The sequence below is a fragment of the Nocardioides sp. Root240 genome, from assembly GCF_001428825.1.
Lineage (GTDB): Bacteria > Actinomycetota > Actinomycetes > Propionibacteriales > Nocardioidaceae > Nocardioides.
In genome coordinates, this window is sequence record NZ_LMIT01000001.1 from 589,594 (window position 1) to 647,264 (window position 57,671).

Here is a 57,671-nt window from a genome sequence, read left to right on the forward strand (position 1 = left end):
TCGAGCAGCTGGTTGACGTCCACCCGCTCCAGCAGGTCGTTGACGTCGACGTGGTCGAGGACCACCTCGATCGGCACGGCGTCGACCACCTTGCCGGTCACCGCACCGGCGACACGACCGAACAGACCGGGCTCCGCGGGCGTCATGGCGTCAGGATTCCACAGGGGCGCCCTAGGGCGTGCCGGGCAATCCTGGGTGGATGCCCAAGTCGTCCAGTGCGTGCGATGGCAAGGCGCCGGTGCGCAGGCAGACTGGACGTCTTTCCAGCATCGGCAACGCCGCCAGCGTGCGTGCTGGGCGGGTTGGGCGCCGCCAAGGATTGCCCGACGCGCCCTAGGCTCCGCGCATGACGTTCCCCGTTCCGACGTCGGCCCTGGGCTGGACCATCCTCGGGCTCGACATCGTCCTGCGCTTCGTGGCGCTCGGGGTCATCCCCGGCAACCGCAAGCCGTCGACGGGCATGGCCTGGCTGCTGCTGATCATGATCGAGCCGATCATCGGCTTCTCGGTCTTCCTGCTGCTCGGACGCACCCGCCTGGGCAACCGCCGGATCACCCGCCAGAAGACGGCGATCACCGCGATCCGCGAGCGCGCCGACCGGCTGCCACTGTCCTTCGACCACGGCCGCCTGCCCGCGCCGATCGCCCGCGTCGCCCGACTCAACCACCACCTCGGCGCGCTCCCCCTGACCGGCGGCAACGAGGTGCAGCTGTGGCCCGACTACGTCGGCGTCATCGAGGAGATGGCCCGCGAGGTCGACCGCGCCCGCAGCCACGTGCACGTGGAGTTCTACATCACCGCCTGGGACGACGTGACGGACCCACTGTTCCAGGCCCTGCTGCGCGCGACGGAGCGCGGCGTCGACGTACGGCTGCTGTTCGACCACCTCGGCTCCCGCGGCCTCCCCGGCTACCGCGCGATGCTCCGGCGCCTCGGCGAGACCCGGATCGCGTGGCACCCGATGCTGCCGATCAAGCCACTCAAGGGCCGCTTCCGCCGTCCCGACCTGCGCAACCACCGCAAGATCCTCGTCGTCGACGGCAGCGTCGGCTTCACCGGCTCGCTCAACCTCACCGAGCCCGGCTACAACAAGCCGAAGAACCACAAGCTGGGCCGCGAGTGGGTCGAGCTGATGGTGCGCCTCGAGGGCCCGGTCGTCGGCGGCCTGAACGCCGTCTTCGCCTCCGACTGGTACGTCGAGACCGGCGAGGTCGTCGAGCTGGTCCCCGTCTTCGGCGAGCCCGACGTCCGTCCCGACGAGGTCCTCGACGTCCCCTGCCAGGTGGTCCCGAGCGGTCCCGGCCTGGTCGCGGAGAACAACCTGCGCATGTTCACCACGCTGATCTACGCCGCCACCGAGCGGATCTCGCTCACCTCGCCGTACTTCGTCCCGGACGAGTCGCTGCTGTACGCCGTCACCACTGCCGCCGAGCGCGGCGTCGACGTCGAGCTGTTCGTCAGCGAGGTGTCGGACCAGTTCATGGTCGGCCACGCGCAGGCGTCGTACTACCGCGCGCTGCTGCAGGCCGGCGTCCGGATCTACCGCTACCCGGCGCCGTACATCCTCCACGCGAAGCACTTCACGATCGACGACGACGTCGCGGTGATCGGCTCCAGCAACATGGACATGCGCTCGTTCGGCCTCAACTACGAGGTCTCGCTCATGCTGCCCGACCCCGCCGTCGTCGAGCGGTTGCGCGGCGTGCAGGACGCCTACCGCGCGATCTCCCAGGAGCTCACCCTGCCCGAGTGGGACCAGCGTCCCGCCCGCACGAAGTACGTCGACAACGTCATGCGACTGACCGCCGCACTGCAGTAGCGAACCGGCGCAACCCCTTCCAGCGGATCCGACAGTGCCGCGCGAGGGCATTTGAGACGGGCGTCCCGGAGTCCTAGTCACAAGGAACCAGCGCAGCAATTCCTTCGTTCCGACGTGTCGCCCGACCATTGCGGCCAGCCTGCCGGCTCCCCGATGCTCGAAAGGTCAAGGTCTCGGCAACCAGGGGGAGGAACGCATGAGCGCCATCGAAGCGATGCAGGTCACGGAAACCGAGCGCGAACGGCCCAACGGCCCGCGGCTCTCGCCGGACCTCGAGGAGGTCATCCTCGAGATCGCCGCCTCCGAGCGCGCGCTCGACGACCTGCTGACGCGGGCGGACCGCCTGCACGCCAGCAACATCCAGCACGACCCGCGGTCGTGCCTGGTCTGCTTCAGCAACCGCTGACCCACGATCTGTCGCGGCGGCGCTGCCCGCACCGAGTGGGGCCGGCAGCGCCGTCCCGGCCTATCTGCGCCGATGGAACCGCACGTCACGGACGGGAGCCAGGTCGCCTCGTAGCGGTGGTCGTGGACCCGGTGATGGTGGTGGCTGCAGAAGCTGACCCCGTCGGCGAGGTCGGTACGGCCGCCCTGCGCCCACGGCTGGCGGTGGTGGACCTCGCACCAGGCGGCCGGAGCGTCGCACCCCTCCGCGCGGCAGCGGTGGTCACGGAGCCGGATGGCACGCCGTTGAGCGGCGGAGAAGAGCCGGCTGCGGCGACCGAGGTCGAGGACCTCGCCCCGTGACCCCAGCACGACCGGCACGATGCCAGCGCTGCACGCCAGCCGACGAGCCTGCTCGGCAGAGATGTCGTCGACGCCGTCGGGCGTCAGGATGCCGGCCCTGGCCAGCTCCGCCTGCAGCTGGCCGAGGGTCATGGTGACCAGCAGGGTGGTGGCGTCGCCGCCGTGGGCGGGCAGGCCCGAGGGATCGACCTGCTCGAGCAGCGTGGCCAGCGCGGCGGCGTACGCCCGGCGGCGCGGGGGCCGGGCATCCTTCGGTGCGCGGCGGCCCTCCTTCCGCGGCGAGGTCATCGCCTGCAGGTAGGCCCACAGCCGCTTGCGGATCGTGGTCGGGCAGCGCCACCAGATGTCGCTCGTGCCGTCGGGGTTGTCGCGGTAGCGCAGGGACTCCCGCTCCCGGGCCTCGCGCTCCTCGTCCTCGAGACGTCGCGCCAGCTCCTCCTCGGCGACCTCGGGTGCGACGACGTCGAGGATCCGCCGGGCGAGGCGACCGAGCTCGCGAGGGCGGAAGTCGGCGGCGTGGCCGACCAGGGTCGCCTCGGCCTCCCGGAGCACGTCGGCGCCGATCGTCGTCGGCAACGCGTCGACGCCGGCCGTGATCGCCCGGGCCTGCGCCACTGACACCGCACCGGCGCGCATGCCGGCGGCGACGAGAGGACGTCGCTCCAGCGCCTTGGCCAGCTGGACGTCGCGGCGGACGGTCTCGGAGTCGGCGCGCGTCGCGGCAGCCACCCACGCCGCCGCGTCACGGGCGCCGGACTCCTCCCCGACCTCGTCCGCAGCCGCCAGCACCCGCAGCCGGACCTCGGCCACCTGCGCCTCCAGCCGGGCCAGCTCGACGAGCGCCGCCTGCTTCTCCGTCGTCGTCAGGTACGTCGGCTGGGCGTCCGCCATCTCCGCCACCAGCGCACGCAGCCCTGCGACGCCCCCGAGGATCGGGTGCGGAGGGGCGAGCTGGGCGGTGGACATGCGATCTCCTGGCGGGCGCGACAAAGTTGCTTGTCGTCCTGCAGGAGGCTCGAACTGAGCAGCGACTCCTCCGCACCTGGCTGGTGCGTGCCATGTCCTGACGAACTGGCCCTCAGGGCCCGGGACCACTCGGAGCATCCCGCCATCTGGGCTGCTCCCATCCTAGCACAGAGTCGAACATATGTTCGATCTCGTCCACAGGTGCGACGCCCGGCGTACCTGAGCGAGGGCGGAAGGGACCCAACCGTCCGCCGATCCGAGGGGTCTGCCGGGGCCGCCCGCGGGCACTGCACGGCCATGTACATCGGACTCGGCATCGTTCTCCTCGTCCTCGGCCTCGTCTTCGCCCTGGACGTCATCACCGTCGACATCAAGTACGTCAACGACGACGCCCTCGGCACGATCCTGATCGTCGCCGGCGTCCTCGCCATCGTGCTCTCGCTGCTGATCGCCCCGCCGTGGCGCCGCGACCGCGTCGTGCGTGAGTACGACGAGCGCCCGCTGCGCTGACCCAGCGGCGGGGCCGGCGTCAGTACCCGATCAGGTCGAGGTAGTAGTCGCCGAGCCCCGCTGCTCCCAGGATCGCCGCCCACGCGCCGAGGATCATGAACGGCCCGAACGGCACCGCCGTCTTGCGCCCGGCCTTCCCGCTCACCATGAGCATGACGCCGGCGACGGCCCCCAGCAGGAATCCCATGAAGGCGCCCACCAGGAGCGTCCCCCACGTCAGGTACGCCGTCATCGCGCCGACGATCCCCGCCAGCTTCACGTCCCCGAAGCCCATCCCCCCCGGCGCCGCGAACCAGACGATGAAGAAGAACGCGAACAGGATGGCCCCACCGATCGCCGCCCGTACCAGCGCCTCACCGTCCCCGTCGACGAGCAGCAACGCCGCCAGCACCGGGTACGACGGCAGCACGATCACGTCCGGCAGCCGCTTCACGTCGAGGTCGATCAGCGCGAGCGCGATCCCGATCCCGGCGAACGCGAGGTAGGCCGGCAGCAGCCGCAACCCGTCCTCGTCCGCCCCGAACCGCAACGCCACCAGCGCGAAGGCGACACCCGTCCCCGCCTCGACCAGCGGGTACCGCGCACTGATCGGCTCCCCGCAGTCGAAGCACTTCCCCCGCAGCACCAGCCACCCCAGCACGGGGACGTTGTGCCGGTTGCGGATCGCGTGCCCGCACTTCGGGCACGCCGACGGCGGGTGCACGATCGACTCCCCCGCCGGCACCCGGTGCACGACGACGTTCAGGAACGACCCGATGTTCAGCCCGAGAAGGCCGGCGAAGACCGGGACGAGGACGTCGAGGATATGTTGCTCGGTCAGCGCGTATGACTCCAGCTCATCGGGGTGACTTGACGATTCGGCGGCCCGGGCGTGCCGCCGCTATCGAAGACCATCACCTTTGTCTTCAAAGCCAACTCTCCGCCCGACGTACAGGATGCTCCCGGGCACACATAGACGTTGAGTCTGACCAGAGTCGTCTCGAATCCGAAGCCAGGCGAATCGTCGGGAATCTCGAACACTGGTCCGGTGAACAGCGGGTTGCCCGTGTTGACGTCGAAGCGCAGTGACCGCACGATGACACCGAACTTGGCTACCTCCGCACTGAAGTTGCTCAGCGTGATGTCCATGTGGCCGTACGGGGCGTATGTCGTGCCGTGGAGATACATGTTGATCTTGTTGTTGCCGGAGTTGTCGGTCCACAGGAGCGGGGTGGACGTACCCCCCGTCTCGATGTTGGTTCCCTGCTCGCCGCGCAGTACGGGGACGTAGTACGTCAGGTCGAGGGACAACGAATCCAGGGTGACCGCGTTGTTGCCGTTCGACGTCACTTTCACCGCGTACGTGACCTTTGCTCCGGAGAAGCCGTAGTCGTGGACCTGCCGTTGCAGGTTCTGGAACTCAGTCGCGTTGGTGGCGAGGTCGACGGTGTCGACGCCGCTGGTGGTATTGCGAAGCGGCACGGTGAACGCGCCAGTCGCCGTTGGCGCACCATTCACTTGGAAGGCCGCCGTGCTCTGGTTGCCGACGTCCTTGTGCTTCACCCTCAACTTCGCGCCCGTGAGGATCGCCCCCGCTGGAACGGCCGTCGCCGGAGCAAACCCGGGCACCGTGATCGTCCCATTTTTGGTACCGGACCCCGTGGTCGTCCACGTTGCTTCCAGGCCGTTGTCGGCTGAGACGGCGGCGGCAGTTGCGTTCGTCCAAGTCCCCTGCGGCTGCGTCGTTGTCACGGCGCCGCTCGGAATCAGACCGTTTGCGGGCGCAGATGAGGGCGTGTTACCGGTCTTGAGGCCGTACAACTCGATCGGCGGTCGATCGACGTGATACGTCGCGCACAGCTCCATCCGCGCTCCACGGCTCGATCCGCCGTTGAGGTACAGCCTGCTGTTGCCGCCGAAGACGAACTGGACACCCTGTGCATTCACGTTGGTGATCGGGCTCTGGCAGTTGCCAGGAATCAGCCCTCCTTGGTTCGGCGCAACCGCGGGCAGTGACGAGGGAGGCCGCGCGAGAATGGCGCCTGTGGTTGGGTTCGTCGGCGTGCCGCCAAGGACATCCAAGCCAGAAGGAATCGACCACTGATTGGTGATTCCTGGATAGACGCTGTCAGGGCAGACGTTCGAGCACGTTTCGTCGTGGAAGTCGAAGTAGTAGTTGCCGGGCTTGAACCAGACAACGGGGCAGATGTTCATCGCCGCGTTCATGTCGGCAGCGCTGTCGTAGTAGCCCTCGGTGAAGACAGCCAGGTTGTCGTCGGACGTGGTAGCCGTGGACGGCGACAGCCCGTCAGTGCATGACGTCGGAGGCTTCTTGAGGGCCGGCGGCGAGCTACCGAGCTCGTGGTTGTAGTTCGGGTCGCTGGTGGGCGCCGGAGCCGGCGGGGCGTCAGCACACCGCTTGACCGAAGGCGCCACCACCGTGGCAGCAGAGCAGGTCCCCGTTGCCTTGACATCGCCCGCGTCCAGGTTGACCGAGCCCGTGATGGTGCCGTTCGCGAACACGCCGCCGTGCACCTTGAGCGGCTGGGCCGCTGTGAGGGTCCCGCCTGTCTTGGCAATTCGATCCCCGAGAGTCACGATCGCGTAGCCGGGTTTGTTGCTGCCGTTGATCGGGACCGCAGTGCCCTGTTCCCCAGTGTCAGAGTCGATCTCGCAAACGACGCGAGCAGACATCTCTTGCTGCGTCTCGTTTCCGACTTTCGGAATGAGGCCATTCAGGTACAACGTGTTCTTGGCGGTGGTGGGGACACCCGTGTCGTAGCCGAAGCAACCTGTGCCAGGGGCATTCGTGAAGTAGGAGGGGTTGGTTCCGTTGCCGGAGTTGTAGCCGGTGCGTAGGGCGTTGATGGCCACTTGGGCAGCGCCGTCGGCCGCATAGGACGAGCGCGCGACGTCCCGCAAAGCAACCGTGGCCCGAAGGCTGCCGTCGCCCCTTGTCAGCACCATTCCCGTAACCAGTGCAATGACGGTGACGATGAGGATGGCGAAGATGAGCAACGCCCCCCGATCGTCGCGAAGACGTCGACGACGGATCCTGATGCGGGTCATGATTGTCTCCGTTCGCCCGAGAGCGTGGCGGTGTAGGCGACGGTGCGGTTTCCTTCTTGGTCGAGAATCGAGAGAGGGAGATTCACGACTGTAGGGACGTTGTTTCCGGTGCCGCTGCAGGCGACGTCGCAGGTAGCGACTTGCACCATACTGAGATTGTGAGCGACCTCGACCTTGGAGTCGACTGTCGTTCCCGTGCACCGGACCCGAACCAGTTCGTAGGGAGCCGACGCGCCAGTTGCCACGTAGCTCACGGTGACTATCTCCCCCACGTTCGTCGAGACGTCCGACGTGTATTCCGTCCATGCCAGAGTGACCAAGGTGGTTCCGGTCGGCAAGGTGCATCCTGGAGAGACGTTGACGGACTGCGCAAGGGGAAAGGTCTTCGTGGCGGTGTTGTACGCGGACCGCACCCCGATGCTGGCAACGTCACGCTGCCAGTAGGCAGCAGCGAACTGGACATCGTTGGATTCGGTCATCCGTGACTCGGCATCCACAGTCGTCCTGAAATAGCTGATCAGTACGCCCGTCAGCGCAACCAGGATGACGCTCATGATGGCGATGACGATGACCACCTCGGGGAGGGTGAACCCCCCGTCTTCGTTGCGTTCAGGCGCCTTGCTGGTCATGGACATGAGGTCCCCGTCCCGCAAGCCTTTCGCACCACGATCGTCAGCTTCTCAGTGACGCTCCCGCCCTTGCGAGGCACGGTGAGTGCCAGAGTGATTCTCTGAACTCCCTTGTCGCCACACGGCGCGGTCGACGCCGCAGCACCGCCACCCGTCAACGGCGTCGCGGCAGAGTGGGTGGGCGTGTAGTTTCCGGGGAGCGACGAGAGCTGTCCCAGAACAGCGGGAACGTTGTAGGCATTCGGCCCGGCGCAGTTGACGTAGTGACCGGTCGTGTTCAGGTACGCCTCGATCGCCTCCGCATAGCTACGGACGTAGGCCCCGCCTGTGGACTGTTTGCGATGAATGTCCGACGACTTCAGGCTGAGCTGCAAGCCGGCCAGCACCGCCACCCCGGCGATGCTGAGAATCGTGATCGACACCAGGACCTCGATGAGAGTGAACCCAGAGTCTGATCGGATCGACGCGCGGCGACGCGTCAGCGGTTGCATCAGATCTCCACCTGCGCATAGATGCCGTACATCGCCGATACGAGGGCGATCGCGACGAAGCCCACGATGCCGCCCATCACCATGATGACGATCGGCTCGAACAGGGACGTGAGCTTCGCGATCTTGTAGTCGAGCTCGTCCTCGTAGTATTCCGCGGTCACCTCGAGCTGGGTGTCCATGGATCCGGTCTCCTCACCGACTCGCAGCATTGAGGTGGCGGTTCCCGGAAACAGCTCGGTCCGCGCAAGCGGCCCCGCAAGCCCTTGTCCCTCGAGCATCTGCTCGGTGACCCCGTTGAGCCTCTTGATGAAGACGCGATTCTTGAGGGAGTCAGTCGCCACGCGGATCGCCTCGGGGAGGTTGACGCCGGCGCTCACCATCGAGGCCATGACGCGGCAGAAGCGTTCGACCAACGCGTACTGGATCGTCGTGCCGAGAACCGGAACCTTGAGCAGGAAGGCGTCTCGCGCATATTTACCCCGCTCGAAGCGGAGGATGAGCCAGCTCAGCAGAGCCCCCGCTGCGACACCACCGAGGATCGCCCACCACCAGTTGCCGATGAACTCAGAAGTGTCGAGCATGAACCGGGTCGGCCACGGCAGGTCGGCATCGAGATCCGCGAAGAAGTCCTCGAACTTCGGCAGGACGTAGAGCGCAAGCACGAGCACCGTGACCACTGAAAGGCCTGCGACGGCAATCGGGTACATGGCAGCCGACTTGATCTTGCGCCGCGCGTCGAGGTCGCGCTGGATGTAGATCGCCAAGCGTGAGAGAACCATGTCGAGCTCACCCGTCAGCTCCGCCGAGCGAACGATGCCCCGGTAGAACTCGGGGAACACCCTGGGATACCTCTCGAGGGTGTCGGAGAAGCGCTCGCCCGTGCGGAGGCCGTCCTCGATGTCGTGCATCATCCGGCGCACCGACGAGTTGTCGCTCTCGGCACCGATGGCATGCACGGCGTCGAGGATCGGCAGACCGGCTCGAAGGAACGCAGCGATCTGACGCGACAGGTGCATGACCTGCTCGCGCTTGATCCGAGGTCCCGAGATCTCGTATTGCAGGATGTTCTTCTTCTCCGTGACCCGGAGGTCGCGATAGTCCCGCTCGTAGAGGGCGACCTCGGCATCCCCACGGCTCGGAGCCTTCTGGGTGCCCTTGACCCGGTCACCAGCGAGGTCGACGCCGACGTAGGCGAACTTGGGCATCTTCAGACTCCTGCCACGTAGATGGAGCGCATGACCTCGGCAGCAGTGGTGGTGCCGTGGGTGACGAGCTGCGCAGCCTGCTCCTGGAGCGTGCGCATGCCTTGGTTGCGGGCCAGCTTGCGCATCTGGTCATGCGGCGCGCGGTCGACGATCAACTCGCGTACCTCGTCGGTGATCACCAGCATTTCGTAGACCCCGATCCGCTCGAGGTAGCCGGTGTGCGCGCAGAAGTGGCAACCGGTGCCGTGCTGGAAGCCGCCGATCGGCTCGCCGCCGCCGAACTGCTGGAGGAAGGCCAGTTCGTCGGGCGAAGGCTGATAGGGCTCCAGGCAGGAGGTGCAGCTGCGCCGTACGAGCCGCTGAGCCACGACAGCCGTGACCGACGATGCGATGAGGAAGGCCTCGATGCCCATGTCGAGGAGGCGGTACAGCGCGGAGACGGCCTCGGTCGCGTGAAGCGACGACAGCACGAAGTGCCCCGTCAGAGCCGACTGGACCGCGATCCGCGCGGTGTCGACGTCACGGATCTCTCCGACAAGGATCACGTCGGGGTCCTGACGCAGGATCGACTTGAGGCCGCCGGCGAAGGTGATCCCGGCCTGCTCGTTGATCTGGATCTGGTTGATCGAGTCAAAGGTGTACTCGACCGGGTCCTCGATCGTCATCAGGTTCTTCTCGGGGCTGTTCAGCTCGCCGAGGGAGGCGTAGAGCGTGGTGGTCTTGCCACCTCCGGTCGGGCCCGCGCAGATGACCATGCCGAAGGGCGAGTGGATCAGTTGGGAGTACCGGACAGCTGTCTCGGCTGGCATGCCGAGCTGCTCGAGCTTGAAGAGCGGGCGGCTCTTGTCGAGAACTCTCATGACGATCTTCTCGCCGCCGACGACGGCCGTGGTGGAGACGCGGATGTCGACCTCACGGCCCTCGATCTCCATGGAGATCTGGCCGTCCTGAGGTCGGCGGCGTTCGACGATGTTCATTCCACCGAGAATCTTCACGCGACTCACGATGCCGGGTCCGATCGAGGCCGGAAGGTCGAGAACCTCTGTCAGCGCGCCGTCGATGCGATAGCGGACCCGCACCCGTTCACCGGTCGGCTCGACGTGGATGTCCGACGCACGATCACGAAGCGCCTGGGTGATGATGGACTGCACGACGCGAACGACAGGTGCATCCTCGCTCGCACTCACCTCGTCGAGCGCGGAGGCCTCTTTGCGAAGGGCGTCTCGTGCCTCGAAGACTTGGACCTGACCACCGACCTCCTGCGTGGCGCGGTAGGACGTGGCCAGACCACGCTCGAGGTCACGCGCGGTGACCACGGCAGCTCGGACGGGCCGCTCCAACACGGCGGCAATGGCCGCGACCCGCTCGGGGGCGGGATCGAGCACCGCCACCGTGACCGCCTCATCGTCGATGGCCACTGGCAGGACCTGCAGGGCCGTGGCCTGGTCCCGCGTGAGCAGCGCGATCGCTTCCGGCGCCGGCGTCAGCGTCCGGAAGTCGGCCATCGGCACGCCGTGATGCTGGCTCAGCGTGCGGGCCAGTGCGTCGTCGGTGATGGATCCGGCGCCGACCAGCTTCGCGGCAAGCGCGCCTGCTTGATCACGGACGGCGTCCAGTTGGTACGGCTGGACCACGCCCGCTCCGACCAGGATGCGCCCGAGCCGCTCGTCGTCCTCGTCGCTCCGGGGTGCAACGGTGGGAGCCGGAGCCTTGGTGTGCTTGCCCTTGAGCCTCATCGACGCTGGTCCTGCCTCACCGACCGACGGGCGCTGAGTAGCGCGGTCGGGTCTCGATGTCCTTCGGGTAGAGGCTGCGCGCCCGCGCCTCCTCCTCGTCCACGATGCCCGTCTGGATGAGGTGGGACAGCGACTGCTCCAACGTGATCATCCCATCCTGGGCGCCGGTCACCAGCGAGTTGCGGAGCTGATGAGTCTTGCCTTCCTTGATCAGGTTCCGGACGGCAGGGGTGGCGACGAGTACCTCATAGGCCGCTGTCATGCCACCGCCGATCTTGGGGATCAGCCGCTGGTAGACGACGCAGCTCAGCGCGGCTGCGAGCTGGACCCGGATCTGGGCCTGCTGCTCGGCCGGGAAGACGTCAATCATGCGACCCAGCGACTGCGCGGTGTCGTTCGTGTGCAGTGTGGCGAACACCAGGTGGCCGGTCTCGGCCACGGTCAAGGCGAACTGGATGGACTCGAGGTCGCGCATCTCACCCACGAGGAGGACGTCGGGGTCCTCCCGGAGCACGGAACGGAGGGCGTCGTGGAAGGTCGCCGTGTCGGTGCCGACCTCACGCTGGTTGACCGCGGCCATCTTGTGGTCGTGGACGTACTCGATCGGGTCCTCCACGGTGATGATGTGGCAGCCGCGATTGGTGTTGATCTGGTCGATCAGCGATGCGAGCGTCGTGCTCTTGCCCGAACCCGTGGGCCCCGTCATGAGGATCAGGCCCTGGTGACGCATGGACAGCTCGCGCAGGGCAGGCGGCAGGCCGAGGTCGTCGACGGTCGGGACGGAGCGCGGAATCATCCGCAGGGCGACAGCGGTCAGCCCGCGCTGGGTGAACGCGTTGCCTCGGATCCGGGCGTGCTCACGCCAGGAGAAGGAGAAGTCGTACTCGTGCTGGGTGCCCCACACTGCGTGCTGCTCCGGGCTGAGCACCTCAGCAAGCAGGCCGTCCGTTTGGTCAGCAGTGAGCGCAGACTGCCCTGGCACCGGCATCAGGGTGCCATCGACCCGGAGCATTGGCGGGAGGCCGACGGTCAGCATGAGGTCGGTACCCTTCACCTCCCAGAGGGCGGCGAGCAACTGATCGATCCGGTCACCGATCCGGTGCAGATGGTGGTACACGGGAAGTCTCCTCAGTTAGTGCGAGCACAGACCGCAAGGAGGGCCGCCGCCGGAGCGACGGCCCTCCTATGAGAAACGAGTCAGCAAGCGGTACCGGTGGCCTCGACCGGGGTACCACCCAGGCCGGTCACGTACTTGCCGGAGTAGACGCCGCCCTCACCCTTGAGGAACCCGCCGGTCACGAGTGCGTCCAGGTCGGCGGCCTCGCTGCCGTTCTCGGCGTAGTAGGCCTCGATGGCGGTGTTGACCGTGCGGAACTCGATCTTGCAGGCGGACTCGTCGCCCTTGTCCGTGATGCCACGGACGGAGAAGACAACGATCGCGGCGAGGATGCCGAGGATGATGATGACGATCAGGAGCTCGATGAGCGTGAAGCCGCGCTGGTCGCGGCGGGCCGCCTGGAGGCGGTCAATGGTTCGGCGCATGCGAATTACCTCTTAGGAAGGAGAGATGATCAGGAGGAGCGGGCCCGAGCCACTGGACTGATACAACGACAACCCGCGACGCGACGTCATGACAATCGCGGTTTCTTTACTTTGCTTCCCCCAATATGGGTAGTAGGGTTCGCGCCGCCACTATCGGATCCGATGGTTCGGCTGCGGCAAGCGCACTTATGTCCCACAATCTGCCGCTGCGCGAGGCGGGTCTCGATACGCCCTCCGCTGGCGCTCCGGGCTACTCGACCAACGACGGACCCACGGCGCTCCGGGCTGGCCGACCAACGACGGCCACCTCCGGACGAAAGTGCGTGACGTGGGCCACACTGTGCCCGTGGCTCAGTCGACCAAGCCGGCCAAGGCGCCGAGCAAGCAGTCCGTCGTCAACCTCTGGGACTTCCTGGTCAAGGGCGGCATCGCCGACCTGACCCGCACCCCGTCGGAGATCATCGACACCGGTCGTACGCGCGAGCTGCACCGGTACGAGAAGGCGAAGGGCGTGCGCAGCAAGGGGATCCCCGTGCTGCTGGTGCCGCCGCTCGGGTCGCAGGCGTCCTGCTTCGACCTGCGCCAGGGGCTTTCGCTGGCCCAGGACTTCGTGAACCGGGGACGCCCGACGTACCTCGTCGACTACGGCCCCCTCAAGGGCGAGGACCGGCTCGTCGGCATCGAGCACTTCGTCAACGACGTGCTGCCGCCGGCGATCCGCAAGGTCAGCGAGGACAACGGTGGCAAGGACGTGCACCTGGTCGGCTGGTGCATGGGCGGCCTCCTCTCCCTCGGTACGACGGCGGTGCACCGCGAGCTCCCGATCCGCTCGGTCGCGATGGTCGCGAGTCCGTTCGACCTGTCGAAGCAGCCGATCCTCAAGCCGGTGCAGGCGATCGGCAAGGTCACCGGCGGCAGGCTGGTCGGCAGCGCGCTCAAGGCAGCCGGATCCGTGCCGGCCCCTCTCGTGAGCATCGGGTTCAAGGCGACCGCGCTGCCGACGTACCTGAAGAAGCCGCGGACCCTCTGGAACAGGCGCGAGGACCGCGAGTTCCTCGGTCAGGTGCAGGCGGTCGACCACATCATGAACAACATGCTGGCCTACCCCGGCCGCGCGACCCTGCAGGTCTACCAGCGGCTGGCGCTGCGCAACGAGCTCGCCAGCGGGAGGATCCAGGGCCCCAACCACCTCATCGACCTGGCCACCGTCGAGGTGCCGGTGATGAACGTCGCCGGCAGGACCGACGTCCTCGTCCCGCCGGCCGCTGCCCACCACGTCGGCGAGCTGCTCACGTCGTCGAAGGAGGTGCGGCTGCCGCTCGCGCCGGGTGGCCACCTCGGGGTGCTCACCGGCACGAAGGCGCCGGAGACGACGTGGGTGGAGATCCACGACTTCCTGGAGAAGTACGACCGGAAGCGCTGAAGTGGCCACCATGATGCTACCGCGGTAGCATCATGGTATGAAGATCAGCGCCAGCCTTCCCGTCGACGACGTCGAGTTCCTCGACCGCTTCGCAGCTGAGCACGGCGACACCCGGTCCGGAGCGCTGCAGCGCGCCGTCGCACTGCTGCGCCACCGCGACCTCGGCGACCAGTACGAAGCCGCGTGGGCCAGTGACAGCGCCGACGACTGGGACGCCACGGCCTCCGACGGGCTGGCCACGACGTGAGGCGTGGCGAGATCTGGCTGGCGGATCTCGAGCCGGTGGTCGGCAGTGAGGCGAACAAGACCCGGCCCTGTGTCCTGGTCAGCAACGACCACGCGAACGGCCGCGCCGCCGTGTTGTCCCGCGGAACCGTCACCGTCGTCCCGGTCACGCGGACGCTGGCTCCGCTGCTGTCGTTCCACGTGCTGCTGCCGGCCGAGGACACGGGCCTGTCCGACGACTCGAAGGCGCAGGCCGAGCAGGTCCGATCGGTCGACGTACGTCGTCTGGTCCACCACGCGGGAGCGGTGCCGGCAGGCCTGATGCGGGAGCTCGACGCAGCACTGCGCCTCCACCTCGACCTGGTCTGACGGGGTCGCCCTCAGCCTGCATTCACCTCGGCCGCTCGAACTGCTCCGCGAGCGCCTTCAACCCCCGGTGCGCCGCCACCCGTACGGCGCCCGGCCGCTTGCCGAGCACGGATGCCGTCGTCTTCACGTCGAACCCCAGGACCGCGCGGAGCATGACCGCCTCGGCCTGCTCGCGGGGCAGGCGGGCGATGGTGGCGATCGCCTCCTCGGAGGAGATGGCCTCGACGACGAGGTCCTCGGAGGAGCCGGTGGCCCGCTCTGGCAGCTCCTCGTGCGGCACCGGGTCGGCGGGGCGTCGCTGGCGGCCGCGGTGCAGGTCGACGGCGCGGTTGCGGGCGATCCGCGCGACCCAGCCGCGGAAGGCGTCGAGGTCGCCCGTGAACGTCGGGAGGTCGCGACAGGCGTGGGCCCAGGCCTCGGCGCAGACGTCCTCGGCGTCGTCGCCGGCGAGCACCGCGACGTACCGGAGCAGGCCCGGTTGGGTGGCGCGGAACAGGCGCGCGAACGCAGCCTCGTCACCACCCTGAGCGGCCGCGACGTCGCCGTCGTCGGCCTCCTCCCCGAGGACCCCCATGGCCGGAAGTATGGCCCGTTCGCGAAATCGTCGGCATTCCCAGTAACGCTTTCGGGACGCGCGACGCTGACAGTCCGAGATGAAGAAGCGATCGAGGAACCCCGTCACCCCCGCCGTCGCGGAGCTGCTCGCCGCGGCCGCCCCGACCCCCGGTGCCGACGTACCCGGAGAGGCCGAGGCGCTCGCCGCGTTCCGTGTCGCGCAGGCGCAGGCGCAGGCAGCACCCGTCCCGCGCGCCGGCCGGATCACCGCGGCACGGGCCGCGATCGTCACCGCGCTCACCACCAAGCTCGTCGCCGGAGCGGTCGCCGCGGGCGCCGTCGCGGTCGTCGCCGGCGCGGGCGTGCTGGCCGTCTCGACCGGCGTGGTGCCCGGGCTCCCGGACCACGGGACGGGCTCGGACCACAGCACCGTCTCCCCCGGCACCGACGACACCACCGACAACGACGCCACCGACGACACCACCGGTACGACGGACGGCTCGACGTCGGTCCCCGGCCAGGGCACGCCGCAGGGCAGCCGGCCGACCGGCGTACCGTCCGGCAGGCCCTCCGACCTGCCAACGCCGCCGCACCCGACCGGCAAGCCGTCCGGGGTCCCGTCCCCGGCCCAGCCGAGCCGGAAGCCGTCGGACCTGCCGACCGGTCCGACCACCCCGACGCTGCCGACGCAGGCGACCCAGCCGACGCAACGGCCCACCCCGACCACCGGTCGCCCGGCCGAGCTGCCCGCCACGCAGCCCACGTCCCGGATCCAGCGGAGCGGCGAGTGATCGCCACGCTCGGCGTCGTCGTCCTGTGCACGGCGCTGATGTGGATGACGGCTGTCGGCCTGCTGTGGCTGGCACCGACGACACGGCGTGCCGTCTGCATGGCCGCGATCGTGGCAGCGGCAGGTGCGGGCGCCGCGCTCGCCCACCTGGCCTGGCCCGACCGCGCCGCGCTGCTGCCCGCCGGCACCGTCGCCCTCACCGCAGTGGTCCTCACGATGGCGCGCGGCGAGCGTGACGAGCTGAGCCCGGCCGGGCGCACCGCCTGGGTCGCGTGGCTGCTGTTCGGCGCCTCGACCCTGGTCTGGGCGGTCCTGTTCGTCGCCGGCCTCGAGCTCAGCACGATGTCGACCGGCCTCCTGTGGCTCGCCATGGGCGTCTCGGCCCTGACCCTGCCGTCCGCGGCGGTCACCACCCGTGAGGGCTGGGAGCCGCTGCTGCAGCGCCGGCGCCGCTCCTCCTCCCTGCGGGTGGTGCGGGCCGACGTACGGCCGCGGGTCTCGATCCACGTGCCGTGCCACGCCGAGCCGCCCGAGCTGGTGATCAGCACGCTCGAGCGCCTCGCCGCCCTGGACTACGACGACTTCGAAGTGCTCGTCATCGACAACAACACCACCGACCCGGCCCTGTGGCTGCCGGTGCAGGAGCACTGCCGCCTGCTCGGCGACCGGTTCCGCTTCTTCCACGTCGAGGGCATCACCGGCGCCAAGGCGGGCGCGCTCAACTGGGCGCTCCCCCACACCGATCCGGCCGCCGAGGTGATCGCCGTCGTCGACGCCGACTACCACGTCGAGCCCGGCTGGCTGCGCGACACCGTGGGCCGGTTCGCCGACCCGCAACTGGGCTTCGTGCAGTGCCCGCACGCCTACCGCGACCACGAGCACTCCCGCTTCGCGACCTGGGCCAACTGGGAGTACGCCGTGTTCTTCCAGACCGGCATGGTGAGCCTCGACAACCGGGGCGCCGGCCTCACCGTCGGCACCATGTCGCTGATCCGCAAGCAGGCCCTCGTCGACGCGGGCGGCTGGGCGGAGTGGTGCCTGACCGAGGACTCCGAGCTGTCGATCCGCATCCACGCCGCGGGCTACAGCTCGGTCTACCTGACCGAGGCCTACGGACGTGGGCTGGTCCCCGAGACGTTCGAGGCCTACCGGCGCCAGCGGTTCCGCTGGACCTACGGCCCGGTGCAGGAGCTGCGGCACCACTGGCGACTCTTCCTTCCGGGCTGGCTGGGGGGCCGCCCGAGCAGGCTGACCAAGTCCCAGCGCCTGCACCATGCCAACCACGGCATCGACGTGATCGGCATCGGCGTCCGCGCCGTCGTGCTGGTGCTCGGCATCGCGACCGGCTTCTCGCTGATCGCGCACGGCGAGACCCTGCAGATGCCGTTCGAGCTGTGGTTCGCCTCGACGGCGGCGCTGCTCGGGAGCTGGCTGATGCGCTTGCTCGTCTACCGCCGTTGCGTGGGTGCGACGGTCGCGCAGACCGTCGGCGCCATCGTCGCCTTCGCCGCGCTGTCGCTGGTGATCACGGTCGCCACGCTGCGCGCCACGATCGGCCTCAGCAGCGCCTGGCACCGCACCAGCAAGTTCCAGGAGCGCCGCAACTGGCGCTCCGCGCTCGCTGGGGCCCGGACCGAGACCCTCGCCGGCGGCGCCTGCGCTGCGGTCGCCCTCGGCCTGTTCGTGTTCGCGCCCGGCAGCGGCGGTGTCGTGGTGATGCTCGGGATCGCGCTGCTCGCGAAGGGACTCGCGTTCCTCAGCTCACCGGTGCTGGCCCTGGTCGCGGACCGCGACCTGCCGGGCGTCGTACCTGCTCCGGTGGCGGTGCGCCGCGACGCGGAGCTCCTGAGCCAGGTCAGCTGACGGGTCGCCGCAGCGCGCGGTCGACCACCGCAGGCAGGTGCCGGATCGCGACGGCGGCGAGCCGGCTGTCCCGCCCCGGTACGACGAGGAAGCCCCGCCTGCGCCGGAGGGCCCGGAGCAGCTCATCAGCGACCTGCTCCGGGGTCAGGGTCCGCACACTCTCCTCGGCGGCGAGCACCTCCGCCGGCTTGTGGCGGTTCTCCTCCTCGAAACCCGGCGTCAGCGTGTTCGGCGGGCAGAGCACCAGCACCCGCACGCCGTCCGGCCGGACCTCGCGACGCAGCGCCTCGGAGAACCCGATCACGCCGAACTTCGTCGCGCTGTAGACGGTGTACCCGAACACCCCCGCCAGGCCGGCCATCGACGACGTCGTGACCAGGGTGCCGCGGGTGGCGCGCAGGTGGGGCAGCACGGCGCGCGCGACGTTGATCGTGCCGAGCAGGTTGGTCGCCACCATGCCGGTGACGTCGTCGGGCGGCAGGTCCTCGAGCCAGCCCGGACGCGCGTAGCCGGCCGTGTTGACCACCAGGTCCGGCACCTTGCCGTCGGCGACCAGCGCGCCGACCGCCTCGCGCACCCCGGTCTCGGACGTCACGTCAACCACGCGGGACGAGGCCCGCGGACCCAGCCGGGCCACGGCCGCTGCGAGCTTGGACTCCGAGCGCGACAGGACGACGACCTCCCGGCCGTCCTCGACCAGTCGCGCCGCCACGGCGAGGCCGATGCCCTCGGAGCCCCCGAACACGAACACGCACCCGGTCACGACGGTCCTCCCACGTGCTCCTCGAACACCAGCACGGTCTGCGTGGCCACCACCTCCGGCAGGGCCTGGATCCGCTCGAGCACCAGCTCGCGCAGGTGGTCGGCGTCGCGCGCGCGCACCAGGATGACGCAGTCGAAGTCGCCGGTCACCAACGCGACGTGGGCGGCCTCCTCGAGCTGCCACACCTTCTCGCGGAAGGACTTCCACGAGTTCTGCTTGGTCCGGACGTGGACGTACGCCGACAGGCCGAGGCCCAACGCGGCGTGGTCCACGTCGATGGTGAACGCCCGGATCACCTGGGTGTCGACCAGCTTCTTGACCCGTGCGTAGGCACTGGCCCGGCTGATGCCGACCTGCGCCGCGACGTCGCGGATCGACGTCCGGGAGTCGGCCCGCAAGACGTCCAGGATCGAGCGGTCGACAGCGTCCATGCCGGACATACTGCCACTCGCAGACCGCGATGATGAGCCATTCGTCCAGACGCTCTGGCATTTCCCTGTGCCGCGTCACACACTGCAGCCATGTTCGAGGAAGGCCAGTACTTCGCGCCCGTGACCGCCGACCAGGACGGATCCCTCAAGGTCCACCTCGGCGCCGACCACCCGGGGTTCGCCGACCCGGCGTACCGCGCCCGGCGCGACGCCCTCGCGACCCTCGCCAGCAACTGGCGCCCGGGCACCCCCGCGCCGATCGCGGAGTACACCCAGGACGAGCACCGCGTCTGGCAGGTCGTGAGCGAGGCGCTGATCACGAAGCACCGTGCGTACGCGTGCCGTGAGTTCCTCGACGGCAAGGAGTCGCTCGGCCTCCCGATCGACCGGATCCCCCAGCTCGCCGAGGTCAGCGACTGGCTGGCCCCGCTGACCGGCTACCGCTACCAGCCCGCCGCCGGCCTGGTGCCGCTGCGCGAGTTCTACGGCTCGCTCGCCGACAAGGCGTTCTGGTCGACGCAGTACGTCCGCCACCACTCGGTGCCGCTCTACACGCCCGAGCCCGACGTCCTGCACGAGGTGGTCGGCCACGGCAACACCCTCGCCAACCCGCGCTTCACGGCGCTCTACGAGCTCGCCGGCCAGGCCTCGCGCCGGGTCCGCTCGACCGAGGCGCTGGAGTTCGTCAGCAAGGTCTTCTGGTTCACGCTGGAGTTCGGCGTGCTGTGGGAGCAGGGCGAGCTCAAGGCCTACGGCGCCGGCATCCTCTCCTCCCCCGGCGAGATCGAGGCCTTCCGCGGCATGACCATCCGCCCCCTCGACATCGGCGAGATGGGCAGCATGACCTACGACATCACCGACTACCAGAACGTCCTCTACGTCGCCGACTCGTTCAGCCAGGTCGAGGACGTCGTCGGCTCGTTCTGGGCCGACTGCACGGACGAGTCGATCGCGCGCCTCGCGGCCCGCCACCCCGCCCACACCTGACGCCCGCCGCTGGTCGAGTAGCCGTTCCGAGGAACGAGGAACGGCGTATCGAGACCACCCGCCCTGGTCTCGATACGCCCTCGCCCAGGGGCTCGGGCTACTCGACCAACGAAGGAACCCAGGGGCTTGGGACTGCACGATCCGAGCGCCTGTGGATGACGGATCCCTCCGAGCAGCGAATCAGGCACCGTGGGCCCATGCCCCACGTCTACATGCTCCGTTGCTCCGACGGCTCGTACTACGTCGGCAGTACCCGCAATCTGGATCTCCGCTTGCAACAGCACCAGCTCGGCGTTGGATCGCAGTACACGCGCCGCCGCCTTCCGGTGGAGCTCGTCTGGTCCGCGGAGTATCCGAACATCGGTGACGCGTTCTTCTGGGAGAAGCGCATCCAGGGCTGGTCACGGGCAAAGCGCGAGGCCCTCATCCGGGGCGAGTACGAGGCACTCCCGGGGCTTGCGAAGAAGGACTTCAGCAGGCGCCGAGCGGACGCCGGGAGTCCCGACAGGCCCGCCCCCATCGAAGACGACACGGCACCACTCCCGCCGCTGGTCGAGTAGCCGTTCCGAGGAACGAGGAACGGCGTATCGAGACCACCGGCCTTGGTCTCGATACGCCCTCGCCCAGGGGCTCGGGCTACTCGACCAACGAAGAATCAGGTACGAGCAGCCCGGGCCGCCCAGGCGACCAGCTCGCGCGCGGGTCCCTCGGGCGGGTGCGGCCCACCCTTCCAGACCGCGTGCAGCCGGCGGGTCAGGTCCAGACCGGTCACGGTGACCCGGACCAGGCGGCCCGTCGCCAGGTCGTCGCGTACGGCGTGGGCGCCGACCGCCGCGGGCCCGGCTCCGGCCGCGACGGCCGCGCGGACCGCTGCGGTGCTCGAGAGCTCCAGGACCGGCGGGGCCATCGGGAGGTCGGCGAGGGCACGCTCGAGGACGGTGCGCGTCCCGGAGCCGGGCTCGCGCACGACCAACGGGGTCGCGGCGAGGGTGGCAGCGCTGACCCGCCGACGGGAGCGCAGCGCCCACGGGTGGGCGGGTCCGACCACGACGACCAGCTCGTCGGTGCCGACCAACCGGTGCCGCAGGCCGCGCGGGGCGTCGGGTCCCTCGACGAAGCCGAGCGCGATCTCGCCGGACGTCACCAGCTCGGTCACCCGTCGCGTGTTCGTCGCGGTCATCGTGACGTCCGTCGGCTGCCGGCCGCGCTGGGCCTGCTGGGCCCGCAGGCCGACGATCCAGCCGGGCAGCAGGTGCTCGGCGATGGTCAGGCTGGCGGCGATGTCGAGGTGACCACGGCGGTCGGCGCGCAGCGCACCGATGCCGGCGTCCAGCTCCTGCGCGGCGTCGAGCACCCGGCCGGCCCACTGGACCACCAGCTCACCGGTCGGGGTGAGCTCGGATCCCCGCTTGCTGCGGGCGACGAGGGGCTCGCCGACGAGCGACTCCATGGTGCGGACCCGCGACGAGGCGGCCTGCTGCGTGATGCCCAGCTCGGCCGCGGCGGCGCCGAGGGAGCCGGTGCGGGCGACGACGACGAGCAGCTCGAGGGCCCGGAGATCCGGGACGTGCGGTCCCAACATGCTCACAAGCCTATCTTGTGAGCACCCAACCACAACCTCGTTCTGTGAGCCGTCGTGGATCAGCAGACTCATCAGCATGACTCTTCGTGTTGCCATCGTGGGCGGCGGACCGGCCGGCATCTACGCCGCCGACATCCTCACCAAGGCCGAGGACGCCGACGTCTCCGTCGACATCCTCGAGCGCCTGCCCGCGCCCTTCGGCCTGGTCCGGTACGGCGTCGCGCCGGACCACCCGCGGATCAAGGAGATCATCAAGGCGCTCCAGCGCGTGCTCGCCAAGCCTGAGGTCCGCTTCCTCGGCAACGTGGAGTACGGCGTGGACGTGAAGCTCGAGGACCTCCGCGAGTTCTACGACGCCGTCGTCGTCTCGACCGGCGCCATGGCCGACCGCGACCTCGGCATCCCCGGCGAGGAGGCGTCGTACGGCGCCGCCGACTTCGTCAGCTGGTACGACGCCCACCCGGACGTCCCCCAGACCTGGCCGCTCGAGGCGACCAGCGTCGCCGTCGTGGGCGTCGGCAACGTCGCGCTCGACGTGGCCCGCGTGCTGGCGAAGACCGGCGACGAGATGCTCGTGACCGACATCCCCGCCCACGTCCACGCCGGCCTGAAGGCCAAGACGATCACCGACGTGCACGTGTTCGCACGCCGCGGCCCGGCGTACGCCAAGTTCTCGCCGCTCGAGCTCCGCGAGCTGAACCACTCGCCGAACGTCGAGGTGATCGTGCACCCGGAGGGCTTCGACGTGGACGAGCACGGCATGGCCCACATCGCCGAGCACAAGTCGCAGAAGATGGTGCTGAACACGCTGACCAGCTGGGTCGGCGCGGAGCCCGTCGGCAAGCCGCACCGGATCCACCTGCACTTCGCCGAGGCGCCGACCGAGATCGTCACCGACGCCGACGGCAGGGTCACCACGCTGCGCACCGAGCGCACCCACTCGCCCAACGCGGACGGCCGCGTGGAGGGCACCGGCGAGGTGACCGACTGGGACGTCCAGCAGGTCTACCGCGCGATCGGGTACCGCAGCACGGCCCTGCCGGGCCTGCCGTTCGACGACCGCGCCGCCGTCATCCCGAACGACGGCGGCCGGGTCCTCGACCTCGACGGCAACCCGATCCCCGGCACGTTCGTGACCGGATGGATCAAGCGTGGCCCGGTCGGCCTGATCGGCCACACCAAGAGCGACGCCGCCGAGACCGTGGGCCACCTGCTCGCGACCACCACCGAGACCGCCACGGCGCGCACCCCCGAGGACGTCGACGCCTACCTCGCCGAGCGCGACGTCGAGGTCGTCACGCACACGTCGTGGGAGCTGCTCGACGCGCACGAGATCGCTCTGGGTGAGGCGGAGGGCCGCGCCCGGGTGAAGGTCGCCACCCGCGAGGAGATGCTGGCCGCCGGTCGCGCCTGAACACGCCTGGACGGCCCCGTAGGTTGGAGGGCATGAGCCGACCGACGATCCTCCGCGTCCCCCCGCTCAGCCCGCAGCTGCACGACGCCGTCGCCGAGAGGTACGACGCCGTCGACCCGGGCGACCTGGCGACCCGCGCGGGCGACGTGGTCGGCATCGTCGTCTCCAACTCGGGCCCCGTCAGCGGCGAGCTGATCGCGTCACTGCCGCGGCTCGGCGTGATCGCCAACCACGGCGTGGGCTACGACAACATCGACCTCGCCGCCGCGCTGGACCGCGGCATCGCGGTCAGCAACACCCCGGAGGTGCTCGACGACGCGGTCGCCGAGACGGCGCTGGCCCTGCTGCTCGCCGTACGCCGCCGGGTGGTCGTGGCCGACCGCTTCGTGCGGGAGGGCCAGTGGCTGCAGGGCGCCTTCCCGCTGACCGACCAGCTCGCCGGGAGCCGGGTCGGCATCCTCGGCCTGGGCCGGATCGGCCGGGCGGTCGCCACCCGGCTGGAGGCGTTCGGCTGCACGGTGAGCTACCACAACCGCCGGCAGGTCCCCGGCGTCCCGTACGCCTACGCCACCTCCGCCGTCGAGCTCGCCGAGTCCGTCGACAGCCTGGTCGCGGTCGTGCCCGGCGGCGACGACACCGCCGCCCTCGTCGACCGTGCGGTGCTCGACGCTCTCGGCCCGGCCGGCGTCCTCGTCAACATCGCCCGCGGCTCCGTCGTCGACCAGCGCGCGCTGGTCGACGCCCTGCACGAGGGCCGGTTGGGCGGCGCGGGCCTCGACGTGTACGCCGACGAGCCCCACGTCCCGGTCGAGCTGACGACGATGGACAACGTCGTGCTGCTCCCCCACGTCGGCTCCGCGACCCACGCCACCCGGGCCGCGATGCGCGCACTCACCCTCGACAACCTCGCGTCCTGGCTGGCCGACGGCACCCTGCGCACCCCGATCCCCGAGATGGCGGACCAGCCGGCTCAGTAGCTGAAGCTGGTCGCGCCCTCGTCGCCGATCCACTGCCACATCGGCACGGTCCCGCCGATCTCGGCGCCGCCGATCAGGTTCTCGGGGTCCAGCGCCTTGGCGTTGAAGCAGAGCGGGCAGACGAGGTACGTGCCGCCCGCGGCCTCGAAACGAGCCAGCAGCTCGGGCAGCGACGGGCAGCCCTCGCAGGCCCGCCCGACCGCCACCCCCGGTACGGCGAGGCGCACGGCCTCCTTCGTCAGGAACATCAGTGTCGGCCGCCCGTGCTCGGCCGCGCCCAGCGCGACGAGGAAGGCGACGGTGACCCGCTCGGGGTCCTCGAGTCCGGTGGCGAGGCTGATGACGGCCTTGTTCGACATGGTGATCTCCTTCGGTACGGGCGGTGGATCCGCCGATGTGCCGAAGTCTTCGCCGCGGGAGGGGTTGGTCGCGTCCGCGCCGACGCGCATCCTGCGCCGGCCCCGTGGCGGCCGACGCGTACGCGCGGGCGCCGCTTGTAACTCGGTGTTCGTGCCTACTTCCACGGTCTCGTGACCGGTCAGGAGTCCGTGGAAGTACGTCGCAACACCGAGTTACAAGCGACGGCCCGTCAGGCGAGGACGCGCGCGACGGCAGCGGCGCGCGCCGTACGACCGGACAGGCCGAGCTTGAGGTAGGTGTTCTGGAAGTGACGCTCGACCGTGCGGACGCTGAGCGTCAGGCGCTCGGCGATCTCGGTGTTGTCGAGGCCCTCGGCGGCGAGCAGCAGGATCTCGCGCTCGCGGTCCGACAGGCAGGAGGCGGACACCACCACGCGGTCCTCGCCGACGAAACCGGCCACCTCGCGCAGGAACACCGGCCAGGCCGGCTCGTCCGCGAGGAGCACGTGGTTGCGGGAGTCGAGCATGACCAGGCGGGCGTCCGGGATCTCCGCGGCGAGCCGCGGACCCCAGTCCGGCGCGACCCGGTCGCCCTCGGCGTGCAGGACCAGCGTGGGGACGGTGAGCTCGGGGAGCAGCGGACGGACGTCGGTCGCGTGCCGAGCGACCCGGCTGCAGATCGCGTTCTCGGTGTTGGTGGAGGTGCGCTGCAGCTCGTCCATCCACTCCATCTGCTGCTCGGTCGCGTCGGGGATGAAGGAGTTCGTGAACACCCGGCGGAACAGCGGGTCCGGCCGCGCCCAGCCGGCTCGGATCATCGCGACGAAAGCCTCCTCGGCGGCCTCGTCGGTCTGCTGCAGGCCTCCGCCGGCCATGCCACCGTAGAGCACCAGGCGGCTGACCTTGTCGGGGTGCGCGTGCGCGTAGGCCAGGGCGACCGGTGCGCCGCCGGACATGCCGAGGACCGCGAACCGGTCGAGGCCGACGGCCTCGACCAGCGCCTCCAGGTCGGCCAGGCGCCGCTCGAGGGAGAAGTCGGTGACCTCCCACTCGGACAGGCCGAAGCCGCGCTCGTCGTACCGGATGACGGTGGCGATGTCGCCCAGGTCGTCGAGGAAGTGCCGCCAGACCGGGCTGTGCCAGTCGTGCTGCAGGTGGCTCAGCCAGCACGACACGATCAGCAACGGCGGCCCGGAGCCGTGCCGGGCCCAGGCGATCCGGACCCCGTCGTCGGCGCGGCAGAAGCGCACCTCCTGGTTGGTCACGTCGCGAATCTAGTCCTCGGAGCGTCCCAGCGGCATGGCTTCGTGGCCACTCCTTGGCTCGCGCACACCGAACCCACAGTTTCGGGACGCACGCTCGGAGCATGACGAGCCCGACTCCCCGAACCCGGACCCTCGCGGCGGCCGGTGTCGCCGCCTCCGTGCTGCTGGTCGGCACCGGCGCCGCGACGACGGCGGTCGCGATGCAGGTCCTCGACCGCGGCGGCGCCACGAGTGCCGGCAGCGCGACGCTGATCCCCTCGACGACCTCCCAGGACGACAGCGGCGTGGTCCCGGACCCGGGCAGCGTGCCGCAGCTCTCGCCGTACACCCGGCGGGGCCAGGGCTTCGACCCCGGCACCGGATCCACGTCGGACGAGACCACCTCCGACGCCACGGCCGAGCAGTCCGCCGGCATCGTCGAGATCACCTCGACGCTCGCCAACGGCACCGGCGCGGGCACCGGCCTGGTCCTCGATCAGGACGGCACGATCGTCACCAACCACCACGTCGTCGAGGGCGCGACCTCGCTGGAGGTCACCGACGTGTCGACCGGCCGCACCTACGCGGCGCGGTACGTCGGCGGCGACGCCGTCGCCGACGTCGCGGTCATCCAGCTCGAGGACGCCAGCGGGCTCACCCCGGTCGACCTCTCCGGCGACGCGGCCCAGGTCGGCGACACGATCACCTCGGTCGGCGACGCGGGCGGCGACGGCGGCGCCCTCACGGCCGCGCCGGGCACGGTCTCCGCCCTGGGCCAGGACATCACCGTGCAGGCGACCGACGGCTCCAGCGCGGAGCTGACCGACCTGATCCGGATGGACGCCTACGTCGTCCCCGGCGACTCGGGCGGGGCCGTGCTCGACGGCGACGGCGAGGTCGTCGGGATGAACGTCGCAGCCTCCAGCGGCTCCCGCCAGGTCACGGGCTACGCGATACCGATCGCGACGGTCTCCTCGATCGTCGACCGGATCGATGCGGGCGACGAGGGCGGCGACGTCGAGCTCGGCTACCACGGGTACCTCGGCGTCGGCCTCGCCACCAGCGCGAGCACCCCGCTCGTCGCGCAGGTCATCGACGGCACCGCCGCCCAGGACGCCGGCATCACCGCCGGCGACACGATCACCGCGGTCGACGGCACCTCCGTCCGTACCGCGCAGGCGCTGCAGGAGGCCGTCGCCGCCCACGACGCGGGTGACCGCGTCACGATCACCTGGACCACCGCGTCCGGCGGGACCCGGTCGGCCACGGTCACCCTCGGCGAGGGACCCGTGTCGTAGCAGCTCTGTTCCCCAGGAGGGCCATTCCCTCAGGAGGACCAGTGCGCTGCCGATCTCGACCAGATGCGCCGCACCGTCATCCTCGTCGGCGCCCTGGTGGCCGCTCTCCTCTCCTTGCGGCCAGCGGGCGCCGATCCGCTGAACACCGCGAACCCACTCCAGGACTCGGGTCCGTGGCAGTACTCGACCATCGCCACCAAGGCGAACCCCGAGCTGCTGAACCACCTCGCCGAGACCGACCCGGTACGACGGGCGGCCCTCGGCCGGGTGGCCCTCACGCCGCGCGTGCGCTGGTTCGCGAACTGCGGATCCTGCAACGTCGCGACCGTGCAGCGGTCGGAGTCGGCGTACGTCGCGGACGCCCGGCGCGGCAAGCCGGACGCCCTGGTCCAGCTGGCGGTCTTCGGCCTGTGGCCCAACGGCGAGGTGGTCAACGGCAGGCGGCCGGCGATGTCGTGGTCGATGACCCGCTACCAGGCGTGGATCCGCCAGATCGCCGCCGGCATCGGCAACGCACGCGCGGCCGTCGTCCTCGAGCCCGACCTCGCGATCTCCGCCAACCACGGCGCCGACGGCCGCAGCCGGCCGGACCCGACGCCCGCGCTGCGGATGCGGATGGCCGCCTGGGCCGCGCAGTACCTCTCCACCGCGCTGCCCCGCACCACGGTCTACCTCGACGCCGGCTCCGCCGACTGGCTGTACGTCGACGAGGCGGTCCGGCTGCTGAAGGCCAGCGGGATCCGGTACGCCCGGGGATTCGCCCTCGGCGCCACGCACTACGACTCCGTGGCGGCCAACGTCGCCTTCGCCGCGAAGGTCAGCGCCGCACTGGCGAAGGCGGGCATCCCCGGCAAGCGCGCGATCATCGACACCGCCGACAACGGCACGCCCTTCACGTGGGCGCAGTGGAACGCCCGTTGGGGCGATCGCTACCGCGCGACGGGCAACGAGCTCTACCTCTTCGACAACACCCCGACCTGCCGCTCCCGCACCGAGAAGGTCTGCCAGACGCTCGGCCACCGCCCGACCTGGACGCCCGTCGACGCCGAGGCCGCCAAGCTCGGCCTCGGCACCGACCACCCGGCGCTGCGCCGCCAGGCACGCCAGTACGTCGATGCCTACCTCTGGTTCGGCCGCGGCTGGCGCTGGATGCAGCAGGGCGGCAACGACCCGTACACCGAGGGCCGGACGGTGCGGATGGCGACGTACTCGCGCTTCCGGCGGTGAGCCCTGCGGCACCACCTACGTACGGGGAATGCGTAGTGGGATAGGTAGTGCCACAGATGCCCGCACCCCCCGGATCGTCGGAAGGTGGTGGCATGACCACCACAGTTGCCGCAGCGATCCGGACGGGGAGCGGCCACGACCACGAGATCGGAGCGCCGGCCCTCCGGACCGCGCTCGGCAACGAGCTGCTGCGCCTGGCCGCGGCCGAGGACGCCCTGGCCGCCGAGGAGGCGAGCCGGGTGGCCTACTGGGAGCCCTGTCCCGGCAGCGTGGCCGGGCACCGCGCAGCGGCACGAGTGCTCCGCGACAACGCTGAGCGACTGTTCCGCAGCGCAGCGGCGTGAGGTGAGCACGATGACCTGGCAGACCATCACCGTCGCGGTCGACGACCTCGCGCGGGTGCTGGCCCGGCTCCGCGGATCCGGCGCGACCATCACGCACTGCACCCGGCGCGGCCACACCTGCGAGGTCACCTACTGCGGCTACCTCGACGCCGCCTGAGCCTCCCACCTCACCCCGATCTGAAAATCCTTCGCCGCCCGCGACCCACCCGGCGTACCGTCGAGGGGTTGGCCACGGGCAGTGGACTCCAGCAATTCACGCCCTCGTGGCCGTCACGAAATATCCGGTGACGGCGGAGCGCCGACGATCAGACAGGAGCACGAGCAGTTTCGAGGAAGGAGGCGTCGCCATGACCACTGTCATGCTCCTGAACGCCTCCTACGAGCCGCTCGGCACGGTCACCTTCCAGCACGCCGTCCGAATGCTCTTCCGCGAGGTCGCCACCGTGGAGGAGGCCCACGACGACCGGATGATCGGGCCGCACCCGTGGCCGCGGGTGATCCGTCTGGTGCGCTACGTCGCCGCGAAGTGGATGTACCGGCCCGCCGGCTACTCCCGCTCGGGCGTCCTCAAGCGCGACCGGAACCGCTGCGCCTACTGCGGCCGCCACGCCAGCACCGTCGACCACCTGCTCCCCCAGAGCCGTGGCGGCAGCTGGACCTGGCTGAACACCGTCGCCGCGTGCAGCCCGTGCAACGGCCGCAAGGCCAACCGGACCCCGTCGGAGGCGGGCATGCGGCTGCTGCTGGAGCCCTACGCGCCGACCCGGGCGCAGCTCGCCCGGATCTGAGGCCTGTACTCAGCCCGTGCTCCGGGAGGACCGACGGACCTCCCGGGGCGCGGCGCCGAACCAGCGCCGGCAGGCCCGCGAGAGCACGCTCTGCTCGCTGAACCCGAGCATCCCTGACAGCTGGCCGAGGGGCAGGTCGGTGTCGCGCAGGCAGCGCTCCGCCTCGTCGCGCCGCACGCCGTCGACGAGCTCGGCGAAGGTGATGCCCTGCGCGGCGAGGTGGCGCTGCAGGGTGCGCGGGTGCTGGGCGAGCTGCTCGGCGACCAGCTCGAGGCTCAGACCGCCGGTCGGCAGCATCCTGCGGACGAGACGGACCACGTCGTCCGTCGTACCGGAGCCGGAGCCGGTACCCGTCGCGATCGTGTCGAGGTAGTCGCGGACGACCGCGTGCACCGCACTGTCGGCGTCCAGTCGGCGGGCCAGCACCGACGGGCGGAACCGGAAGCCGTAGTCGTCGACGCCGAAGTCGACGCGGCAGCCCGCCCAGCGGCGGTACGACGCCGCGTCGGTCAGCGGCTGGTGCTGCAGCTGCAGGGTGGTCGGCCGGAAGTCGTCGCCCGCCAGCAGGCGGAACACCCGCAGCGCGACGCCGAGCGCGAGCTCGGCCGCCTGGCGGTGGGGCGGTGGACGGTCGACGACCAGGCGCCAGGAGAAGCTCGCGAGCCGCTCGCGCTCGGGCACCCGGACGCTGACCGCGATCGCGGGGCTGTAGACGGCCATGAACTGCTCGACGGCCTGCAGCGCGTCGCCGACGGTGGCCGCCGTGCGGGCGGCGACGCCGACCGGGCCGAGGATCTCCAGGCCCTGCCGGTCCGCGAGGCGCCGGCCGAGGTCTCCGACGCGGGTGACGGACGCGGCCGTCTCGAGGACGACGACCACGTTCCGGTAGCCGATGAACGTGTCGTGGTCCCCGATCGCGTCCGGCGACAGGTGCGCCGCGGCGAGCAACGGCAACGGGTCGGTGCCCAGCTCGCGCACCAGCTCGATGAAGCCCTGCAGCGACGTGCCGCGGATCAGGGTCATGTCGTCCAGAGTCAAGAACCAGTCGTGTGATGTCAAGCAGCGGGAGCCCGCCGCCGGGATCGTGGCTGCTGTCGATCCCACCCACGAACCGGAGGACAACCATGGCCCGCTTCGACATCACCCGGACGAACATCGCCGTCGAGCGCCTGCTCGAGACGACCGAGAACCCGCGGCACCGCTACCTGCTGCACGCCTACAACCGCCACCGCTACCTCGAGATGGCCGGGCGCTGGAAGGAGATCTTCGCCCCGGAGATGACCGTCGAGCACCCGATCTACCACTTCAACGTCTTCGGCATCAACACCGTCCTCCAGGGCGCCGAGGCCGTGCAGGCCGTGTACGCCGAGTGGTCCGAGACGGCGCAGTGCGTCTTCTACACCGACGACGAGGTGCTGGCTGTCGGCGACAACATGATCGTCTCGACCGCGACGATCTACCAGCAGACGCCGGGCGCCGTGCTCGTCGCCGCCGGTGCGCCGGTCGACCCGGCCGCGCACTACCTCGTCGCCAACGTCGAGCACATGATCTGGCCCTACGACGACGAGGGCCGCCTGATCGGCGAGGACGTCTGGGAGATCGACGAGTCGAAGCGGCAGGTCATCCCGCTCGACCCGTCCGAGGTGCTCACCACCCAGCGTGCGGGCGAGCTGCTCGAGCCACTGATCCTGCCGCTCCCCCAGCGCCCGTTCTGACGGCCCGAGCGCCGGGTCTAGATTGCGCCCGTGCGCACCTCGACCCGGCTCCAGCTCGCCTACGGCGCCCTCGCGGCGGCCGACACCCTGCTCGCGGGCTCGACGAGCCGCTGGGCACACCGCGCCCGCCACGTCACCAAGCCGCTGCTGATGCCACTGCTGGGCGCATCCCTCGCCACCGACCCCGCAGCCCGGACCTCGCCCCTGCGCACCAGCACCCTCGTGGCCCAGGCCGCCGGATGGGGTGGCGACGTGCTCCTGCTCTGCGAGGGCCCGAAGGCCTTCGCCGCGGGCGCCGGGTCCTTCGGCATCGGCCACCTCGCCTACATCAGCGGGCTGGCCCGCCACCGCGACGCGGGTACGCCGATCACCGCCAACCGGGTGGCCCGGGTGATCGCCGGCACCTGGGCGGTCAGCGGCCCGGTCATGGCGATCGCCGCCGCCCGCAAGGAGCGGGCACTCGGTCCGACCGTGCTCGGCTACTCGGCAGTGCTGAGCTCGATGACGGCCGCCGCGAACCACCTCTCCCCCGAGCTCCCCCGCGACGCCCGCCTGCTGACGGCCGCAGGCGCCGGGCTGTTCCTGCTGTCGGACTCGGTGCTCGGCTCGCGGACGTTCGTGCTGACGGACCCGCCGGCCCGGATGGAGTCCGTGGTGATGGCGACGTACACGGCCGGGCAGCTGCTCCTGTGCGAGGGCGCCCGGCGGGCCGGCCACAAGGGGTAGTGGCGAACCCTCTCCATAACTGGTAGAACACGTTCTGGTTCTGCCCAACGTGATGGAGGTCACATGCCGAACGCCACGTCCCACCCCACCAGCAACGCCCGCTTCACCCGTCGCAAGTTCCTCGCCACCACCGGAGCGGCCGCCGGCGCCGCCTCGCTCGCCGGGCCCGTGCTCGGCGCCTCGCCGGCCCGCGCCGCGGCGATCGGCAACGGTGCGTCCGTACCGGCGCTCGTCATCGGCACCGGGTACGGCGGCGCGGTCGCCGCGCTGCGCCTGGCCCAGGCCGGCGTCCCCGTCGAGATGGTCGAGATGGGGATGAAGTGGGACACCCCCGGCTCCGACGGCAAGGTCTTCCCCAAGGTCACCTCGCCCGACAAGCGCGCGTACTGGCTGCGAACGAAGACCAAGGCACCGGTCAGCAACTTCTTCGGCTTCCCGATCGACTCGAACATCGAGAAGTACACCGGCGTCCTCGACGCCGAGGAGTTCGCCGGGATCACGGTCTACCAGGGCCGCGGCGTCGGGGGCGGCTCGCTGGTCAACGGCGGCATGGCCGTCACGCCGAAGCAGTCGCGGTTCAGCTCCATCCTGCCGTCGGTCGACGTCGCGGAGATGTACAACACCTACTACCCGCGGGCCAACGCCGGCCTCGGGGTCGGCTCCATCGACCCGACCTGGTTCGAGACCGCGGCGTGCTACCAGTACGCACGGGTGGGCCGGAAGCACGCGCAGCGCTCCGGCTTCGCGTGGACCTTCGTACCGGACGTCTACGACTGGAACTACATGAAGGCCGAGCAGGCCGGCACCGTCACGCGCTCTGCGCTCGACGGCCAGGTCATGTACGGCAACGACCACGGCAAGAAGTCGCTGGTCCAGACCTACCTCGCCTCGGCGCTCGCGACCGGCCGGGTCAACGTCTCCCCGCTGCACCGGGTCACCTCGGTGACGCCGGCAGCGGGCGGCGGGTACACCGTCTCGATCGAGCAGATCGATACCACCGGCGCCGTGGTCGGCACCAAGACCGTGACCGCGGCCAAGGTGTTCTTCGCGGCCGGCAGCGTCGGCACCAGCAAGCTCCTGGTCAAGCTCAAGGCGACCGGTGCGCTGCCCGCCCTCAACAACGAGATCGGCAAGGGCTGGGGCGACAACGGCAACGTCATGTGCGGCCGCGCCAACCACATGTGGGACGCGACCGGCACGCTGCAGTCGACGATCCCCTGCTCCGGCATCGACAACTGGGACGCCGGCGGCGCCTTCGCGGAGGTCGCGCCGCTGCCGACCGGCATCGAGACCTATGCCTCGCTCTACCTGTCGATCACGAACACCACACGCCGCGCGGAGTTCTCCTGGAACGCCGCGGCCAGTCGCGTCGACCTGTCGTGGCAGACGGCGTGGAAGCAGGACTCGATCACCATGGCCAAGACGATCTTCGACAAGATCAACAGCAAGGAGGGGACGATCTACCGGACCGACCTCTTCGGCGGCTACAAGATCTGGCAGGACGGCCTGACCTACCACCCGCTCGGCGGCGCGGTGCTCAACAAGGCCACCGACAACTACGGTCGCCTGCCCGGCTACCCCGGCCTGTACGTCATCGACGGCTCGCTCATCCCCGGCAACACCTCGGTGAACCCGTTCGTCACGATCACCGCGCTGGCCGAGCGCAACATCGAGCGGATCATCGCGACCGACGTGCTCTGACCCTCCGGTCCATGGGGGACGTCATACGAAGCGAGGGCTCTCGCCCACGCTTCGTATGACGTCCCGGCATCCAGACGGCGCAGGTCAGGGCGCCTGCTCGGGCGTGGGCGCCAGCACGTAGGAGTACGACACCACGGTCGCGCTGTCCGGCCCGTCCGGACGCACGGTCCGGCCGCCCTTGAGCGGAACCGTGAGGTCGGCCGGGTTCCACTCCTCGTACGCGACGCGGTCGGCCGCCCGGGTGCTCAGCTGGTAGTCGGAATCGCCCCAAGGGCAGGAGATCCGCCCCGGCTCGCGGAGGACGAGGCCGCCCCACTCGAAGGTGTACTTGTGGCTGACCTCGTCGAGCGACAGGGTCACGCCGAGGTCGCCGTCGGCGAAGTCGCCCGAGCCGGCGATCGTGCACTCGCCGTTCTGGCCGAACCCGGTCCAGCTCCCGGTGACGCCGGTGGGTGCGGTGAAGAACCACGTGACGCCGTCCTGACGCACGTACTGCTCGACGTCGACGCTCACCACCCACGACACCTCACTGGTGTAGTTGGTGCCGTTGGAGTAGTTCGACGTGCCCTCGAGGGTCAGCGTCCAGCGCGGCGGCAGCGCCTCGCTGTGGCAGGAGATCTTGACCTCGACGTCGGCCGCGCAGACGTCCGGGTCGTCGGGCGAGTTCTCCGGCCCACCGGGCGCCCCGCCGTGGCAGGTGTCAGTGCCCGGGCCTCCGTGGCACTCATCGATGCCGTCGTCGCCGTCGAGCCGGTCGTTGCCGGCGCCGCCGAGGAGCCGGTCGCTGCCCGGCCCGCCGTGCACCTTCACGTCGTCGCCCTTGCCGAGCACGATCAGGTCGTCGCCCGGTCCGCCGTCCGCACGGCCCGGGACGTCGGCGCCGGTCAGCTCGTCGTCTCCGTCGCCACCGACGATCGCGACACCGCCTGCCCTCGCGGTGAGGAAGTCGTGGCCCGCGCCACCGTAGACCGTCGCACCGGCGGAGTCCGCGACCACGCGGTCGCCGCCCAGGTCGCCCCAGACCACCGCAGCACGAGCGGTGCCGGTCAGGATCCGGTCGTTGCCGTCGCCACCGCGCAGCTGCTGCCCTCCGGCGCCGCCGGTCGCCCCGCGGACCTCGTCGCTGCCGAGCCCGCCGGAGACCTTGTCGGCACCGCCGTTCGCCGTGATCCTGTCGTTGCCGGCGTCGCCGTACAACCGAGCACCGCCGGTCGTGCCGGACACGATCACGTCGGCACCGGCGCCGCCGCAGACGATGTCGGCGCCGCCGCGGCCGAGGATCCGGTCGTTGCCGCCGAGACCGACGATGACGTCGCGACGCGTGGTGCCGCGCAGCACGTCGGCGCCGGCCGTGCCGACGATGGTCGCGCGGACACCGGCGCAGGTGGGCCGGGCCGCTGCGCCCGCCCCGGGCACGAGCGCCGTGAGGGGTACGACGGCCGCCGTGACGAGCGTGACCAGGGTCAGACTGGTTCGGGAATGCATGGGTTCTTCCTTGTTCCTTGGGGTTTTCGGGGTGCACCCAGCGTCGGGGCGGCCGTGGGCCGACCACCATCCCGAGCACGGGGGTGAGTGGATCTCCCAGATCCGTGGGGGTCCCGTTGCGCATGCGGGCCGAAGGTTGGGGGGTTTCACCCGATGTCGGGCGCCCCGCCCCGGACCTAGGTTCGCGCCATGTCCCTGACCAGCACCGCAGCCGTCGCCGGCGTCGCCTCCACGGTGATCTTCGTGGGCAGCACCCTGCCCATGCTCGGCAAGGCCGTGCGCACCCGGGACCTCGGCTCGTACAGCCTCGGCAACCTCGGCCTGGCCAACGCCGGCAACATGATCCACTCGGTCTACGTGTTCAGCCTGCCGCCCGGACCGCTGTGGGCGCTGCACCTGTTCAACCTCGGCAGCACGCTGTTCATGCTGGTGTGGTTCCTGCGCTTCGGAGGCGCTCGCATGCATCGGATGCGTGCATTTCCGACCGCCGCACCCGTACCTACCCTCGCAAGTGGAAAGGTTTCACCAACCGCTGAGAGGTCGTCCTGAGATGCGTGTCAGAACTGTGCTGGCCGGGGCCGCGTGCGCCCCGATCCTCGTCCTCGTCGGAGCCGGCGGCGCGTTCGCCGGAGAGGTGAAGGGACCGCCGGGCGACGACGGCTTCGCCACCGGCGGCTGGACGCCCATCGCGGGCTACCGCGCGAACTCGATCTGCGCGTTCTCCGGCCTCAACGCCTACCACCCGGGCAAGGAGGGCGTGTACGCCGGCCACGTGCAGAGCTACGGCGCGATCGTCTCGCAGGGCGGCAAGGGCGAGGCGCCGAGTCCGGGCGAGGCGTGCAACGGGCACACCGGCGAGCTGGCCGGCGGGGGCGGCGAGTAGGCAGCGCCACGGACGGCGGTCGTCGGGCTCACGGGACCTGGCTGCGCACCTCGCACCCGCTCGCGCGGTCCTTCTGCGCGCCCCCGACGCACCGGTCCCGCCCGGCGGCACCGTAGAGCGAGTCCGCACCGGCTCCGCCGCTGAGCAGGTCGGCGCCGGCGTCGCCGTACAGCCTGTCGGTACCGGCGTCGCCGGTGACCGTGTCGTTGCCGGTGCCCCCTCGCGCGACGTCGTTGCCTGCACCGGAGACGATCTTGTCGTTGCCACCTCCGCCGACGATGGTGTCGTTGCCACCGCCACCGGTGATCCGGTCGGCCGCCCTGGACCCGGTGAGCCGGTCGGCGCCGGAACCGCCCACCAGACGGACGATGCCGGTGATGACGTCACTGCCGGAGACACCGGGCACGAGGCTCGCGACGACGGCGGTCCTCAGGTCCACGTAGCTGACGGTGTCGCCCGCGCCGCCGGCCACCTTGTCGGCTCCGGTGCCGGGCTGGAAGGTGTCGGCGCCGGGTCCGCCGGTGAAGGAGTCGTTGCCCGAGCGGCCCACCAGCACGGTGCCGCTCTCGAGCGGGTCGAAGACGTCGTCGTACGACGACCCGATGATCCGCTCCGGCCACGGGATGTGGCCCTGGGTCGGGTTGTTCGCGCCGATCTGGTCGAGCCCGCCGGCTCCGGCGACATTGGTGAACCCGCTGCCGCAGCTGTCCGAGCACACCCACACCCCGGTGTACGGCGCCGAGCCGGCGTAGGGCGCGGTGAGGTCGGAGTAGCTGACGGTGTCGGTCCCGCCCTCGCCGTACGCCGTGTCGGCCCCGGTGCCGGGCAGGAGGACGTCGTTGCCGTCGCCGCCGCGGATGGTGTCGTTGCCGTCGCCGCCGACGAGTGCGTCGTTGCCGGCCTCGCCGTACAGCTTGTCGTTGCCGGCACCGCCCGTGACCGTGTCGTTGCCGCCCTGGCCGCAGATCGTGTCGTTGCCGCCCAGGCCGTTGACCGAGTCGTTGCCCGAGGTCCCCACGATGACGTCGTCACCGGGCGTCGGCAGCTCGCCGAGGCCGATCGCGACCGTCGCGGCCAGCCCGTTGCAGGTCAGGCCCGCGGACGGCGCCGCGAACGACTGGACCGCGCCCCAGGTGATCTTCGCGGTCGCGAGCGTCGTCCCGGCGGGCTCGGCGATGAAGCCGTAGCGCCAGTAGTAGGTCTTCCCCGGTGTCACGCCCATCCCGGGACTGGAACCGGCGCCGCTCGGCCGCCAGTCGAACTCCGAGAGGAAGGAGTCGCCGGAGTTGTCGATCGTCCCGCTGACGAGCTGCTGCACCTGGTTGGTGTTGTCGACCAACGACTGCGCCGACGTCGGCAGCCCCTCCACCTTGGCCTTGCTCGTGTCGCGCGCGAACACCACCTCGCCCGGCACGTGGTTCGTGAAGACCTCCGCCCGCGAGAGGACGCCGTAGGTCGTGGCCATCGAGGTGTCGAGCTCGTACGTCGGGCTGGTCCTCGTCGACGGGTTGTCGTAGCGCACCCGGTAGGCATAGCCCGGGTGCGGCACCGTCGGGTTCGTCGTGCTGGGTGGGGGCGCGACGCCGGTCCCGGTGTCGGACGCGAACACGTTGAGCGGTGCCTGCATCGCGTGGAAGGTCGGGACGCCGTTGGTGTTGATCACCGCGCCGCCGGTGATCGTGCCGTTGACGGCACCGGTCGACTTCACGGGCACCGCGATCTCCACGCCGTGCCCGCCGACGGTCGGCCAGTAGTGCGACTCATAGCAGCCCGATGCGTACCCGCACAGCACCTGCCACGAGTTCGGCTTGCCCGTCGTCGCCGTCGCGGACTGGAACTTCGCCGTTCCGGGCTGGGGACAGGTCGCGTCGTTCTCCGCGACCCCGTCGAAGAAGCAGACCGACTTCGCCGACGTGTCGATGCTCATGCCCGACGGCAGGGTGAAGACGGGGACCACGCCCTGGAAGCCGCACGGCGTCGAGATCGAGCGCGCCCACACCCGCAGGTAGAACGTCTCGCCCACCCGCGGGTGGCCCGCGTCGAGGTTGACCTCGGCCCCCATCGCCGCCACCACGCCGGTGCTCGGCGTCACGACCTGACCGCTGCCCATGTTGGCGATGATCATCGACTGGCAGTCGATGACCGACGTCGACCGGGTCGCGCCGTCGTAGAAGACCGAGGTGGCGTGCCACCCGTCCTGCGGGTAGCCCGCCGCCCCCGCCGGACTCGCCGTCACGAGCCCCACAAATGTCCATCCCGTGACGACGAGCAGCAGTGAACCGAGGACCGAGAAGATGCGCACCCGCTCACGCTAGGGAGCCGGGGCGCACCTCTGCCTCAGGGTCCGACCCCAACATTTGCGCTCAGCGGATCACCCGGAAGGTGTCCGTCCCGAACCGCTGGAGGGTCGCCCCCCGCAGCTTGACCGTCTTCGGACCGAGCGGGATGCCCTTGGGCACGGTGACGTACCGGCGGACGGTCCCGGTCGAGGTCGCGACCCCCGTGCCGACCTGGCGGGTGCCGATGGTGATCACGTACCTCTCCCCCGGCAGCAGGCGGGAGCCGGTGACCAGGATCTGCCGGCCTCGCTTCTGGGCTGTCTGCACGACGTTGACCTTGAAGGTCGCCTTCGGAGTCGCCACGGTCCACGGCTTCGTCGTCGTCGTGGTCGCACCGTCGGGCGCCGTGACGCGCACGCGCAGGGTGTGTGCCCCCGGCCTGCGGAGCAGCGACAGGAACCCGTCGGCGAAGCACGCGGCATACGCGCCCCCGTCCTGGGAGCACTTCACCGTGTAGCCCGCGTACGGCGGCAGCACGATGTTGAGGTCCCGCAGCGAGAGCTGGAAGCGCGCCCTGGTCGCCGAGGTCGCGACCAGCGCGACCTGCGGGTCGACGAACTTCGTGAACAGGTCGACCTCGTAGGGCCCGTCCTGGGACACCTGCTGGGTGTCCGACTCGAGGTAGGTCGAGGCGACCATCGTGTCGCTGACCTTTTCGGCCGGCCACGGGAACGGTGCGTTGTTCGCGCACGGCTTGTCGAAGACCACCGTCGGACCGGCGGTGAGCCGGCACTTCACCGTGCCCTGGAAGGTCCCGAAGTCGCCCTCGTCGGTGGGCAGCACCTCGGCCACCTGGACCGAGTACGGCGGGTAGACGTTGCGGTACTGCCGGTCGAGGAAGGCCGTCGGCGTGCTGCGCAGGACACTGCGGTAGCCGGGCTGGGTCGCCGCCTTGATCTCGACCGTCGCCAACGCCGGCGCCGGGCGCAGTGCCTTGCCGAGCGGCTCCTGCTCGAACGGGAAGTAGAAGGTGTACGACCCGATCGCGTCCGCCTGCGGCGTCCCCGCGATCTGCAGGTACCAGTGCCCGTTGCGCTCCTCGATGTCCGGGTGCACCCCCTCGGGCAGCTGGGACGCGATCGTGGTGACGTACGGGAAGATCGTCAGGTCCTGGCTCTCGACGAGCAGCGGCGAGGGGAACACCTCGACCACGTCGACCCTCGAGAAGGTGCCGGCCGGCATCTCGACCCGCGGCGTCATCGTGTCGTACGACGGCCGGTGGTCGCCCTCGATCGGGAAGGACTTCGTCGTGACCTGGCCATAGCCGTTGGTCACCTTGACCGTCACCTGCGGCAGGAAGTCCTGGTCGTCGGGGATCCGGAAGGTCGGCGACTCCGACCAGTTCTCGTTGGTGGGCGCGCTGCTCGGCACGATCATCGCGCCGGTGTCGCACGTGGGGACGTCGCCACCGGAATCCTGGCAGTGAACCGTGTAGGTCTTGCGGACGACGTCGCCGCGCGCGTCGTTCGCCCACTCGACGTCGACGGTGAAGGTGTCGGTACGGGTGGCCTGCAGCAGGCGCAGGTCCAGGAAGAGCGAGCCGTCCAGGACCCGCTCGTCGCGGATCTTGGCGCTGAGCACCTCCGGCGCCGGCGGGGACATCGTGAACTCGATGACGCCGGAGCGGGTGAAGGACGGCGGGCCGTCGACGGTGTACGACGGCGTGGCCCGGTACCGGCCGGCCACCGTGAGCCGCTTGGTGACCGACGCGACGGCGGGCAACGGGATCGTCTCCGCGACGGTGCCGTCGTCGTCCAGGCGCTCGAGCGTCCAGGCGTAGGAACCGGGGAGGCCCTGGCCGGGGGTGGACAGGTTGGCCGAGAGCCGGACCACGTTGTCGGCGATCAGGATGCCCTGCACGCTCGGCACCAGGTTGACCGGCCGCAGCGTCAGGTCGAAAGGCAGCATGCCCACCGTGCGGGTCCCGCCGCCCGGCTTGGAGAACGTCCACAGCGGTGCCACCGTGACCCGCTCGGCGACGGGGAGGTCCGGGCGGATCAGCTGGAAGTCGATCTTCACCGGCTGGTCGCCCTCCTGGTGCCGCAGCAGCGACATCTGGGCGATCTCGCCGGTCGGGTCGACGTACTCCAGCGTCAGGCGCGGACGGTAGGGGCTCCAGACGCCGGTGGCGGTGCGGCGCTCGGAGACCATCAGCCAGTTGCGGCTGAACAGCACCCGGTAGGTCGAGACCGGCTGGCCATCACGGTTGGTCGCCCCGGCCGGCGCGGCGACGTCGACGGACGGCAGCGTGTTCCCGCCCTCGGCGAAGTGGATGTCGTCGGGCCCCGAGGCCTCCGGGGAGTAGCCGAGAACCGGGTCCGGCAGGACGTCACCGGCCTGGTCGAACATCATCCAGTCCGCGACCTGCGCCTCGAGCCCGTCCGCGAACGCCTGGGTGTGCACGACGGCCGGGTCCTGCCCTGCCGGGTCCTTGCGGTCCAGGAAGTCCTGGTGGGTGAGCGACGCGTAGTCACCGATCCGGGCGCGGACACCGAGCGGGTCGGTGTTGTTCACGGCCTGGGTCGCCCGGTCGGTGATCTGCTCCCCCGGCTTGAGGTCCGCGTCGAACTGCCAGATCGCGACGGCCAGGATGATCAGCGCGATGACGATGATGATCGCGGGACCCGCGACGGCCGCGGTCGCGCTGGTGAACAGTGCCGAGCTGCCGGAGGCGGCACCCTCACCCAGCAGCAGCGCGTTCGCTGCATTGGCGACCGCGATGCTGGCCGACAGGGAGATGCCGACACCGACGCCGGCGGTCGCCAGGACCGCCGTGGCGCTCAGCGCGATGCCGGCTCCGCGGGTCTTGCCCGTCATGTAGCGGACCTGCGGGTCGTTGGCGTGCCTCATCATCGCCCGCGGGTGCCGGTAGGAGCCCCACTTCTCGAAGGTCTCTGCCGGGGGCGTGTTGCGGGTGATCCGGAAGAGGTCCACCTTGTTCGCCGCGCTGCACATCGCCGTCCCCGCCACCGGATTCGGGACGGCCGGGAGTCCGCTGCCCGCAGGGGGCGCCGGCGGCAGGTACCCGCAGGGGTTCTTGTCCCATGCGTCGTACTCCGCGAGGGCCGCCGTGGCCGAGTTGACCTGGTTCTGCTTGTAGTAGCCCTCGATCGCTTCGAACGCCGCTTCCTCCTGCGGTGTCATCGGCTCGCCGTACAGCTTCTTGTTGATGATCACCTCGATCCGCGACGCGACCGCGGCCCGGACCTCGGGCCGGGCGAAGGCCTTGACCAGGTCGTCGTTGAGGACGCCGTGGACGTCGGAGATGGTGTCGTAGGCCTCGGTGATGATCCAGTCCAGCTGGTCCCCGGGGAGCTCGCCGGGCGCCGTGAAGCCGTTGGTCACCACGATCGGGGCCATCGGCGTCCCGCTCGGGTAGAGCATGTCGCCGGACTCCCCGAGGCAGAACATCTCCTGCTCGGTGTCGAGCGGGATGCACTCCTTCGCCGTCGGCGCGGTGCCGCCCGGGTTGTCGACGATGATCGGCGTGGAGTGGCCCACGGGGTCGGTCTTCTGCACGATCAACGGCGGCGGCTGGATGCCGACGTTGAGCGGTGGCGAGGTGATCACGGTGATCGGCTCGCCCTCCGCGTGGGCGGCCGGAGCCGACACGACCTGGGTCGTGGTGAGGGCGACGGCCGCGGCCAGCACGCAGGTTCCTGCGGCGCGCAGCGATGGGCGGAGGTTCACGGGAGCTCCCTAGTCAGGTCGCGCGCCTCGGGGGTGGCGCACGCGTTCCAGCACCTGGTTCGGCGCGATTCTGGGCCCGCAGCCCGGGCGGCACCGCTGGTTCACCGAACTCGGTTCGTAGTCGGTGGGTGCTGGGTCCGGCACTAGGATGCCGGGCGGAAAGGTGGTCCCCCGATGCCCCGCTCCCCCGTCGAACCGAACGCGCACACGTTCGCGTCCGTGCTCCGCAGGGGCCGTGAGCGTGCCGGGCTGACCCAGGCCGAGCTCGCCGGGCGGGCCGGCGTGGGCGTGCGCACCGTGAGCAACCTCGAGCGCGGCATCAACACCTCGCCGTACCCGAGCACGGTGCGGCTGCTCGCCGACGCGCTCGAGGTCTCCGACAGCAGCCGCGACGAGCTCATGGCCGCCGCGGCACGACGACCGGCGACGACCGACCCACCCGCGGGCGGCCACCTCGGAGCCAAGGCCCCCACGCCCCTCGTCGGCCGGTACGACGAGCGGGCCGCGATCACGCATGCCCTGGAGTCGGCGGCGCGGGGCGAAGGCTCTGTCGTGCTGCTCGCCGGCGAGCCCGGGATCGGCAAGACCCGGCTCGCCCAGGAGGCGATGGCCGACGCGGTCGCTCGCGGCTTCCTCGTCGCCGGTGGACGCTGCTTCGAGCAGCAGGCCGACGTCCCGTTCGTGCCGCTGCTCGAGGCCTTCGCCGCACTGCACCACGGGTGCGCCACGGCGCTCCGCGACGGCCTCGGGGACCGATGGCCCGCACTGGCGACCCTCCTGCCCGACGTGCTTCCTCCCGCGGTCCCTGCCGACGTCCCGGACGCCGCCCACGCCCTGCACCGCGCGGCGACCGCCTTCGTCCGCGAGCTCGCCGCCGTGCGCCCCGTGGCGCTCGTCGTCGACGACCTGCACTGGGCGGACGACGCCAGCGCCGACCTGCTCCTGCACCTGGTGCGCCACACCCACCGTGACCGCTTCGTCCTCCTCGGTGCCTACCGTGACGCCGAGGTCGGCTCGGCCCATCCCGTCCGGGCCCTCGCGCACGCACTCCGTCGCGAACGGCTCACCCGCGCCGTCGGCGTCGGACGCCTGGACCGGGAGGCCACCACGCAGCTCGTCTCGCTGCACCTGGCCGAGCCCGGGGTGGTCGCGGAGATCGGCGACCTCGTCCACCGCAGCTCCGAGGGCAATCCGTTCTTCACGCGAGAGATCGTCACGGCGCTGGTCGAGCGCGGTGACCTCACCCGTGTCGACGGCCGGTGGGTCTGTCGCGAGCTCGACGGCATCACGGCGCCTGCGAGCGTCAGCGAGGCGATCGGCCAGCGCGTCGCGCGACTGCCGACCACCGCCCGTGAGCTCCTGCAGGCGGCGAGCGTCCTCGGCACCACCTTCGACCCCGACGACGTCCCGAACGGGATCGCCCCCGACGACGACGCGCTCGACAGGGGCTGGGACGACGCCGTCGCGTCCGGGCTCCTCGTCGTCGCCGAGGACGGGTACGCCTTCGACCACAGCCTGACCCAACAGGCCCTCCACCTCGGCATGTCCCCGGTCCGGCGACGACGCCTGCACCGACTGGTCGGCGAGCTGCTCGAGGGCCGGCCCGTCGCGACGCGGCGACGCCGGGCAGCCGAGATCGCGCGGCACCTGGAGGCCGGCGGCCTGCCGGAGCGGGCGCTGCCGTACGTGCTGCTCGCCGGCGAGGTCGCGGCCGCGGCGTACGCACGGGCCGAGGCGGTCCGGCTCCTCGGCCATGCCCGCGAGCTGGCCGAGGAGGTCGGCGACGAGGAGGCGATCACGACCTCCCTGGAACGCACCGGGCTGGTCGAGCTCGTGGCCGGGCGGTACCACGACGCGCTCGGCCCGCTGCTCGAGGCGGCGCAGCGCCACCGTCGTACCGGCGATGCCGGGGCGCTGCTGCGCGTCGAGGGCATGGTCGCGGACGTCCGCCACCGCAGTGGCGACGGCGAGGCCGCTGCCACGCGCCTCGAGGAGGTCCTCGAGGAGCTCCAGCTGGGCACGGCGCCGGACGCCTGGGTCGACGGCGGCGCGGCGCTCGCCAACGGGCTGGCCCGGGTGCGCCTCTACCTGGGCCAGCACGAGCGCTGCGTGGAGGCGACGGAGCTGGCCGCACGACTCGCCCGCCTCGAGGGATCGTCCAGCGCCGAGGCACAGGCGTGCGCGGTCGGAGGCACCGCCCTCTTCTTCCTCGACCGACCCGACGACGCCGTCCGCACCTACGAGCGGGGGGTGACGGCCGCTGCCTCGATCGACGCCCCGGCCTGGGAGAGCACCTGCCTGATGGGGCTCCAGTGGGCCGCGACGATCAGGGGCGAGCTCGCGCGCAGTCGGCAGATCGGCGAGCGCGGCCTGGAGCTGACGCAGCGGGCGGGCAACACCGACCAGGAGTCTCAGCACGCCGCCGGGCTCGGCCGCGCCCACTTCCTCGAAGGCGACGAGGAACGAGCGCGGCACCACCTCGAACGCGGTCGGGAGCTGACCCACGCCGGGTCCCCGACCCTGTTCTCGGGCATCCCCCCGCTCTACCTCGGACAGCTGTGTGCTGCCCAGGGCGACGTCGCCGGCGCGATCGCCTGCTTCGACGAGGCCGCCGCGGCTCCGGACCTGCAGACCTTCGCCTTCGCGGGCTACCTCCAGGCCCAGCGCGCCGGGCTCGACCTGCGCGCCGGGGATGCAGCGGGAGCACTCGCTCGGCTGGAGCCCTGGCTCGGCCAGGAGGCCCCGACCAAGGTCCACGACGCGGCGATCCTGGTCGCCGCGACGCAGGCCTGCCTCGCGCTCGGCGACGGCGCCCGGGCACGACGGCTCGCCGAGCGGGGGCTGCGGCGGGCCGAGGCGATCGGCAACCGCATCGACCGCGTGGACCTCCTGCGCCTGCTGGGCAGGTGCCACCGTCTCGCCGATCGGGTGCCGGAGGGGCGGCAGCTCCTCGACGAGGCGCTCGACCTCGCGGTCGCGATCGGCTACCCGGCCGCCGAGGCCCGGGTGCGCGCCGAGACCCGTTGACGCCCGCGCCGTCTACGATCGGACCGTCCGGCGCAAGGGGATCCATGGACACAAGGCGACGACTGCTCTCGGTCGGGCTCGCCTGCGTCCTGCTGGGCTCCGGCTGCACCGGCTCGCCCCACCCCGGTACGTCGCCGCCGTCCACCCCGTCCGGCACGTCGACCGGGCCCGCCGTGGTCGCGCCGGCCGACGTCGCGATGGCGCGGCCCGGCCCGTTCGAGTCGACCGGCGACACCCCCGACGTCCTCGTCCAGAGCACGGGCCCCCTCGGCGCGGCCACCGCCGCCCGGGTGGCCGCGACCGCGGGCGTGGCGCGGACCGAGCAGTTCTCGCTCGCCACCTTCTACCGCGAGGGCGAGGCCGTCACCTACGCCGCCGTCGACCCGGCGACCTTCCGGCAGTTCACGCCGGGCCCGACCGCCGTGCTCGACGCACTGTGGGACCGCATCGCCGACGGCGAGATCGGGCTGCGGCCCGACCTGCGCGAGAGCCTGGCCGGGCCCGGTGACTTCGTCACCCTGGGCAACGACGACGACGCCCAGCAGGCCCACATCGCGGCGTACGCCCCGCTCGTCGACCGCTCCCCCATCGGCGCGGTCCTCAACGAGCGGTGGGTCGACCGACTGCACCTGCCCCGGGGCAACGCCCTCTTCGTCTCGACCCGGTTCGGCGCCGCCGGGCCGGTGGTACGCCGGCTGCGGCGGGTGCTCGGCCCGACGGCGTCGGTGAGCCTGCTCGCGCCCAGCCTGGTGCCCGACCAGGCGCTCAGCGCCGTGCTCACCGGCGGCCCGGTCGCGGGTGCGGTCGGGTCGTTCACCTACACCGCCCACCGCGACGGCACGGTCAGCCCCGAGCCCCGGTGGGTGCGCGAGCACATCCGCACCGAGCCGGTGCCGGTCCTGGGCACGGTGACCTGCAACGCCGCCATGCTGCCCGCCCTGCGGGCGGCACTGACCCGCGTCGCGGAGGCCGGTCTGGCAGCGCAGGTCCACGCCGACGAGTACGGCGGCTGCTACGTCCCGCGCTTCATCGACAAGGACCCGGCGCGCGGACTGTCCTTCCACACCTTCGGGACCGCGATCGACCTGAACGTCCCGGGCAACCGGCGCGGCACCGCCGGCGCGATCGACCGCCGGGTCGTCGCGATCTTCGTGCGGTGCGGCTTCGCCTGGGGCGGGACCTGGCGCTTCACCGATCCCATGCACTTCGAGCTGGTCGCGCTGCGGAGCTGCTGACCCCGGGCGGCCGCGGACGTTCAAGGTTTTCCCAAGGACGCCTGCCGATCGTGGAGAGGTCCATCACCGATACCGAGGCAGGTACGACCATGCATTCAACGCGCCCTGCACACGCGACCTCATCGACGACAGGGTCGGTGGCCGGCTCGGGACGGACCACCGGGCGGCGACGCCATCGCCCGGCCAGACAGGTGAAGTCCCGACTCCGGGCGCTGTTCAGCGCGCGGCGGCGCCGGGTGGCCGTGACCACCGCCTTCTCCGTGTCGCTCGCCCTGGGCATGCAGATCGTCGCGCAACCGGTCGGGGCCGACCCCGGCCCCGTGGGCAGCGGCTTCACGGTCACCACCGGCGACCTGGCCTTCATCCTGCGCCAGATCAAGATCGCCGAGCGGCACTCGCTGACGCGCACGCCGGCTCACCCCTGCAGCACGCTGCTGAACCAGCCCGGTGACGGGATCCCGGACGCCGAGCAGGTGCCCGACATCCTCACCACCTACGGCCTTCGGACCGTCGACGGGAGCTGCAACAACCTCAAGGCCGGCGACGAGTTCGTCGCTGCAGCCGACCAGCCCTTCCCCCGGCTGACCGATCCCAGGTTCCGCCCGGCCGAGAACGTCCCGACCGGCTTCGGCCCTCCGGGACCGTCGTCGTACGCGCAGAAGAAGGGCAACGTGTTCGACTCGCAGCCGCGCGTGGTCAGCAACCTGGTCGTCGACCAGACCTCCACCAACCCGGCTGCGATCGCCGCCGCCGGCTTCCCGGTCCGCTCACAGGGCAACCCAGGGCTGTTCCCGTGCACGACCGACCCAGACCTGACGGCCGACCCGCCGGTCGCGGGCTCCCCGGCGAACTGCGTGCCCAGCCACCACACGCTGTTCATCCCGAACGTGACCACGGACGTCGGCCTGTCGCCGCCGTACAACAGCCTGTTCACCTTCTTCGGCCAGTTCTTCGACCACGGTGTCGACCAGACGGTCAAGAGCGGTGCCTCGGTCTTCGTCCCACTCAAGGCCGACGACCCGCTCCGCACCCTCGGTCCGGACGGCAAGGCATCGACCGGCGACGAGGTGCCCGCGTCCCAGGCGTTCATGGTGCTCACCCGGGCGCAGAACCAACCGGGCCCTGACGGGGTCATCGGTGACGACCCGACCACGCCGGCGGACGAGAGCGCCGACGACGTGCAGAACGCCAACAACACCGACACCCCGTGGGTCGACCAGAGCCAGACCTACACCTCCCACGCGTCGCACCAGGTGTTCCTGCGTGCCTACGCGGTGAGCAGCCGGCCCGGCCCGTTCGGCGCCGACAACCCGGCGTCGGTCTCGACCGGCTCGTTCCTCGAGGGGCTCCCGGCCGGCCAGACGTACGCCGGCTCCCCCGACGGCGACGGCGGTATCGGCACCTGGGCCGCCGTCAAGAAGCAGGCCGCCGAACGACTCGGGCTGCTGCTCGTCGACATGGACGTGCTCAACGTGCCCATGCTCGCGACCGACCCCTACGGGAAGTTCATCCCGGGCCCGGCCCGCGGCCTCCCGCAGTACGTCACCAGGACCGGACTGGTCGAGGGCAACCTCGCCTCCCCGGTGGCGGTGCCGTCCAACGTGCTCCACTTCGACACCCCGTTCCTGGCGGACATCGCGCACAACGCCGACCCGAGCCCCCAGGACACCGACCACAACCCCGGCACCCCGCCGGTGGCGCCCGTTCCGGACCCCAACGACACCCCCTCGGCTGACTTCGCGAGCCAGGCGCCTGGGACCTACGACGACGAGATGCTCAACGCGCACTTCAGCTGCGGTGACGGCCGGTGCAACGAGAACATCGCCCTGTCCACGATCCACCAGGTGTTCCACTCCGAGCACAACCGCCTCGCGGCCGAGATCGACCAGACCCTGAGCAACGACACCAGCCCCGCCGGGGTCGCCGCCCTGGCGAGCTGGAAGGCGATCGGCGTCAGCGGCTACGGCTACGGTGAACGGCTCTTCCAGGCGGCCCGCTTCATCACCGAGATGGAGTACCAGCACCTGGTCTTCGAGGAGTTCGCCCGCAAGGTCCAGCCGGCGGTCCGGCCGTTCCACGTCTACAGCCCCGACGTCAACCCGGCGATCGAGGCGGAGTTCGCTCACGCGGTCTACCGCTTCGGGCACTCGATGCTGGACGACGACGTCGCCCGGCGGAACGGGGACGGCTCCGACAACTCGGTGCCGCTGCTCACGGCCTTCCTCAACCCTCCGGAGTACTTCGACGGAGGCTCCGCCGGAACGCTCAACGCCCGGCAGGCCGCGGGAAGTGTTGTGATGGGATCCTCGGACCAGGCGGGCAACGAGCTCGACGAGTTCGTGACCGAGACCCTGCGCAACAACCTGCTGGGCCTGCCTCTCGACCTGCCGGCCATCAACATGACACGTGCCCGTGAGGCCGGCGTCCCGCCGCTCAACGACGTGCGCCGACAGATCTTCGCGGAGACGAATGACGGCCAGATGGCGCCGTACACGAGCTGGAGCGACTTCGGGCAGCACCTGAAGCACCCCGAGTCGCTGATCAACTTCGTGGCGGCGTACGGACAGCACCCCACCATCACGGGGGCCACTACGCTGGTCGCCAAGCGGGACGCTGCTCGGGCCATCGTCGACCCGAAACCGACCGACACCCCGCCGGCCGATGCGGCGGACTTCATGTTCAGCACGGGCGCCTGGTCCAGCAACGCTGCCGGCGTGACCACCACCGGTCTGGACGACGTCGACCTGTGGGTCGGCGGACTCGCCGAGATAACCAACCTCTTCGGCGGACTGCTGGGCACCACGTTCAACTACGTGTTCCAGACCCAGCTGGAGAAGCTGCAGGACAACGACCGGTTCTACTACCTGGCCCGCACGCCCGGCCTGAACCTGCGTACGCAGCTCGAGGGCAACTCGTTCTCCGAGCTGATCCAGCGCAACACCGACAACACCAACACCCTCAAGGCGGACGCCTTCGCGACGGCCGACTGCAAGTTCCAGCTCGCCAACCTCGCCGGCACTCCTGCCGGGTTCACCGCCAACGGAGCCACCGTGGCCGACGACCCGACGACCGAGTGCGACGAGACCGCCCTGCTGCTGCGCAAGCCGGACGGAACCATCCAGTACCGGCAGTTCAACTCGGTCGACCCGTCCGGCATCAACGGACAGTCGGTCTACCAGGGAACCGACGGACCCGACCGGGTCTTCGGCGGCAACGACAACGACACCTTCTGGGGCGGCAAGGGCCGCGACGTCATCGAGGGCAACGGCGGCGACGACGTGGCGCTCGGGGGTGAGGGCGACGACATCCTCACCGACCTCGGGGGCGCTGACGTCCTCAAGGGCGGTCCCGGCAACGATGCGGCCGATGCCGGCATCGGGGACGACATCATGATGGGTGGAGACGGCCAGGACTTCCTCAACGGAGGAGCCAACGACAACGAGGAGTTCGCCGGTCCCGGCAACGACTACGTGATCCTCGGTCAGGGCGCCGACGCCGCCTTCGGCGACGGCGGGGACGACTGGATGGAGGGCGGATCGGGCCAGGACCTCATCCAAGGTGACCACGGGGCGCCGTTCTTCGACGACCCGGGCGAGACCGCGGCACCCGGCAACGACATCATGATCGGCCAGGTCGGTGAGAACGACTACGACGCCGAGGGCGGGGACGACCTGATGGCCGCCAACGCGACGGTCGACCGCAACGCCGGAGCCGGTGGCTTCGACTGGGCCTTCCACCAGTTCGACACGGTGGGCGCCGACGAGGACATGGCCATCAACAACAACCTGGTCGGTGTGCCGATCCAGGTGGTCATCAACCGTGACCGGTGGCAGGAGGTCGAGGCGAACTCGGGCTCCCGGTTCAACGACGTGATCAAGGGCACCAACGACGTGCCGGTCGACGTCGGCGGCGCCGGCTTCACCGGGTGCGACGCACTCGACCAGGCCGGGGTCGACCGGATCGCCGGGCTCGCCGTCCTGGTTCCGCCGAGCATCATGACCACTCCGGCAGCCTCGCTGGACGCCAACGCGGCAGCCGCCGGCTGCCCGCTCACCGGCAACGTCTGGGGTGACGGGGAGATCCTCATCGGTGGTGGCGGAAGCGACACGATCACGGGTCGGGGCGCCGACGACATCATCGACGGCGACCGCTCGCTCAACGTCCGGATCGACGTGCACGCCAACGTCGACGGGACGGGTCCGGTCATCGGGAGCACCGACCTCATGGAGCGCTCCTACCTGGCCGGAAACCCGAAGACGCTGCAGCAGGCGGTGTTCGACGGGACCGTCGACCCGGGCCAGCTGGTGATGGAACGCGCTCTGCAACCGGCACCCGCCGGCGACCGCGACGCCTCCTCGCCCGCGACCAGCCCGGCGCCTGCGGTGGACACCGCCGTGTTCCTCGGTCCGCGGACCAGCTACACCGTCACGACGGTCGGCGACCACCTGGTCGTCGAGCAGACCGGTCCCCTCGGTGCCGCCCAGAAGGCCCTGGACGGCAGGGACACGCTGCGCAACATCGAGCGACTGCAGTTCACCAACGACGACGGCACCACGGAGATCGTGGTCCTGGCGGCACCCGACGCACCCACGATCGGGACCGCCACGGCCGGACCTTCCTCCGCCGACGTCACCTGGACCGCCGCGACGACCGGCCAGCCGACCAGCTCGTTCGAGATCCAGGTGCTCAGCGGCGGCGTCCAGCAGGGAGCCCTGCGGACCGCGCCGTCGACCGACAGCAGCATCCACGTCACCGGCCTGACCAACGGCACCTCCTACACCTTCCGGGTGCGGGCGGTGGGAGCCTTCGGCACCGGCCCCTACTCGGCGGAGTCCAACGCGGTCATCCCCGCGAACGCCGCCCCCGGGGCTCCGTCCATCGGTACGGCGACCGCGGGCATCAACTCCGCGAGCGTCACCTGGTCCGGGCCGGCCGACACCGGCGGGTCCCCGATCACCGGCTTCCGGGTGCAGGCGATCGACGCCGGCAACACCGTGGTCGGTACCACCACCGTGAACAACCCGAGCGCCACCAGCGCGACGGTCACGGGACTGGCAGCAGGCACCTCGGTGCGGCTTCGGGTGGCGGCCATCAACGCGGTCGGCACGGGTGCCGACAGCGCCCCGTCGAACGCGGTGACGGTCCAGGCCGACACCACGGCACCGACCGTGACGGCCCGCAACCCGGGGGTGAACGCGACCAACGTCCCGCTCGCCACCACGGTGACGGCGACGTTCAGCGAGCCGGTCCAGGGGGTCAACGGCACGACGGTCCGGCTGCGGAACACCGTCACCACGGCCATCATCGCCGCAACGGTCAGCACGAGCGGGAACACCGTGACGCTGACGCCGAGCGCGCCGCTGGCCAACAACACCCAGTACACGGTCACGCTGACCGGTGGCGCCGCGGCGATCCGGGACCTGGCGGGCAACCCGCTGGCGACCACGACGTGGAACTTCCGGACCCTGCCCGACGTCATCGTCCCGACCGTCCTCACCCGGACGCCGGGACCGGGGGCGACCGGGGTGGCCAGGGCTTCCAACGCCGTGGTCACCTTCAGCGAACCGGTCACCAACGTGTCACCGCTGTCCTTCACGCTCACCAACACCACGACCAACCTCCGCGTTGCGGCGGTCGTGACGGTGAGCCCGGACGGCCGGACCGCCACGTTGAACCCGGTGCTGAACCTGCAGGCCGGGAGGACCTACCGGGTCAACCTGACCAACGCCATCCGTGACCTGGCGGGCAACCGCCTGGCCCCGCTGGCCTGGACCTTCACCACCCAGTAGGAGGAGCACAGCACCCCGTGAGACGGATGCCCGTGGCCGACGGCCACGGGCATCCGTGCGTCCGCGCCCGGCTCCGACTCGGCGTTCCCAAGATCCGTGCAAGGCCGGCGGAGAACGATCGGAGCATGGACCAGCTCGTGCAACGCCGCGGCGCCGGGGAGACCCGGTGGACCATGCTCCTCGTCGCCCTGCTGCTGGCCGCCACGGCGTACGGCGGCTACCGGGCCGTGTCGTCCATGAACGCGATCCACGACCCTGCCGCCCTCGGCGGTGACGCGCCCGCGACGCTGCGCCTGGGCGATGCCCGGGTCGAGGTGGTCGCTGCCGAGGAGGTCGTCGGCGTCGCCGGCTCCGACCTGATGGGCGGCATGGGCCACAACATCTCGGGATGGGTCAAGGCCGACCAGATGATGGTGCAGGTCTGGCTCCGGGTCTCCACCGGCGACCGGCCGGGCGACTACGACCCGACGCAGCTGCGGGCGTACGCCACCGGGTCGCCGACCCCGATCCTGCCGGCGAGCGGATCCCTGGGCACCGGCACGTTGACGCCCCACTCGATGGTCGAGGGCTCGGTCAGCTTCGTCGTGCCGCGCACCGAGACCCGCCTGTCCCTGAGCAGCACCACCTCGGGCTACTCCATCGACATCCCCGCGGTCGCCGGCTCTCCGGCGCCCGCCGTCACGCCGGCTCCCGGCGACGACGAGCACCACCACTGAATGCTCCGCCAAGGAGGCCAGCCATGTCCCGAACCACGTCCCCCCGTCCCGCCAGCACCCCACCGAGCGCCGCGTTGACCGCCGACCTGCTGGCCGACCTGGTGGCCGGCCTGCTCTGCTGCGTCGTCGGGTCCGCCTGGCTGACGCTGCTCGAGCCGAGCAGGCACGCGGGCCACGGCGACGCCCCTGGCGGGTTCCTGCTCCAGCTGGGCGCGCTGGTGGGCTTCACCCTGGTCCCGAGCGTGTGCGCGGTCATCGCCGTCCGTACGGCGCTGCGGCCGACCGGGGTCCGCAGAGACCTCCTCCTGGTCGCGCCGGCCGCGGCTCTGGCCGACGCGGTCGGCGCCCAGCTGCACGCGTCGTCGGCGGGTGTGGCCGCCAGCCCCGCCACGTTGCTCGCCGACGGCGCGATGCTGCTCGTCGCACTGCTGCCCCTGCTCGCCCTGTGCCACGAGGTACGACGGGCCGCGGGATCGCTCTCGCCGCGCCGGGTCCGGGCGGCACTGACCCTCGCCACCGGCGCTGCGACGATGCTCACGACGTGCGCACTGACCAGCGTGGCGTCGCCGGCGAGCGCGGCGCCGGACTGCCTGGCGGGTGGTCCGGCCGACACCTCCTTCGACGTCACCGCGATCGACGTCGACATCCCGGTCAACCGGTTCGGCGACCACGACCCGCAGGGCGCGATGTACACGCTGACCGACGCGATCCCCGCCATCCGCCACCAGGAGCAGACCCAGCAGGTCTCCATCGGCCTTCGCGACGACCCGATCCAGCCGCTGGTGATCCGGGCCAACGAGGGCGACTGCGTCGCGATCACCTTCACCAACCACACCTCCCGCGGCCCCGTTGGGATGCACGTCGACGGCCTGCGGTTCGCGCTCAGCTCCTCGGGCGACCAGGTCGGCACCAACCCCTCGTCCGCCGCCGCGCAGGGCGACACCGTCGCCTACCGGTTCGCCGTGCCGGACGACGCCCGCGCCGAGGGAGGCCACCACATCCACCCCGGCCCGGGTATGCGGGCGGCGATCGACCACGGCTTGTTCGGCTCGCTCGTCGTCGAGCCGCGCGGCTCGACGTACTGGGACGCGACGACCGCGGGCACACCGCTGGCCTCGGGCTGGGAGGCGATCATCAAGCCGGGCGGCCCCAGCTTGCCCTGTGATCCGGACAGCCCGCAGCCGACCTGTGCCTTCCGCGAGGCCGCGATCCTGCACCACGAGATCGGCAACGACAACGAGCAGCTGACCTCGAACGATGGCACGCTCGTGCCTCTCGTCGACAACACCACGGGCTCCTACCGGCCCGGCAGCTTCGCCATCAACTACCGCAGCGAGTCCTTCCGCAACCGCCTGCTCGCCTTCCCCAGCGCGAAGAGCCACGCCTACAGCTCCTACACCTTCGGGGAGCCCTCGACGCCGATGATGCGCGGCTACCTGGCCGACCCGACCAAGATCCGGCTGATGCACGCCGGTGCGGAGAAGTTCCACATCTTCCACCTGCACGGGGGCGGCGACCGCTGGCGGTTCAACCCGGTGTCCGACCCGTCGTATGCCTACGCCGACACCGGGCTGCGCAAGGACCCCCCGGTCGCGCTGTCACCCTCCCAGCGCCTCGACTCCCAGTCGGTCGGCCCCGGCGAGTCCTACAACCTCGAGCTCGAGGGCGGTGCCGGCGGCGTCCAGCAGTCGGCCGGCGACTTCCTCTACCACTGCCACATCGCCAAGCACTACGTCTCGGGGATGTGGGCCCTGTGGCGGGTCTTCGACACCCTCCAGCCCGACCTGGTCCCCCTCGGCGACCGCGCGGCACCGCCCGCCGCGGTCAGCTCCTCGGGCCTGATCGGCCGCTCCTTCGGCGGCACGAAGATCACCAAGAACAACCTCGACGCCTGGATCCGCCCGCAGCTCCCGCCCTCGGGCATCCCCGCCAGCGACCAGGACCCCACGGTCATGGACTGGAAGGTCGCCGGTACGGCGAGCGCGCCGGTCTACCTCGGCGCCCCGGCCGACCCGACCGACTTCGTCGAGTCCCCGAAGCTGGTCAGCGGCCAGCCCAACCTCCTGCTCGTCGACCAGGGACATGTCGTGTCCGGGAGGCCGACGATCCTGTTCAACCCGTCGAACGGCCGGCCGGCGTACCCGCTCCTGCGCCCGCACATCGGTGGGCGACCGCCGTTCACCGGCAACGGTCACACCGGCGCGCCCTATCTCGGCAACAACGCGGACGCCACGTCCGGAGGCCTGACCACCGATCCGTGGGCACGCCGGCCCGACGGCCTGTGCCCGGCCGGGCGGACCACGCGCACCTACAACGTGGTCGCGGTCGCCAAGCCGATCCGGCGCACCCCGACCGTGGTCGACCAGGACGGCAAGGTCTTCGTGCTGGCCAAGGACAAGGCGGCACTGCTCGCCTCGCCCGACGGCGGGGAGCCGCTGGCGATCCGCGCCAACCAGGGCGACTGCGTCGCGCTGACGCTCAACAGCGAGGTTCCCGACTCCTCCGCCTCCGACGGGTGGTCCAAGGTCTCGATGCACATCCACCACCTGCAGTTCGACGTGCAGGGCTCGGACGGGGTGAGCGCCGGGTTCGCCTACGAGCACAGCGTCCGGCCTTACAACCAGGTGGCGCCGACGCTGGTCCGCAACGTGCTCAAGGGCAGCACCAGCATCACGCTGACGTCGGTCGCCGGCCTGACCGGTGTCGACGCGAACGGCAAGGCCGCGACCAAGTGGATCGCGATCGGGCAGGGCACCGAGGACATCGAGATCCGCCAGATCAGGTCGGTGAGCACCAGCACCCGCACGGTCAGCCTGACCGCCGGCCTGTCGAAGGCGCACGCCGCCGGACAGTTCGCCGGCACCGAGTTCCTGCAGAGCCGCTGGTACCCCGACACGCTGCTGGACAACATCTTCTGGCACGACCACATCGACGGCATCCACTCGTGGGGCCACGGCCTGGTCGGACAGATCATCATCGAGCCGAAGGGGTCCACCTGGACCGACCCGGTGACGGGCAAGCCGGTCGACTCCGGCACGCTCGTCGACATCCACACGACCAACCCGATGGCACCGGGGCTGGTCAACGGAAGCTTCCGCGAGCTGGCGCTGTGGACGATCAACGACAACGACCAGAGCGCCTACTCGACGCTGAACCTGCGCGCCAACCCGCTGGCCTACCGGCCCGACAAGGCGCACCAGTTCAGCTCCTGGACGTACGGCGACCCGCTCACGCCCCTACCGAAGCTGTATCCCGGCGACCCCTTGGTCATCCGAGCCCTCAGCATCTCCCCCACCCTCGACACGTTGCACTTCCTCGGCGCCCGCACGGTCCTGGAGCCACGGCAGATGGCGGGGGGCGAGCCGGACGGGACGGTGATCGACGCGATCCACAGCGGGATCAGCGAACGCTTCACACTGGTGCTCAACGGGCAGCCCGACTCGATGCGCCTGCGCCCCGGCGACTACCTCTACGCCAACGGTCTCGAGGCGCGCACCCAGCAGGGCGCCTGGGGCATCGTCCGGGTCCTGCCCGGCCTGGTCCCCGGCCTCCAGCCGCTGCCCGGCGTCACCACGCCGAGCACGCCGTACACCGAGCCGACCAGCACGGGCGGTGCACCGCCCCCGGGCATGCCCGGCAACCCGTGCCCGGCGGGTGCACCGGCCCGGTCCTTCGACCTGACCGCACTCGACCGGTCCAACGTCTACAACGGCGCGCGCACGGCGTACGTGCCGACGGTGGACGTCAACGCGGTCATCCAGCGCACCAAGCAGCCCGAACCCCTGGTCCTGCACGTGGTCGCGGGCGAGTGCGTCACCGTCGTGCTGCGGAACCGGCTGCTCACGCCGGTCGGCTTCAGCATGGCCAAGCTCGACCGCGAGGCGGGGTCCGGTGGCGTCGACGTCGGCTACGCACCCGAGCAGAACACCGCACCCGGCGCGACCCGGACCTATCGCTACTACGTGCCCACCGCCCAGATCGGGAGCGGCGCCATCGGCGACCTCGCCAACGCAACGAGCCTGAAGAACGGGCTCTACGGCGCCGTGGTCGTCGCACCGGCGTCCACCGTGGCCGGCCAGCCGACGATCTTCCGCGACCCGGTCACCGGGGCGCTGAAGGACATCGGCGCGCAGGTGCTGGTCCGGGCCCCGGGACAGGACAGGCCGAACTACCGCGACTTCACGGTGACCCTGGCCGACGACGACGGAGCCATCGGCCGTGACCTCATGCCCTACCCGACCGACGCCAACGAGGGCCGGACGCTGCTGGGCTACCAGGCCGCACCGACCGGTGACGGGGCCGGCGCCTTCACCGACCCCGGCGCTGTCGCGACGATGACGGGCTACGCCGGCGACCCGACGCTGGTGCACGTGCTGCTGGCTCCCGGCAGCGAGAACAGCCATGTCTTCACTCTCGGCGGACTGCGCTGGCCGCAGGACCGCCTCATCCCGTACTCCGACTGGATGACAGCTCAGGGCCTCGGCCCGTGGGAGACCTTCGACCTCGACGTGGTCGGGGGCGCAGGTGGTGGCGAGCCCGGTGACTACGTGTACGGCGACGGCCGGCGACCGTTCACCGCAGTTGGTGCCTGGGGTGTGCAGCACGTCCTGCCTGCGGACAGCTGCTCGGTCCGGCGCGTCGACGCCACCACCTGTTGAGGACGCGTGCGGCCCGCCGTCTGAGAGCGGGCCGCACGCAGCCGGTGGCGGGCCCCACCCCGCCACCGGTCCTGTCGGGAACGACCCGACAGCACGACTCGGGCCCACCAGGGCACGGGGGTCGACGGACCGGCTTGGGGGAGTCGGTCCGTCAGCTCGCGTCGGCAGCGACGGCGGGCAGCTCGGCCCGCAGGTCGGCAGGCACGTCCGTCGGCGCGTCGGTCGGCACGTCGGTCGCGACCGGTGACAGCTCCTCGCCGCACGCCGGGGCGTCCGCGTCGTCGATGGGCTCCGCGGGCTCCTCGACCGGTCCCCCGGCCGGTTCCTCGAGGGGCGCCTCGACCGGTTCGTCGACGGGCGCCTCGACCGGTTCCT

General features: G+C 70.8%; 47 protein-coding genes (2 of these 47 only partly in view). 26 read left to right on the forward strand and 21 right to left on the reverse strand.

Annotation, left to right across the window (positions count from 1 at the left end):
• Positions 1-146, reverse strand: the 5' end (the start) of a protein-coding gene (locus ASE20_RS02760; RefSeq protein ID WP_056892971.1) for a hypothetical protein. It extends 283 nt beyond the left edge of the window; 146 of the gene's 429 nt are visible here — the first part of the coding sequence; its start codon is at positions 144-146; its stop codon lies beyond the left edge, outside the window.
• A 200-nt stretch (positions 147-346) separates the two neighbouring features.
• Between ASE20_RS02760 and cls the strand changes: the two genes are divergently transcribed.
• Complete coding sequence (gene cls, locus ASE20_RS02765; RefSeq protein WP_056892972.1) at positions 347-1,819, forward strand: cardiolipin synthase; 1,473 nt, start codon at positions 347-349, stop codon at positions 1,817-1,819.
• Positions 1,820-1,984: 165 nt separating this feature from the next.
• Here cls and ASE20_RS02770 read toward each other — a convergent pair whose 3' ends face one another.
• Positions 1,985-3,532, reverse strand: coding sequence for an HNH endonuclease signature motif containing protein (locus tag ASE20_RS02770; RefSeq protein ID WP_056892973.1), 1,548 nt, complete (start codon positions 3,530-3,532; stop codon positions 1,985-1,987).
• 297 nt (positions 3,533-3,829) lie between these two features.
• Between ASE20_RS02770 and ASE20_RS02775 the strand changes: the two genes are divergently transcribed.
• A complete protein-coding gene (locus ASE20_RS02775) occupies positions 3,830-4,042 on the forward strand; it encodes a hypothetical protein (RefSeq protein WP_056892974.1) in 213 nt (70 codons plus the stop codon).
• A 19-nt stretch (positions 4,043-4,061) separates the two neighbouring features.
• On the opposite strand, the gene ASE20_RS02780 is transcribed toward ASE20_RS02775, so the two are convergent.
• From ASE20_RS02780 to ASE20_RS25915, 8 genes are all read right to left on the reverse strand, one after another.
• Entirely contained in the window at positions 4,062-4,877 is an 816-nt protein-coding gene (locus tag ASE20_RS02780; RefSeq protein ID WP_318655570.1) for a prepilin peptidase, read from the reverse strand.
• The gene (locus ASE20_RS02785) at positions 4,859-7,090 is read right to left on the reverse strand and encodes a hypothetical protein (RefSeq protein ID WP_056917932.1); all 2,232 of its coding nucleotides are present in this window, start codon (positions 7,088-7,090) and stop codon (positions 4,859-4,861) included. Before ASE20_RS02785 ends, ASE20_RS02780 begins: the two co-directional genes overlap by 19 nt.
• Entirely contained in the window at positions 7,087-7,725 is a 639-nt protein-coding gene (locus ASE20_RS02790) for a type II secretion system protein J (protein WP_056892977.1), read from the reverse strand. Before ASE20_RS02790 ends, ASE20_RS02785 begins: the two co-directional genes overlap by 4 nt.
• Entirely contained in the window at positions 7,716-8,210 is a 495-nt protein-coding gene (locus tag ASE20_RS02795) for a prepilin-type N-terminal cleavage/methylation domain-containing protein (RefSeq protein WP_056892978.1), read from the reverse strand. The genes ASE20_RS02790 and ASE20_RS02795 overlap by 10 nt, the downstream gene beginning before the upstream one ends.
• Positions 8,210-9,415: a type II secretion system F family protein gene (locus tag ASE20_RS02800; protein ID WP_056892979.1), complete on the reverse strand. Its 1,206-nt coding sequence runs from the start codon at positions 9,413-9,415 to the stop codon at positions 8,210-8,212. The genes ASE20_RS02795 and ASE20_RS02800 overlap by 1 nt, the downstream gene beginning before the upstream one ends.
• A 2-nt stretch (positions 9,416-9,417) precedes the next feature.
• Entirely contained in the window at positions 9,418-11,151 is a 1,734-nt protein-coding gene (locus ASE20_RS02805; RefSeq protein WP_082612079.1) for a GspE/PulE family protein, read from the reverse strand.
• Between the two features lie 16 nt (positions 11,152-11,167).
• Positions 11,168-12,268, reverse strand: coding sequence for a type IV pilus twitching motility protein PilT (locus ASE20_RS02810; protein ID WP_225869014.1), 1,101 nt, complete (start codon positions 12,266-12,268; stop codon positions 11,168-11,170).
• Positions 12,269-12,348: 80 nt separating this feature from the next.
• On the reverse strand, positions 12,349-12,693 hold the full coding sequence (locus ASE20_RS25915) for a prepilin-type N-terminal cleavage/methylation domain-containing protein (RefSeq protein WP_056892980.1): 345 nt from the start codon (positions 12,691-12,693) through the stop codon (positions 12,349-12,351).
• 346 nt (positions 12,694-13,039) lie between these two features.
• On the opposite strand from ASE20_RS25915, the gene ASE20_RS02820 reads away from it, so the two are divergent.
• From ASE20_RS02820 to ASE20_RS02830, 3 genes are read left to right on the forward strand one after another with little or no spacing between them, the layout of a single operon-like run.
• The gene (locus tag ASE20_RS02820) at positions 13,040-14,116 is read left to right on the forward strand and encodes an alpha/beta fold hydrolase (protein WP_056892981.1); all 1,077 of its coding nucleotides are present in this window, start codon (positions 13,040-13,042) and stop codon (positions 14,114-14,116) included.
• Between the two features lie 37 nt (positions 14,117-14,153).
• Positions 14,154-14,363: a hypothetical protein gene (locus tag ASE20_RS02825; RefSeq protein ID WP_056892982.1), complete on the forward strand. Its 210-nt coding sequence runs from the start codon at positions 14,154-14,156 to the stop codon at positions 14,361-14,363.
• Positions 14,360-14,710, forward strand: a complete 351-nt coding sequence (locus ASE20_RS02830) for a type II toxin-antitoxin system PemK/MazF family toxin (protein ID WP_056892983.1) — start codon at positions 14,360-14,362, stop codon at positions 14,708-14,710. The genes ASE20_RS02825 and ASE20_RS02830 overlap by 4 nt, the downstream gene beginning before the upstream one ends.
• A gap of 22 nt (positions 14,711-14,732) precedes the next feature.
• Here ASE20_RS02830 and ASE20_RS02835 read toward each other — a convergent pair whose 3' ends face one another.
• Positions 14,733-15,284, reverse strand: coding sequence for an RNA polymerase sigma factor (locus ASE20_RS02835; RefSeq protein WP_056892984.1), 552 nt, complete (start codon positions 15,282-15,284; stop codon positions 14,733-14,735).
• A gap of 79 nt (positions 15,285-15,363) precedes the next feature.
• Between ASE20_RS02835 and ASE20_RS02840 the strand changes: the two genes are divergently transcribed.
• Complete coding sequence (locus ASE20_RS02840) at positions 15,364-16,056, forward strand: hypothetical protein (protein WP_056892985.1); 693 nt, start codon at positions 15,364-15,366, stop codon at positions 16,054-16,056.
• Complete coding sequence (locus ASE20_RS02845; RefSeq protein ID WP_056892986.1) at positions 16,053-17,918, forward strand: glycosyltransferase; 1,866 nt, start codon at positions 16,053-16,055, stop codon at positions 17,916-17,918. The genes ASE20_RS02840 and ASE20_RS02845 overlap by 4 nt, the downstream gene beginning before the upstream one ends.
• Here ASE20_RS02845 and ASE20_RS02850 read toward each other — a convergent pair.
• Both ASE20_RS02850 and ASE20_RS02855 read right to left on the reverse strand, forming a co-directional pair.
• Positions 17,911-18,681: an SDR family oxidoreductase gene (locus ASE20_RS02850; protein WP_056892987.1), complete on the reverse strand. Its 771-nt coding sequence runs from the start codon at positions 18,679-18,681 to the stop codon at positions 17,911-17,913. The genes ASE20_RS02845 and ASE20_RS02850 overlap by 8 nt on opposite strands.
• Positions 18,678-19,112, reverse strand: coding sequence for an Lrp/AsnC family transcriptional regulator (locus tag ASE20_RS02855; protein ID WP_225869015.1), 435 nt, complete (start codon positions 19,110-19,112; stop codon positions 18,678-18,680). The genes ASE20_RS02850 and ASE20_RS02855 overlap by 4 nt, the downstream gene beginning before the upstream one ends.
• A gap of 90 nt (positions 19,113-19,202) precedes the next feature.
• Between ASE20_RS02855 and ASE20_RS02860 the strand changes: the two genes are divergently transcribed.
• Together ASE20_RS02860 and ASE20_RS02865 are read left to right on the forward strand one after the other, a co-directional pair.
• Positions 19,203-20,099 carry a phenylalanine 4-monooxygenase gene (locus tag ASE20_RS02860; RefSeq protein ID WP_056892989.1) on the forward strand — a complete coding sequence of 299 codons (897 nt, stop codon included), beginning with the start codon at positions 19,203-19,205 and terminating at the stop codon, positions 20,097-20,099.
• Between the two features lie 197 nt (positions 20,100-20,296).
• On the forward strand, positions 20,297-20,659 hold the full coding sequence (locus ASE20_RS02865; RefSeq protein ID WP_082612113.1) for a GIY-YIG nuclease family protein: 363 nt from the start codon (positions 20,297-20,299) through the stop codon (positions 20,657-20,659).
• Positions 20,660-20,754: 95 nt separating this feature from the next.
• Here the strand turns inward: ASE20_RS02865 and ASE20_RS02870 are convergent, their stop codons facing one another.
• Positions 20,755-21,681, reverse strand: coding sequence for a LysR family transcriptional regulator (locus tag ASE20_RS02870; RefSeq protein WP_056892990.1), 927 nt, complete (start codon positions 21,679-21,681; stop codon positions 20,755-20,757).
• Between the two features lie 76 nt (positions 21,682-21,757).
• On the opposite strand from ASE20_RS02870, the gene ASE20_RS02875 reads away from it, so the two are divergent.
• Together ASE20_RS02875 and ASE20_RS02880 are read left to right on the forward strand one after the other, a co-directional pair.
• Positions 21,758-23,095, forward strand: a complete 1,338-nt coding sequence (locus ASE20_RS02875; RefSeq protein WP_082612080.1) for an FAD-dependent oxidoreductase — start codon at positions 21,758-21,760, stop codon at positions 23,093-23,095.
• 32 nt (positions 23,096-23,127) lie between these two features.
• The gene (locus tag ASE20_RS02880; RefSeq protein ID WP_056892992.1) at positions 23,128-24,072 is read left to right on the forward strand and encodes a 2-hydroxyacid dehydrogenase; all 945 of its coding nucleotides are present in this window, start codon (positions 23,128-23,130) and stop codon (positions 24,070-24,072) included.
• Here the strand turns inward: ASE20_RS02880 and ASE20_RS02885 are convergent.
• Positions 24,066-24,431: a DsrE family protein gene (locus ASE20_RS02885; protein ID WP_056892993.1), complete on the reverse strand. Its 366-nt coding sequence runs from the start codon at positions 24,429-24,431 to the stop codon at positions 24,066-24,068. The genes ASE20_RS02880 and ASE20_RS02885 overlap by 7 nt on opposite strands.
• 230 nt (positions 24,432-24,661) lie before the next feature.
• Positions 24,662-25,696 carry an alpha/beta fold hydrolase gene (locus ASE20_RS25800; protein ID WP_200952685.1) on the reverse strand — a complete coding sequence of 345 codons (1,035 nt, stop codon included), beginning with the start codon at positions 25,694-25,696 and terminating at the stop codon, positions 24,662-24,664.
• 101 nt (positions 25,697-25,797) lie between these two features.
• Here ASE20_RS25800 and ASE20_RS02895 point away from each other — a divergent pair, with 101 nt between their 5' ends.
• The 5 genes from ASE20_RS02895 to ASE20_RS02910 all read left to right on the forward strand — a co-directional run bounded on the left by ASE20_RS02895 (position 25,798) and on the right by ASE20_RS02910 (position 29,332).
• Positions 25,798-26,973, forward strand: coding sequence for a S1C family serine protease (locus tag ASE20_RS02895; protein ID WP_056892995.1), 1,176 nt, complete (start codon positions 25,798-25,800; stop codon positions 26,971-26,973).
• 63 nt (positions 26,974-27,036) lie between these two features.
• A complete protein-coding gene (locus tag ASE20_RS02900) occupies positions 27,037-28,200 on the forward strand; it encodes a glycoside hydrolase family 6 protein (protein WP_056892996.1) in 1,164 nt (387 codons plus the stop codon).
• A 92-nt stretch (positions 28,201-28,292) separates the two neighbouring features.
• Entirely contained in the window at positions 28,293-28,544 is a 252-nt protein-coding gene (locus ASE20_RS02905; RefSeq protein ID WP_056892997.1) for a hypothetical protein, read from the forward strand.
• Positions 28,545-28,554: 10 nt separating this feature from the next.
• Positions 28,555-28,701: a hypothetical protein gene (locus ASE20_RS24570; RefSeq protein ID WP_157538384.1), complete on the forward strand. Its 147-nt coding sequence runs from the start codon at positions 28,555-28,557 to the stop codon at positions 28,699-28,701.
• A 190-nt stretch (positions 28,702-28,891) separates the two neighbouring features.
• A complete protein-coding gene (locus ASE20_RS02910; RefSeq protein ID WP_056892998.1) occupies positions 28,892-29,332 on the forward strand; it encodes an HNH endonuclease in 441 nt (146 codons plus the stop codon).
• A 9-nt stretch (positions 29,333-29,341) separates the two neighbouring features.
• Here the strand turns inward: ASE20_RS02910 and ASE20_RS02915 are convergent, their stop codons facing one another.
• Complete coding sequence (locus ASE20_RS02915) at positions 29,342-30,355, reverse strand: AraC family transcriptional regulator (RefSeq protein WP_056892999.1); 1,014 nt, start codon at positions 30,353-30,355, stop codon at positions 29,342-29,344.
• A 101-nt stretch (positions 30,356-30,456) separates the two neighbouring features.
• Here ASE20_RS02915 and ASE20_RS02920 point away from each other — a divergent pair, with 101 nt between their 5' ends.
• The 3 genes from ASE20_RS02920 to ASE20_RS02930 all read left to right on the forward strand — a co-directional run bounded on the left by ASE20_RS02920 (position 30,457) and on the right by ASE20_RS02930 (position 33,474).
• The gene (locus ASE20_RS02920) at positions 30,457-31,047 is read left to right on the forward strand and encodes a hypothetical protein (protein ID WP_056893000.1); all 591 of its coding nucleotides are present in this window, start codon (positions 30,457-30,459) and stop codon (positions 31,045-31,047) included.
• Positions 31,048-31,077: 30 nt separating this feature from the next.
• A complete protein-coding gene (locus tag ASE20_RS02925) occupies positions 31,078-31,773 on the forward strand; it encodes a lysoplasmalogenase (protein WP_056893001.1) in 696 nt (231 codons plus the stop codon).
• A gap of 63 nt (positions 31,774-31,836) precedes the next feature.
• Positions 31,837-33,474 carry a GMC oxidoreductase gene (locus ASE20_RS02930; RefSeq protein WP_056893002.1) on the forward strand — a complete coding sequence of 546 codons (1,638 nt, stop codon included), beginning with the start codon at positions 31,837-31,839 and terminating at the stop codon, positions 33,472-33,474.
• A gap of 84 nt (positions 33,475-33,558) precedes the next feature.
• On the opposite strand, the gene ASE20_RS02935 is transcribed toward ASE20_RS02930, so the two are convergent.
• A complete protein-coding gene (locus ASE20_RS02935) occupies positions 33,559-34,959 on the reverse strand; it encodes a calcium-binding protein (RefSeq protein ID WP_056893003.1) in 1,401 nt (466 codons plus the stop codon).
• Positions 34,960-35,148: 189 nt separating this feature from the next.
• Between ASE20_RS02935 and ASE20_RS02940 the strand changes: the two genes are divergently transcribed.
• Both ASE20_RS02940 and ASE20_RS02945 read left to right on the forward strand, forming a co-directional pair.
• Positions 35,149-35,508 carry a hypothetical protein gene (locus ASE20_RS02940; protein ID WP_082612081.1) on the forward strand — a complete coding sequence of 120 codons (360 nt, stop codon included), beginning with the start codon at positions 35,149-35,151 and terminating at the stop codon, positions 35,506-35,508.
• A 1-nt stretch (position 35,509) separates the two neighbouring features.
• Positions 35,510-35,842 (forward strand): hypothetical protein, encoded by a 333-nt coding sequence (locus ASE20_RS02945; RefSeq protein ID WP_157538385.1) that lies wholly within the window; start codon positions 35,510-35,512, stop codon positions 35,840-35,842.
• Positions 35,843-35,870: 28 nt separating this feature from the next.
• Here ASE20_RS02945 and ASE20_RS02950 read toward each other — a convergent pair whose 3' ends face one another.
• Together ASE20_RS02950 and ASE20_RS02955 are read right to left on the reverse strand one after the other, a co-directional pair.
• Positions 35,871-38,144 (reverse strand): calcium-binding protein, encoded by a 2,274-nt coding sequence (locus ASE20_RS02950; protein WP_157538386.1) that lies wholly within the window; start codon positions 38,142-38,144, stop codon positions 35,871-35,873.
• Positions 38,145-38,205: 61 nt separating this feature from the next.
• A complete protein-coding gene (locus ASE20_RS02955; protein ID WP_157538387.1) occupies positions 38,206-41,871 on the reverse strand; it encodes a hypothetical protein in 3,666 nt (1,221 codons plus the stop codon).
• 174 nt (positions 41,872-42,045) lie between these two features.
• Between ASE20_RS02955 and ASE20_RS02960 the strand changes: the two genes are divergently transcribed.
• The 5 genes from ASE20_RS02960 (at position 42,046) to ASE20_RS02980 (ending at position 57,296) form a co-directional block, all read left to right on the forward strand.
• Positions 42,046-44,898, forward strand: coding sequence for an AAA family ATPase (locus ASE20_RS02960; RefSeq protein WP_056893007.1), 2,853 nt, complete (start codon positions 42,046-42,048; stop codon positions 44,896-44,898).
• 44 nt (positions 44,899-44,942) lie between these two features.
• Entirely contained in the window at positions 44,943-46,133 is a 1,191-nt protein-coding gene (locus ASE20_RS02965) for a M15 family metallopeptidase (protein ID WP_056893008.1), read from the forward strand.
• Between the two features lie 191 nt (positions 46,134-46,324).
• Positions 46,325-51,922 carry a peroxidase family protein gene (locus ASE20_RS02970; RefSeq protein WP_200952686.1) on the forward strand — a complete coding sequence of 1,866 codons (5,598 nt, stop codon included), beginning with the start codon at positions 46,325-46,327 and terminating at the stop codon, positions 51,920-51,922.
• A 125-nt stretch (positions 51,923-52,047) separates the two neighbouring features.
• The gene (locus tag ASE20_RS24945; RefSeq protein WP_056893009.1) at positions 52,048-52,638 is read left to right on the forward strand and encodes a hypothetical protein; all 591 of its coding nucleotides are present in this window, start codon (positions 52,048-52,050) and stop codon (positions 52,636-52,638) included.
• Positions 52,639-52,661: 23 nt separating this feature from the next.
• Complete coding sequence (locus tag ASE20_RS02980) at positions 52,662-57,296, forward strand: multicopper oxidase domain-containing protein (protein ID WP_162260984.1); 4,635 nt, start codon at positions 52,662-52,664, stop codon at positions 57,294-57,296.
• 151 nt (positions 57,297-57,447) lie between these two features.
• On the opposite strand, the gene ASE20_RS02985 is transcribed toward ASE20_RS02980, so the two are convergent.
• Positions 57,448-57,671: the 3' end of a lytic murein transglycosylase gene (locus ASE20_RS02985; RefSeq protein ID WP_056893011.1), read on the reverse strand. 1,000 nt of this gene lie beyond the right edge of the window; the window shows 224 of its 1,224 coding nt (coding positions 1,001-1,224); its start codon lies off the right edge, out of view — the gene reads right to left on this strand; the stop codon is at positions 57,448-57,450.

What these genes read in the sequence shown, in the direction of transcription:
- cls (WP_056892972.1), top strand. Translation starts at nt 347, where the DNA reads ATGACGTTCCCCGTTCCGACGTCGGCCCTGGGCTGGACCATCCTCGGG.
- ASE20_RS02770 (WP_056892973.1), bottom strand. Translation starts at nt 3,532, where the DNA reads ATGTCCACCGCCCAGCTCGCCCCTCCGCACCCGATCCTCGGGGGCGTC.
- ASE20_RS02775 (WP_056892974.1), top strand. Translation starts at nt 3,830, where the DNA reads ATGTACATCGGACTCGGCATCGTTCTCCTCGTCCTCGGCCTCGTCTTC.
- ASE20_RS02785 (WP_056917932.1), bottom strand. Translation starts at nt 7,090, where the DNA reads ATGACCCGCATCAGGATCCGTCGTCGACGTCTTCGCGACGATCGGGGG.
- ASE20_RS02790 (WP_056892977.1), bottom strand. Translation starts at nt 7,725, where the DNA reads ATGTCCATGACCAGCAAGGCGCCTGAACGCAACGAAGACGGGGGGTTC.
- ASE20_RS02795 (WP_056892978.1), bottom strand. Translation starts at nt 8,210, where the DNA reads ATGCAACCGCTGACGCGTCGCCGCGCGTCGATCCGATCAGACTCTGGG.
- ASE20_RS02800 (WP_056892979.1), bottom strand. Translation starts at nt 9,415, where the DNA reads ATGCCCAAGTTCGCCTACGTCGGCGTCGACCTCGCTGGTGACCGGGTC.
- ASE20_RS02805 (WP_082612079.1), bottom strand. Translation starts at nt 11,151, where the DNA reads ATGAGGCTCAAGGGCAAGCACACCAAGGCTCCGGCTCCCACCGTTGCA.
- ASE20_RS25915 (WP_056892980.1), bottom strand. Translation starts at nt 12,693, where the DNA reads ATGCGCCGAACCATTGACCGCCTCCAGGCGGCCCGCCGCGACCAGCGC.
- ASE20_RS02825 (WP_056892982.1), top strand. Translation starts at nt 14,154, where the DNA reads ATGAAGATCAGCGCCAGCCTTCCCGTCGACGACGTCGAGTTCCTCGAC.
- ASE20_RS02835 (WP_056892984.1), bottom strand. Translation starts at nt 15,284, where the DNA reads ATGGGGGTCCTCGGGGAGGAGGCCGACGACGGCGACGTCGCGGCCGCT.
- ASE20_RS02840 (WP_056892985.1), top strand. Translation starts at nt 15,364, where the DNA reads ATGAAGAAGCGATCGAGGAACCCCGTCACCCCCGCCGTCGCGGAGCTG.
- ASE20_RS02855 (WP_225869015.1), bottom strand. Translation starts at nt 19,112, where the DNA reads ATGGACGCTGTCGACCGCTCGATCCTGGACGTCTTGCGGGCCGACTCC.
- ASE20_RS02860 (WP_056892989.1), top strand. Translation starts at nt 19,203, where the DNA reads ATGTTCGAGGAAGGCCAGTACTTCGCGCCCGTGACCGCCGACCAGGAC.
- ASE20_RS02865 (WP_082612113.1), top strand. Translation starts at nt 20,297, where the DNA reads ATGCCCCACGTCTACATGCTCCGTTGCTCCGACGGCTCGTACTACGTC.
- ASE20_RS02870 (WP_056892990.1), bottom strand. Translation starts at nt 21,681, where the DNA reads ATGTTGGGACCGCACGTCCCGGATCTCCGGGCCCTCGAGCTGCTCGTC.
- ASE20_RS02875 (WP_082612080.1), top strand. Translation starts at nt 21,758, where the DNA reads ATGACTCTTCGTGTTGCCATCGTGGGCGGCGGACCGGCCGGCATCTAC.
- ASE20_RS02880 (WP_056892992.1), top strand. Translation starts at nt 23,128, where the DNA reads ATGAGCCGACCGACGATCCTCCGCGTCCCCCCGCTCAGCCCGCAGCTG.
- ASE20_RS02885 (WP_056892993.1), bottom strand. Translation starts at nt 24,431, where the DNA reads ATGTCGAACAAGGCCGTCATCAGCCTCGCCACCGGACTCGAGGACCCC.
- ASE20_RS02895 (WP_056892995.1), top strand. Translation starts at nt 25,798, where the DNA reads ATGACGAGCCCGACTCCCCGAACCCGGACCCTCGCGGCGGCCGGTGTC.
- ASE20_RS02900 (WP_056892996.1), top strand. Translation starts at nt 27,037, where the DNA reads ATGCGCCGCACCGTCATCCTCGTCGGCGCCCTGGTGGCCGCTCTCCTC.
- ASE20_RS02905 (WP_056892997.1), top strand. Translation starts at nt 28,293, where the DNA reads ATGACCACCACAGTTGCCGCAGCGATCCGGACGGGGAGCGGCCACGAC.
- ASE20_RS24570 (WP_157538384.1), top strand. Translation starts at nt 28,555, where the DNA reads ATGACCTGGCAGACCATCACCGTCGCGGTCGACGACCTCGCGCGGGTG.
- ASE20_RS02910 (WP_056892998.1), top strand. Translation starts at nt 28,892, where the DNA reads ATGACCACTGTCATGCTCCTGAACGCCTCCTACGAGCCGCTCGGCACG.
- ASE20_RS02915 (WP_056892999.1), bottom strand. Translation starts at nt 30,355, where the DNA reads ATGACCCTGATCCGCGGCACGTCGCTGCAGGGCTTCATCGAGCTGGTG.
- ASE20_RS02920 (WP_056893000.1), top strand. Translation starts at nt 30,457, where the DNA reads ATGGCCCGCTTCGACATCACCCGGACGAACATCGCCGTCGAGCGCCTG.
- ASE20_RS02930 (WP_056893002.1), top strand. Translation starts at nt 31,837, where the DNA reads ATGCCGAACGCCACGTCCCACCCCACCAGCAACGCCCGCTTCACCCGT.
- ASE20_RS02935 (WP_056893003.1), bottom strand. Translation starts at nt 34,959, where the DNA reads ATGCATTCCCGAACCAGTCTGACCCTGGTCACGCTCGTCACGGCGGCC.
- ASE20_RS02940 (WP_082612081.1), top strand. Translation starts at nt 35,149, where the DNA reads ATGTCCCTGACCAGCACCGCAGCCGTCGCCGGCGTCGCCTCCACGGTG.
- ASE20_RS02945 (WP_157538385.1), top strand. Translation starts at nt 35,510, where the DNA reads ATGCGTGTCAGAACTGTGCTGGCCGGGGCCGCGTGCGCCCCGATCCTC.
- ASE20_RS02960 (WP_056893007.1), top strand. Translation starts at nt 42,046, where the DNA reads ATGCCCCGCTCCCCCGTCGAACCGAACGCGCACACGTTCGCGTCCGTG.
- ASE20_RS02965 (WP_056893008.1), top strand. Translation starts at nt 44,943, where the DNA reads ATGGACACAAGGCGACGACTGCTCTCGGTCGGGCTCGCCTGCGTCCTG.
- ASE20_RS24945 (WP_056893009.1), top strand. Translation starts at nt 52,048, where the DNA reads ATGGACCAGCTCGTGCAACGCCGCGGCGCCGGGGAGACCCGGTGGACC.
- ASE20_RS02980 (WP_162260984.1), top strand. Translation starts at nt 52,662, where the DNA reads ATGTCCCGAACCACGTCCCCCCGTCCCGCCAGCACCCCACCGAGCGCC.